We start from the raw sequence: 57,671 nt of genomic DNA, 5'->3' as shown, positions 1-57,671 counted from the left end.
GGAAACCACCGGGTTTTCAGGTTGCGCCAGTTTGTGCAGTTGCGCCGTATATGGCCGGCGCAACTGGAACTGGTCAGGGGGCTAGGGTGACCGGGTGCTCTGTTGGCGATAACTCCCGGGCGCGGGCGGCGCGGGTACGGTCCATCTGACCGATGACGAAGGTCCGCGCGGCAGAGGCATCCAGGTTGGAACACGACACCGTCACCGGGCCCGACGAGGTTTGTACGTCGAAATCAGCCAGACCGAGTCGACGCTGCAGCGGGCCTTGGGACAGCCGCACCGATTGCGACCGGGCGTGCGGGACGATACTCAGGGTGCGGTTAAACAGTCCCTGCCGGGTCACGACGACCTCTTCGTCAAATCCCCAGCCGATGATTTTTTGGTCGAACCAGCGGAACCACCGGGCACGTTTCGGGATTCCGTTGAGAGGCACCGAATTAACCCGGAACCCTGGCCACAACGCATCCAGGGCGGCGTGGACCTGCGCGTCATCACCGATAGGCAGCAAAATCGTCGACTGCTCAACGTCGGACAGGTCAGCCCCGCCCAGTACCGTCATGGTGATGCGGGAAAGCCCCAAGGGGCGCCACAACAGCGGCGTGGAGATCTCCACTGCCTGCACCCGGCGTACCGGGACGGCGCGCGTCGTCAGGTTGGTGAGGCCGTGGACTGCCTTGAGGGCGCCAGCCGACCTCAGTAGGGAGAATTTCCACGCGGCGTTGAGCTGCTTCCACACCACACCAATCATGGTCAATGCGAAAGCGGCGATGACGGCAATGCCGACAGGTTCACCCGTGACGACGCTGATGACGGTTGCCGCAATGAAGATCAGCAGCTGGACGAAAAAGGTCATCGACAAGAACCCGGCTATCAGGGCTCGCTTGGCGGTGACGCTGACGATTTCTTGCTCGTCGCGGCGTCGGTCCCACCACTGAGACCCGACGCCGTCACCCGCGTTGTCGTCGTCAGGCTGAGTCTCTTCGTGGTGTGCCCGCGAGATGAGCAAGTCCCGCAGTTCGTAAGCTTCGCGACGCTTCAGGAACTCGATTTTCTTGGAATTGGACGCCCCGACGTCAATGTTGAGGCTTGCCAGGCCGACGATTCTGGCGGCGAAGGGCTGTACGACGTCAACTCCCTGAATCTTGGACAGGGCTAGCCGGTCGGATTCATGGCTGATGAAGCGGTGTTCAATGCGTACCTCGTTTTCGTCGATGTGGAATCTGGTGGTCACCCACGCGAAGAAACCGGCAACGATTTGCAGGATGGCGACGATGACTATTACGGTGCCGCCGATTCCGAGATCGCGGAGCGACAGTGATGTCAGCTCCTCGCCGTTTTCAAGTAACTGCTGAAGCACAATGACGGCAGCGGCAGTGATGATGATCCAGCCGCGTACCAATGGGGTTGCCCAGTGGAGGCGTCTTTCCACGACTCCCTCGGGCAGGGGTCGCCCTGGTGCCGGCTCGGGGGGAATGGTGATGTCGCCCCGGTCCCCCTCGAGGTGGTGCTGTTCCGGGGTCACAGGGCCGCGTCCTTTTCTTCGGCCATAGCCGTGATCCGGTCACGCAGGGCATTGGCTTCCTCGACTGGCAGACCATTAAGGGAGGCGTCTGTAAGCGCTGAAGCAGTGACGAGCTCCACGGATGCCAAGCCCCAGTGCCGGTCGAAGGGGCCAGCGTTGATTTCAATGGCCTGCATTCGGCCATAGGGGACGATGACCATATGACGGAACCACGGTCCGGAACGAATGCACAGGTCGCTTCCGCGTTCGCACCAGCCCATCGCCGCGACGACAGCGGGCATTCGCGAGAATCGCCATCCGGTAAAGATCAGGCCGACTACTGCAGCGATGGCCCCGGCCCACCACGTGACGATAACTCCCAGCACGACGGCAAGGACGACCGTCAGAATGCCCCAGGTTAGACAGACCATGAGCTTTTTGACGGTGACGAATTTCGGGGAAACTGGATGCCATTCGCCCCCGGGAGGGCTGAAAAGATCGTCCATGGCATGGAACCTTAACAAGGGACGGTATCAAGACCCAAAGCATATTTTTGAACCCGAAAACTCCAGTGGTAGTTGCGCCAGTTTTGCGCAGTTGCGCCACGTTTGCACGGCGCAGGTGTACATCCGTGGCGTAACTGGGGGCTAAAGGCAGCCCGTGGCCTCAGGGAGCCTAAAGGTGCAGCTGTGCCACGGTGCCGGTGCTGCGTCGTACTGTGGTGGCGAACCCGCGACGGGGGCCGCTGCGATGGCCTGCGGCCTTATTGACTTCCACTGTTGACTGCTCGGCGGTATGACGGGGCAGCATGTGGAGGTAGTAGGTCGTCTTGACGCCCATTCGCCACGCGGCGGTGTAGAGGTCCTCCATGTCACCGACCGACCGAGAGACCAGGTAGATGTTGCGGCTGATGGCCTGGTCCACCCACTTTTGCGCCCTGGCGGCCACGTTGAGGTAGGCCATCGGGTCTAAGGTGAAGGAGGTGCGGTAAAGACGTCGCAAAGAGGCCGGGATGGCGTCAATCTGGCTGGGATCGCCGTGGTGACGCAGTAATTCCTCACGAACCGTCTCCCACAGTCCCAGGGCCTTGAGGTCGTTGACGAGATTACGGTTGACCCCGACGAACTTCCCAGCCGAGGTGGCTCGTGAGAACATTTGGGAAAATCGCGGGTCCAGACCCGGTGTCGTGCCAGCGACCAGACCAATGGAGGTGGTTGGGGCAATCGCCATGACAGTGGCATTGCGCATCCCTCGACGCACCTTGGCACGCAGCCGGTCCCAGTCCATCCGCGTCGTTCGATCCACGTCAACGGGAACACCGCGATCGCGCTCCAAGACGGAGAGGGTGTCCAGCGGCACCATCCCCTTTGACCAGCCAGATCCCTCGAACATCGGGTACGAGCCACGCTCGGCGGCCAGGTCAGCGGAGGTGTCGATGGCGTTCCAGCTGATGAACTCGACGACCCGATCAACGATGTCGCAGGCCTCAGGGGAGTCGTAGGGCACCCGCAGCTGTTCGAGCGTGTCAGTCAACCCCATGACCCCCAAGCCGATGGCGCGGTTCTCCACATTGGACCGCTGGGCCTGCGGCACCGCAGATGTGGTGATGTCGACGAGGTTGTCCAGGTGACGCACCGCCAGCCGAGTGGTGGCGGCTAGCTGCGTCCAATCCATGCGGCGATTCCCCCACGGACCGACGAGGTGGGTGGCGAGGTTCACGGAGGCCAGGTTGCACACTGAGGTGTGGTCGCGATCCTGGGGCAGGCAGATCTCGGTGCATAGATTCGAGGAGTGAATCGTCCCGGTGTTGCGCGTCAATGCACGGGTATTGACGCTGTCTTTCCACGTCAGCCACGGGTGCGACGTTGTTTGCAGGCTCATCAGGATGGCCCGGAACTGCTCGCGGGCGGTGGTACGGCGGAAACGCTGGAGGTTTCCGGCCTTGGCCTGTTCGATGTAGTAGGCGTACCGCTTGGAGAAAGCTGACCCGGTCAACTCGGTGAGATCAGGGGTCTCGGCGGGGTCGAAGAGGTACCAGTCCTCGTCCTTGGCCACTCGTTTCATGAATTCGTCGGAGATCCACACCGCAGTGTCGGCGGTACGGGTGCGCCGGTACGGGTCACCTGTGTTCTGCCGCAGATCAAGGAACTGCGGGAAATCCATGTGCCAGTTTTCCATGTAGAAGCACAGCGCACCAAGCTTCTTACCGCCCTGCGAGACGGCTCGCAGCGTCGAGTCGATGGTGTGCATGAAGGGAATGGGTCCGGTCGAGGCCGTGTTGTCGGAGCGAATCGGCGATCCCTCGCACCGTAGGTCGGACATCGACAGTCCGATACCGCCGGTGCCTTTGGTGATCCACATCACGTCGTGGATCGTCTGTGCGATGTGCTCGAGGTCGTCCTCTGTGCGCATGACGAAACAGTTGGACAGCTGAGCCGCAGGTGTCCCCGCGTTGACGAGCGTGGACCCAGCCGGGAGGTGACGCAGGTTACTCATCGAGTCGTACAAGGCGAGGGCGGAAGACGTGGGATCGTCCTCGGTGAGGCTGAGTCCCATTGCCACCCGCATCCAGAAGTATTGCGGCACTTCCAACGCTCGGTTGTCAGAGGTGCGCAAAAAATACCGGTTGGTCATCGTGCGAACGCCGGTAAAGCCGATGAGGTCGTCACGACTGGGATCAATGGCGGCAGCGAGCGCCTCAAGGTCGAATATCTGTCCCAGACGCTCATCAAGATGACCCTCAGAAACGAGGTGCTCGATCATGTGTGGGAAGCAGGAACGGTGCAGATCACGCACTTGATCGGGCTTAATGCCACCGTCATGGATACTGCCGAACACTTCCTTGTACAGCTTCTTGACGGCGATACGGCTTGCGATGGTGGCGAAGGCCGGGTCGTTCTTGGCATTGCCCAGAGCGACCTGGATGACGGCCTCGTCCAAGGCGTCGGTGGTGATTCCCTCGAAGAGGGTGATCTCGACTTCGGCCTGTAGCAGAGTTACCCGGGCGACGGCGTCGTCAAGCCCACGGGCTGAGTCCATGATGGACGCGGCGACTTCGTTGCCGTCGTAAGGGGCTAAAGACCCGTCGCGTTTGCAGACGTGGATGGTCGAGATGGGATCGGCGCTCATTGCAATTCCTCCGTGCGATGCCGTGGGCACGCGAGCAGGCGGAATGCAGTGGGGACACTGGTCCCCAGGTACGCTGCGATACTTCCCGCGAGATCGCGAACCGGGCCCCGCGGTTGCGGGACCACACCTGGCAGGTCTTCGGGCTTACGAGCACTCGTTGCCTACTGGCCGTCGCTTCCCATGACGAAACACAGTGCGTTATGACGGCGGTCGTTCTCGTACACCGCTGCGGGGCAGCTCCGGATTCTCACCGGATTCCCTCTTGGCCCGTGCGAACACGGGAACCATGTGCACCAGCCACTATATGAACGGTTATGACGACGAGTCAACGCTAGATGCTGGGGATGTATGAGGTTGTGTATGTCGTAGACTCTCCGCATGGCAATCTCCGACGAATGGCGGATTGGTGATGCCGAGCGTGCCCGGGCAACGGGTATTCTTGACGAAGCCTGGGCTGTTGGAAAGCTGACTCGCGATGAGCATTCCGAGAGGGTCGAGGCCGCCCTGCAGGCCCACACCTATGGTGATCTGGGTAGGTTGCTCGCTGATCTGGGAGCGACCCCCGAGAGTGTCAGTGTCTGTGCGTCGCACGACAACGCGGGGATCGTACGTCTGGCCCCCGGCTCGGATACCGACCACATGACGTGCATTTTGGGCGATGCAGTTTGGGCATCCGGGCGGACCATGGCTAAGCACACCACCGTGCGCGCGTTCATGGGAGATTCGTGTTTCGACCTAACGTCCATGGCGTGGGCGAGCGATCACATCACCATTGATCTGACGCTTGTCATGGGTGACGCGATAATCCTGGCGCCCGATGGGGTCCGTATTGAGGACTGGGTGTCACGGGTGCTCGGCGAGGTCAAGATTCGAGGTCTCGCGCAGCCTGGCCGTGACGCCCCGGTACTCACCTTGCGTGGGGTGAACATTCTCGGAGACGTTGTCATTTATGGGCCCGGGTCCAAGAAGTTTGCAAAGTACCAGAAGAAGTGGAATCGCTGACGAGCGTCGTCTTTAATCACGGTATTGGTTGGTGTGTTTCCTGAGTCCGAAGGCGACAGGAAGGTGATCGCCGAGATCGAAGCTTAACCACTCAAGAAGAGGTATCTGACCAGCAGCATACCCATGTCCGTGCGGACCGACGCTGGCTCAGTGGTCTGCGACATACGTCCTCCCGGCGCGCCTCGGCAGGGCCGTGTCGTCTCGTCAGGTCCTGCTCGGGCGGACACGACCGACCGGCGACCAGATCGTCGATGACGTCGATACGTACGCGAAACGTCAATTCATAAGACGTATGATCTGGAGGGGATTCACCGGAGGTGAACAGGTTTCAGCGCCAAGCCCCTCGGAACCGCGCCGGATGCCATGGAGCGTCCTCAGCGGGAACCCCCAGTACGTGAGCGGCGCGCAGCGGCCAGTTGGTGTCACGCAGGGCAGCCCGGCCGACCATAATGGCGTCGGCGCTGTCCTTCTGCAGCAGCTCTTCAGCCAGCTCGGCGGTCCAGATCATGCCGACGGTGGCGGTGGGAATGCCCGCCTCAGCGCGCACTCGGGCTGCCAGATCAGCCTGGTAGCCCGGGGCGACTGGGATAGAGGCTGACGAATTGCCGCCCGAGGAAGCGTCCAACAGATCGACGCCGACCTCGGCGAAGCGGCGCGACAGCTCGACGGAATCGTCCACCTGCCAGCCGTCATCGCGCCAGTCAGTAACCGACAGGCGCGCCAGCAGGGGCATGTCGTCAGGAATAGCGCCACGGACAGCCCGGGCAACCTCCAACGGCAGACGGACCCGGGCGTCGAAGTCGCCGCCCCAGCCATCGGTACGGGTGTTGGACAGCGGCGAGTAGAACTGGTGCAGCAGGTAGCCGTGGGCGCTGTGAATCTCAACTGCGTCAAACCCAGCCTTGACCGCACGCCCGGCAGCGGCGCGGAAGTCGGCAATGACCTTCGCGATTCCGTCCTCGTCCAGAGCCTTGACTGGCAGGCCAGCGTACTGTTCGCCGTCGGCCGGTGCGTCCGTTGGGCCGACTGGAATCCAACCGCCCTGCTCGGGAGGCACCACCTCTCCGTGGTATCCCGGCCACCATTTCTCGGTGGAGGCCTTGCGGCCAGCGTGCCCTAGCTGGACGGCGATCTTGCCGCCCAGCTCGTGAACCGCGTCGGTGACGGCGCGCCAAGGCGCTATCTGGTCGTCATTCCACAACCCGGTGTCACAAAGGCTGATGCGTCCTTCCGGGCTTACTGCGGTGGCCTCGGCGATGATGAGGCCGAAACCACCCACGGCGAAGGAACCGTAGTGGACAAGGTGCCAGGTGTCCGGGACCCCATCGTGGGAATCGACCGCGTATTGGCACATCGGCGGCAACCACACCCGGTTGCGAACCGTCAAGCCACGAAGGGTGAGGGGTTGGAACAGCAGCGGTGACGTCATGACTCCATGACACCACGCCACTCAACCCCTGACTCCCTCAGAACTTGAAATTGGGTGTCCACTCCCGCACGGACGTCACCTGGACTGCTGTTTTAGGGTAGGGGTCGGCCTCGAGCAAATGGTCGAGGGTATCGCGGTCAGGGACGGTGTAGATGAGGACCGCGCCGCTGCCGTCGGCCAGGGGGCCAGCGTTGACCAGCTGGCCACGCTCGCGCATGACATCAAGGTTTTCAAGATGGGCCGGGCGGGCGGCCATGCGCTCTGCGGAATGGGCGGGATCGTAATGGGTTTCGACGATGAAAACTGCCATGCCCTCATGATATGGGGTCATGAGCCGGGGCTGAAGTGTGACGTGGGGTGTCAAAAATCGTCAGTTACCCGAGAAGAGCGGGCAATCGAAGAGGGCTCTGCTGGTTCGGGTGCCATCGAGGCTTGTCAGACGGCATATCAGGTAGTCAGGTGGGCAAATGTGCGCGGGCTGATTCGGTGGTGGGACCTTTGGACGCCCAAGGTTGTGGCGTCGGTTTTCGTTGGCGTTGCAGCGTTTGGTGTGGCGGCGCAGGGTTTAGCCGACGGCGCAGGGTCCGGTGGACGCTGGAGTGGTGTCGGCGGCCCCAGCGCGGATAAGTCGTCGAGTCTGGTCATTGGACAGTGCGTACCCAGTCCGCAGTTCGGTGGTTGACCGGGCGAAAATCGTCCCGGCGACCTTGCCGTCACTGGTCAGCAGCGGTCCACCCGAGTTCCCCGGACGCACCGTGCCTCGCAGCGAGAGGATCTCGCGAACAACAATGTCAGTGCCGTAGATGTTTTCTCCGCGGGCCCGGATCGACCCACGCACCGTCGCTGCTTCGAGGGTGTACGGGCCGTCGAGGGGGAATCCTGCCACGACTGTCGAATCCCCGTTGTTCACTGCTGACGCCATCGTCAATGCCGGGGCCTCAAGGTTGGGAACCGCCAACACCGCCAGGTCGATGTCAGGGTCGTAGGAGACCACCGTGGCTGGCAGCCGGACTCCGGTCCCGCCCACTTGTACGGTGACCCGGTCGGCCCCTGCGACGACGTGGGCGTTCGTCACCACGCGGTGTTGGGAACTCACCCACCCAGTGCCCTCAGAGGCCCGGTTGCATTGCGGTGACTGGGTTCTCACCTTGACGATGGATTTAACCGCCCGACGCACTCCGGGAGTATTGCTGGCCTCGCCGTCGGGGGCCGGGGCGGGCAGGCTGGGAGATTCGCCGGCAAAGACCTTCGGGAAGGCGTCAGCGGCTTGTCCAACCAGTCGGGCAGCGGCGTCGTTGACCTCCTCGGGGATGACGCGGTCTGCGTGCGTGATGACGGATGACTCGTCGATGGCCTCGGTCCATGACGGCGGCAGGATGGGGGAGAGCGCCGTTGCTGCCACCGTGATGACGAGAGTCGAGGCGATGACATTGAGTATCGAGCCGCCGAGGCGGTCCATGGTACTCAACCTCACCGAGGTGGATGCGCGCCGGATATGGCGGGCGATGTGGACGCATATGCCATGGACGATCTCGGCGATGACGACGATGGAGCACACCCGCACCGCGCCTGCGGCCAACCAGCTCCAGTTCTCCCCGAAGAGGTGGTCAGCAGCAACGGCGGAGCCCCACAGACCTGCCCATACTCCCAAGACCAAGCCGACGAGGCTGGCCACTCCGACGATGGCTCCCCTGCGCCACCCGGCCACGGCACGCATGGCGAGGTACACCACGAGGATGACGTCAAGTGGGTGTGGCATGGTTCTCCCGTAACAGCATCTCAATAGTGCCTTTGAGGCAGCAGTGAGCCTACGTCGGAGCGTTCAACTTCGCGGAATCCGTCGTTGTTGGTAGCTTGACGTCATGGACCATCACGATGGCGAGAGCGCCAGTAACTCGGACTGTGCCAACGACGATCTCGTCATCTTGCTCGACGACGACGGCAACCAGATTGGCACTGCACCCCGAGCGACTGTTCACAGCCGGCACACTCCACGGCATTTGGCGTTTTCCTGCCACGTCCTTGACGTTGGCGGGCGGGTGCTGATGACTCGACGGGCTCTGACGAAAGTGGCCTGGCCCGGGGTATGGACGAACACCTGTTGTGGGCATCCGCGAGTTGGCGAGTCGATTATTGACGCGGCGGTGCGTCGCACCCATCAAGAGCTCGGTCTCGACCTCGACCCGCGCCGAATGCGCGTCGTCCTTCCCGATTTTTCCTACCGCGCCACGGATGCTGGCGGGATCGTCGAGGATGAGCTGTGTCCGGTTGTCATTGCCCGATTGTCCCTGCCTGAGGAACTCGTCGAGCTTAATCCTGACCCCGAAGAAGTCGAAGAGGCGACCTGGGTCGGCTGGCAGGATATGTACGGCCTGGCACGATCAATGCCGGCCTTGCTGAGTCCTTGGGCTGTTGAGCAGATTCTTGAGTTCGGGCCGGAGCTGCCAATTGTGGGCTGAGATGTCAGCCTGCCAGTAGTCCGCTCAGGGGTCAGTGCTGGGAGTTCAGTGTTTGGGAATTCAGCACCATGCCGTGGTTTGGCTAAGCGGCGATGACGATTGCGGCGAGTTATCGGCAAGACGCTGGCGATGAGCGAAAGCGAGCTGTTCATTCAGAGCCACCTGTGGGAACGACATGGATGTGTTTTCCCCAGCCATGACGGTTTTCCACAGGCTTGTTGTGGATAACTTGGGGGTCGTTACCGCTGAGGTGTGGATGACCACGAAGCGACCATATGTCGACGGAATAGGAAAAAGGCACTGCACAGGGCGACAATGATGTTCACGGTGTAAAGGAGGGCAATCTATGGTGTCGCGACACGTGACCATCGAGCGCAAGGCCATCAAGACTGCCATCGCTGGCGGTGTTGGAGTGGCCGTCGTCGGGTTGTCGGTGGCCGCAGCGTGGCCGTCAGACTCCGGATTGCGAGCTGTCCCCGAGGAACAGCTTGTCGCTCAGGCCATGCCCACAGCTTCCAGTTCCTCTTCCAGTTCCTCAGCACCGCGACCATCGGCTGCCAAAGCACCCTTGCTGTCCAAACCTCTCAACGGTGCGGTCACGTCGCCGTTCGGTATGAGGTATCACCCCATCCTCAAAGTATGGAAACTCCACAGCGGCGTCGATTTCGGGATTCCCTGCGGCACTCCGGTAGGTGCGTCAGCGCCCGGAAAGGTCACTTTTGCAGGCCCTGTCGGCGGGTACGGCAACCGGGTCGAGGTCGATCATGGCGTGATTGCGGGCAAGCACGTTGCGACGACCTACAACCACCTGTCGGCGATCAAAGTCAGGGTGGGGCAAAAAGTCGCCGTTCATCAGATCGTCGCTACCTCTGGCACGACCGGGATGTCAACCGGATGTCACCTGCACTATGAGGTCATCGTCAATGGGCAGGTCACCGACCCGTTGCCGTGGTTCAACGGCAACCCGGTCGTCTCTGACCTCGGCAAGCTCAAGCCGGTCAAGGGAGCCACCGTCCCCGCTGATGAGTTGAATCAACCTGATCCGGTGCTGCCGACGGGTAATCCGAGTCGGCTGGCTACGTCGATGGGGACTCCCGGGGCCAAGGCACCGGTGAAGCCGAGTGTTCCCAAGCTGCCGGACGAGCCGGGCGTTCCTAAGCCTCCAGAGAAGTCGAGTGTTCCCAAGCCGCCGAGAGTGCCGACGACGGAACCGGTGCCGGAGCCGTCAACGATTCCGGCACCGCCGGAACCGACGCCGCCGCCGAAACCAGCGCCGAAGCCAGCCCCCGAGCAGCCGACCGCCCCGCACCAGCCTGCCCCCGGCGCAGAGTAACGATTGTGGCCTTTGACGTTGACAGAAATGAAGGTGGTGCGCCCCCGATAACAGGGGCGCACCACTTGTAGCCGATACGCTCAGCAGCCCGTTCGCGGGAGAGCTAGCGGGGTTGCCGACGTGCTCGGGTTGCCGCCCTGCTCACCGTTTCGGGTTGATTCGGGATGAGGGGTTGAATCCAGGTCCCCAGCTGGTTCAGGGCTTTGGGTCGGTTTGGGTGTCCCGGCAGGGCTGGGAGTCGGGGTCAGTTCAGGACTCGGTTGACTCTCGGAACCGACGACGATGGCCAACGGAACATCGAGCGTGCCGTCGGGGTAGGTGATGGTGAGAGTGCCGGTATACGCACCGGCGGGCAGCGCGGAATCAATCGAGAATCTCATCAGCGACGCCGCACTCCGGTTGTCCCACAGCTGTTTGGCGCCTGGGAGGAAGTCCCGTTCGGCCTTCACGTTCACCTTGGTGCTGACAGGCGTGCCCTGGTCGACGCTGAGCGTCGCCTTGGCACTGACGTCTGCCACCTTCACCTCGGGAATACTGGCGACGGCAATGTCTCCGGGCGCGGTGCCTTCGGCCACCGGGTCCTTTGCCAGGGCACGGGCGGTGGGTTCCCACTCACCATCTTCGGGGTAGAAGTTGCGATCTTGAATCGTCAACGAGTTCCCCAGATCGGCAACCCGCTGCCTGAACTCCTGGTAGGAACGCTGGTCCTGCGGGGTCCAACCCACCTCGGCGGTGGCGGCCAGACGGGGTTGGATCAAATACTCCGCAGACTTCCAAGACCGCAGATGCTCGCCCCAAAGCGCCGCTTCGACACCGAGAACTCTGTCTTCCGCGACGCCGACGCGAGTCGTCGGATTCCACTCGTAGAACGAATGGAGATCGCATGGCCCGCCGCACGCCCAGTTCGGCCCCAACAGGTCACCGGGTACCTGAGGTAGGTAGGCGTTGGCGGCTAGCGACATGATGACTCGTCCGTCATGCTTCTCAACGTAGTCCTTGACACCGTTGAGAGACGACCAAGTCTGGATCGCCATGCCGTCCGCCATGCTGTCAGCGGCACTGGCGGCGGCCTCGTTCCACACAATGCCGGTGGCTCCAAGGTCCTTGACGATTCCGGTCGCACGGCCCATGAACGTCTTGTAGTTGTTCGGGTTGACCTCATTCATCTTGTGGGTCTCGTCGCCACCGATGTGGAAGAACTGCTCGCCACGGACGGTGCTGGGGTACTCCTCCAACAGCTGACCCACGACATGCTTGATGAACTGGTAGGTGATTTCGGCGTTGGCGTCGAGGGCCGAATTACCGACGGCGCCAGTGGTCTGAGGCGGCACGGTGGTTTCACCGTCCTTCAACTTCGGAAGGGAGCCGTCAGTATTCATCTGGGGGATGGCGTGCAGGATGGCGTTGGTGTGCCCGGGCACGTCGATTTCAGGCACGACGGCAATCCCTCGGTCCGCAGCGTAGGCCAGGATGTCGCGGAAATCGTCGGCGCTGTAGTAGCCGGCTGTGCCCTTACGGGTGGTCCAATCGGTCGGAGCCATCGCGGTAGCACCGGAGACGCTGGTCAGCTTGGTGTAATCGATCGGGTCGCCTTCGGCCTTGCCCTCATTCGAGATGGCGATACGCCAGCCCTGGTCGTCGCTGAGGTGCATATGCAGCACGTTGAGCTTGTACTGTGCCATCTGGTCGATGGCCTGACGGACCTCATCGACGGTGAAGAAGTTTCGTGAGACGTCCAGCATGAAACCCCGCCATGCGTAGCGCGGGGAGTCCTCGATTGCGACTCCAGGCACAACCCAGTCCTGAACGACTGGTTCACTGGAACGAGACCAAACCCCCAACAGCTGCATGAGCGACTCGCCACCATATCCCAGGCCCGCCGTCGTCGAGGCGGTGATCGTCACACCATCTTGTCCGGAGTTGAGCGTGTAGCCCTCGGGATTGGTGACGGAATCGTCGATAAGCCAGCGGACACCCTCGCCTGATTCCCGGACGGGTAGGGCATAGCCGGTGGAGGTGCGCAGGTCGGCGGCGAACCGTTCTGCCACCTTGGCGGCCTCCCCGGTGGCGACAAATACGGTGTCTGCCGTCAGAGAGAAGTCACCGGATTCACCGGGCTGCTGTTTTGCAGGCTTCGGCGTGATGGCAGTGGCGAAGTCCGGGTCCAAGGTCTGTTCGACCTCGCCGTAGACCTCCAGTTCCCAGACCGACAGCGACCACTGCTGGGACTTTGCGAACGATTCGAGTTTCACGTAGCGCACACTTGGAGCATTGTTCAAGGAATGGCTGACCCATTCGCCCTTGGCACCGCTGGCCTTGGTCACGAGAGGCTGCCAGTCAACGCCATTCATGGAACCGAGCAGGGAGTAATTCGTGGAGAAGGTATTTCCCCACCGAATGCGCACCTGGGATGGCCGCACCTGAGCGGCAAGATCTACGGTTGCCCATACGTGATTGCCGGCGTTCGCAGACCACCGGCTGGCGGTTTGCTCGTTGTGGACGGCGGGCGGGGTGGCGTCGTCGGGGCCGGAGTCTCCGTCGACGAGTTTGTCGGGACCCCACCAGTCTGTTTCCTGCCCCGAGGCAGTGACGACTTTGCCGCGAGCAAGGTTTTCGGACGCCGAGGCAGGGCGTTCCCACCCCGCCAGGAAGCTGAAGAACAGGGCTAGCGCCAATGCCAACCCCGCGACAGATCTTGGTCGGACTACACGCATGAAACTCCTCCGTTGGATTAGCGCAGTGCTTTGGAGGTTAAAAATAATGCGACTCAGTGGGATCTACGCGCTTGAGGCTGGAAGCGCTCATGATGGTGTACCGAGTCTTCACAAACGGTGACGCTGAAGTCTCCGGTCTCGCGAGTAAGGAGGGTGACGCCGGGTGAGGTAGGGGGAATCTCGCTGACGGAACGGCACACAACGAGGTTTGTTTCAATCAGACCCTGGTCTTGGGAAAGCGTGGGTTCTACCCTCGCCGAGCGGATACGGTCCTGAACCGCCCAATGGAGCGTCAGGAAGCCGTCGGTTGCTCAACCGGAGGCTCTGTGCGCGGCAAATACATGGTGAACATGGCGCCGCCGCTGGCAGCCCGTGACGCCTTGATCCAGCCTTGGTGACTGGTGACGGTATGCGCCACGATGGACAGCCCTAGGCCGGTACCGGGAGTGTTGCGGGCCCGGTCGGAACGGTAGAACCGGTCGAAGATGTGCGGCAGGTCCGCCTCGGCTATCCCGGGACCCTCGTCAGCGACGATCACATTGTCACCTTCCATGGTGACCGTCACAGTGCCCCCGGCGGGGGAGAACTTGACGGCATTGTCGAGCAGGTTCGTCACTGCCCGTTCGAGGGTTGCCTCGTCCCCGAGCACCGGATGAGGCTCCAGGTGGACGTCGAACTCCAGGTTCGGGCCGCGCCGCTTGCCCCTCTCGACGGCTTTGGAAACGGCGTCTGACAAGTCGAAATACTGGGGTCGTGGGGGAGGGGCGTCCTCTCGGGACAGCTGGACGAGATCACCGATGAGGCTGGAGAACTCGCCGAGCTGGGCGGCAACGTCGTCTAGGATCTCGCTACGCGCCTGATCGGGGAGTATGTGGTTGTTTTGGTCGGCAATAAGCAGCTCGACGTTGGTGCGCATGGACGTCAATGGGGTGCGCAGTTCGTGGGAGGCGTCGGCGATGAGCTGCTTCTGGCGTTCCCGCGAGTTCGACAGCGACGACAGCATGACATTGAAGGAGTCGGCGAGATCGCCTAGCTCGTCATGGGAACGCACCGGGATGGGGCTGAGTTCGTCAGTCTTTGTCACGCGATGAACAGCTCTGGAAAGGTCGCGCAGCGGGCGGGTGGCAGAGGTGGCGGCCAGATATCCGGCGATGGCCGTCACCACAATGCCGACCAGACTGGTGCCGACCAGGACGATCGACAGCGACTTCAGAGTGGCATAGGTGCCGGTGAGATTCTGGCCTGCGACCAGGGCGTAGTGAGTTCCGTCAGAGGTGAACGGGATGGCAACAATGCGCACCGGAACCCCACGGGAGTCTGTGACGGTACGCGCCTTGTCGACGGTGCCGGTGCGGGCGACGGCAAGCTCTTTGGCCCCGGTGGTCACGGTGACGTTGTCCCCCGGGGCGGTGGCAACATGCCCGTCGGCGCGAACCAAGATGAGTGTGGTGTTCGTGGCTGCCAGAGAGCTGGCCTCCAGCCCGCCGAGGTTCTGAGGGTCTGAGGCGACGCTCGGAGAGATCGCGGTGGCCATCCGTGTCAGCTGGTCGTCAAGCTCGTGGTACAGCGATATGCGCGTCATGAACCAGGCAGACAGTGACGTCAATGCCACTGCGACGACGACTGAAATCGACACCAGGAGGCTGACGCGGTGACCCATCGTCATGTGAAGTGGACGTGGACGCCAACCCAGCAGCCTCCGCCACCACCTACGGCTCACGAATGCGCTTCCCTCAGCACGTACCCGACGCCACGGACAGTGTGGATGAGACGAGGTTCGCCATCGTGCTCAGTTTTGCGGCGCAGGTAGCCGATGTACACCTCCAAGGAGTTCGCGGTCGTCGGGAAATCGAATCCCCACACCTCGTGCAGCAGCCAGGAGCGCTCCAACACCTTCTCCGGGTTTTGCAGGAAGACCGTCAGCAGGGCAAATTCGGTGCGTGTCAGGCTGATGTGACGGCTGCCACGGGTGACTTCGCGAGTGTCTGGGTCAAGGGTGAGATCGGCAAAAGACAGCCGCTCGGGAACCCCGGCGGTCTCCGGGTCGGGGCGGGAACGACGAGTCAGAGCGCGCAGACGGGCCAGTAACTCGTCCAGGGCAAAAGGCTTGACCATGTAGTCGTCCGCCCCAGCGTCCAGGCCGTCCACCCGGTCATCGACAGCGTCGCGGGCGGTGAGGATGAGGATCGGAACGTCGTTGCCGTTGCTGCGCAGCATTCGGGTGGCCTCAAGGCCGTCGAGACGCGGCATCATGACATCCATGATGACGGCATCGGGGTGGCTGGCGGACAGGTGGGCGAGGGCCTCTACGCCGTCAGCAGCACTGTCGACGTCATAGCCGCTGTACTGCAGAGAACGGGCGAGGGATTCTCGCACCGCCCGGTCGTCGTCAACGACGAGAATGTGCATATTCATGGCTTGACGTCCTCCGTCGTGGACTCTACAACCGATTCAGCGGCGGGGTTTGACGGCGTGGGGGCTGGCGAGTCTGCCTCCTCGGAAGCGGTAGCAGCGTCATCTTTCTGCTCCCGGGCGCGGTGTCTCTCCTCGGCGCGCTGCCGGGCTGCCTTCTCGCGTTCTTCCTTATCGTGGGCGGCGCGGGTGGCTGCGGCTACCTTGGCCAGACCTTCGAAGCGCGGCCGGTGGGGGGTCGGCGTCGGTTTCGGTGGGGCGGAGTGCTGGGAGCGGACGAGAACTCCGTTGACTGCGCGTGTGAACCAGCGGACCAGGCCGCGTCCCATCACCTCAGTGTGGCCACTCGAAGCGTCGATACGCAGGCAGGTGGCCTCGTCGACGGCAACGGCGCTGGAGAGCAGACCGGACTCCAGAGCGGAGATGATGAGACCGTCTCCGGAAAGGGTGTCGTTGTGGGTGGTGACGGTCAGGCTGACCAGGCCAAGGCCCTCGACGAAGGTGACGTCGTTGAATCCCTCCGCCCCCGCTTGCTGGCCGACTTGGCGTTCTCCCAGTTTCCAGCCACCTGCCAGAGCAGTGACGCAGGGAGCCATCGCCCCGGCTGAGAAACCGAGCCACGGCGCACCGCCGCGCACAAGTAGTGAGAGCTGTTCAGCGGCCGGGGCAAGACCGTTGACGTAACTGGGGACGGCACCGCCGCCGACGATAATGCCGGCCAGGGTGTCGAGATTGTCGGGAAGCTGGAACGACTCGTTTTCCTCCCACAGCGGGGTGGCCGGGTTACCCATCGTCGGGGCGGTGCCCGGGCCGTCGAGGTGAATTGTGAGGAGGTTCGCGTCGGCCCAGCGGGAGGTGACAATGCGTGTCAGCTCGGCGGCGTGGTCGGCGGACTCAGAGGCCGGACCGGCCACGACGACCGCGATGGGGGCGTCTGCATTGTGATGACGGGCCTGGGAGACGAACTCGTCGTAGACCTCCGTCAGTGAGTCGTCGTATCCTCCGCCGACCAAGAACAAACTCATGGGAACAGCCTATAATGCCGCGCCGGTTGGTCTGGGAAGACGAGCGTGATGGCCGGGAACCGATCAGGCAAGCCGGCGCACTGCGTCGACGATTCCAGGCATTGCAGCTTCGATGGCGTCGAGGGTGTCTTCGAACCCGTCGGCTGAGCCATACCAAGGGTCGGGGAGGCAGCTGCCGGGGGTGCAGGTGGGGTCGTAGTCGCGGATGAGGTGGAGGTTGTTGGCGTCGGGGGCCATCTGTTTCATGATCTGGATGTGATGCGGCTCGGCGGCGATCACAAGGTCGGCGGCCATGATTTCGCAGGCGTCGATCTGGTGGGCATGGTGGCCCGAGCAGGCGTAGCCGTGTGAGGTCAAGACGGACGTGGCTCGCGAGTCCATCGGGCCGCCGTGCTCCTCATCGCTGACCCCAGCACTGCTAATACGGGCTGTGACACCCTCATCGGCGAAGACCTTCTTGGCGACGAATTCAGCCATCGGGGAACGGCAGATGTTTCCCCAGCACACGAAGATGACGGAGGGGATGTTCTGGTTGCTCACAGGGGTCCTTCCACAGTCGGTGGGTCCAGTCTGCATGGTGTGAGAGAATTCTGTCGACGCCGGTGCCCGCTGGACACTGTGCTGCGTTGTGCCGTGTCGGGCTGTCATGGTGTCGCGTCGCCATGGCTCTGTGTTGTTGATGGCGCTGGGTGTCTCGAATCCCAGAACGACACCTCAACTTGCAATATCCTCAAACCATGAATTCCTGAGTGAGTCACCGCCCTGAGCGGTTAGACCAGCGCGCGACACCAACTCACCGGGAGATCCATGCCCATCATGACGTCAGAACACAACAGCCAGGCCGTTATCAGTGATGAGGTTCGTACCCTTTATGGCGACGCACTGACCCGTGAACCGGCCCTCGCTCCTCCTCCGCGTAGCGGCAATCTTCTGCGTAGTGGCAATCATCTGCGTAGTGGTAACCGTCTTGCCAATTTGTGGCGTGCCCGCACCTATATGCGCCCCTATATTGGTCGATTTACCGCGATGGTGGTCTTCGCCTTCCTCTCCACGATGGCCGGCATTGTCACCCCGCTGGTGACTCAGCGCATTATTGACGGGCCGGTCGCACATTCCGATCACCGTGGCCTGTGGGTGCTGGGCAGTGCCGCGATCGGGGTTGGTGTCGTCGAGGCCCTCTTCATGTTCCTGCGACGATGGGTCGTGGCGCGGGCTACGTTGGGCGTCGAGGCGGGTATTCGGCTGGATATGTACGCCAAATTGCAGCGTCTGCCGTTGGGATTCCACACCCAGTGGGAGTCGGGACAGCTACTCAGCCGCATTATGAACGACCTGTCCACGGTGCGTCGTTTCCTCGGATTCGGGCTGCTGTTCATCATCATGAACACTTTCCAAATCGTCATCGTGGCCATCCTGCTGCTGCGGATGTACTGGCCGCTGGGAATCGTCGTGGTGATCTCGGCGGCCCCGATCGTCTGGCTGTGCTTGTGGAATGAGCGCCGCTACGTCAAGATCTCCCGCACCATTCAGGATCAGACCGGCGACGTTGCCTCAGCCGTGGAGGAATCAGTTCACGGCCTGCGCGTCATCAAAGCGTTTGGCCGTTCCGAGCACATTTATGACGGGTTCAACGACAAGGCAACAACCCTGTGGCAGACCAGCCTGGACCGAGTGAAATTGGTCTCGGCGTTCTGGACCTTCCTTGAGGCTATTCCAACCCTGACCCTCATCGTCGTCCTCGCCATCGGTGCCTACGCTGCCGCACACGGTCACCTCACCCTCGGTACCCTGGTCGCGTTCATCACCCTCATGCTGAGTCTCATCTGGCCGATCTCCTCGCTGGGATTCCTGCTGTCGATGACCCAGGACGCCATGACGGCCTCCGACCGTATCACCGAGATTTTCGACGCCCCCGAGACTATTCATGACGGTCCGCGTTGCCTTGACGACCCCCGGGGCGAACTCGTCTTCGACGACGTTTCCTTCCACTATCCCGACTCCGACGACGACGTGTTGCGTGATGTCAACCTCACCGTGGCCCCCGGTGAGACGATCGCCTTGGTCGGCGGCACCGGCTCTGGCAAAACCACTCTTACTGCGCTTGTCCCGAGGCTGGCTGACGTCACCGGCGGAGCGATCCGCATTGACGGGGTGGATGTCCGCGACCTTCGCGTCGAGAATCTACGCAGTATCGTCGCCACCGCTTTCGAGGACGCCACCTTGTTCTCGATGAGCGTGCGAGAGAACCTCACTCTGGGTCGTCCCGAGGCCACCGAGGAGGAGATCGCCGAGGCCATCGACGTCGCCCAGGCCGGGTTCGTCTGGGACCTGCCGTGGGGCCTCGACACCCGGATCGGCGAACAGGGCATGAGTCTGTCAGGAGGTCAGCGTCAGCGTCTGGCTCTGGCGCGCGCAGTGCTGGTGAAACCCCGAATCCTCGTCCTTGACGACACCCTTTCGGCCCTGGACATGAATACCGAGGCCCTCGTCGAGGAAGCCCTGAAAAGGGTCCTTGTCGGGGTGACGGGAATCGTCGTCGCCCATCGGGCCTCCACCGTCTTGCTGGCCGATCGGGTTGCCCTGCTGCAGGAAGGAACGATCACCCACGTCGGCACGCACCCGGAATTGCTGGCGACCGTCCCGGAGTACCGCGAACTGCTGAGCGCCGACTACGACGCCGAGCAGGGGATGTCTGGCGGCGCTGTGGAAAATCGGGGAAAGGAGGTCGATCATGCCTGAGGAGATGGCAGAACACGGCAGAACTGCCGAAAAGACCACGCCGGGCGAAGAGACGGCCACCCCTGAAGACTGGCGCGGCGTGGCGAACGAGGAAGCCAACGAAATCTCTGCCACGGCGGCTGGCCTGCTCAAGGCGCGCTCCCGGGCGTTGCTGTGGAATTTGCTCAAGCCCTATAAGACCGTGGTCTGGGTGTTGCTGGCGGCCATCGTCATTGAGAACATCGCCCGACTCGCGTCCCCGGCGCTGGTTCGACGCGGTATCGACCTGGGTATCCCGCCACTCATGCATGGCGGATCGGCGCGCAATCTGGTGGTCACCGTCGTCACCATGCTCATCGTGCTCACGATCCAGGTGACGACTCGGATCTATTTCCTGCGGGTCTCGGGGCGAATCGGCCAGGATGTGCTGTTGGAGCTACGACGTCGGGTTTTTCGTCACTTCCAGAGCCTTGACGTTGCTTTTCACGACAAGTACACCTCGGGGCGCGTCGTTTCCCGCATGACCAGCGACATCGACGCCATCGCCGAGCTGATGGGTCAGGGGTTTGACGGTCTTGTCTCCGCCGTGCTCACCCTTGTTGGAACCGGCGTCATGCTGCTGGTCATGGACTGGCGGCTGGGCCTCATCTGCCTGGCGTCCCTGTTCTTCGTCTCTCTGCTGGTCAAGTGGTTTTCGGGGGAGTCGACCCGGACCTTCCGCAAGGTGCGCAACGCCTCAGCCCAGGTCATCATTCAGTTCACCGAAACGATGACGGGCATTAAGGCGGTTCAGGCGTACCGTCGGGAACCACGAAACCAGGAGATCTTCACCGAGCTGGCTGACCGGTACCGTGGTATCAACGTTCGGTCAATGCGGCTGTTCGCGATCTTCATGCCGGGTATCACCTTGACCGGCAATATCACCATCGGTCTCATGCTCCTGGTCGGCGGCTACTTTGCCCTGCGCGGCTGGACGACGGTTGGGGTTTTGACGGCCTTTCTGCTCTACCTGCGCCAGTTCTTCGAGCCTCTTGCAGACATCGGCCAGTTCTACAACACGTTTCAGTCGGCGTCCTCGGCGTTGGAGAAGCTGTCGGGAGTGCTTGAGCAAGAACCGGCGGTGGCCGAGCCGGAAAAGCCGGCGAATCTCGGTACAGCCGACGGGGCGGTGGATTTCGACCACGTGACGTTCGGGTACAACTCCGAACGTGAGGTGCTGCCTGACCTTGACCTGCATATTCCTGCCGGTCAGACGGTTGCCCTGGTCGGGACGACAGGCGCCGGGAAAACGACGATCGCCAAACTCATCTCGCGGTTCCATGATCCCGTCAGCGGTGAGGTGCGTCTCGACGGTCATGACCTACGCGACCTGTCGGACGCCGACCTGCGTCGTGCGGTGACGATGGTGACCCAGGAGAACTTCATTTTCGCTGGCACCGTCGCTGACAACATCGCTTTTGGGCGCCCCGACGCTACCCGCCAGGAGGTCGAGGCTGCTGCCCGTGCGGTGGGTGCCGACGAGTTCATTCGCGCCTTGCCGGCAGGCTATGACACCGACGTTTCCCAGCGCGGCGGACGTCTGTCGGCCGGTCAGCGTCAGTTGGTGGCCTTTGCCCGCGCTTTTTTGGCAGACCCTGTGGTGCTCATCCTTGACGAGGCGACCTCGTCGCTAGATATCCCCTCGGAGCGTCTGGTGCAGCGGGCACTGCGGACAATCCTGGCCGACCGGACCGCCGTCATCATCGCTCATCGTCTGTCGACGGTGGAGATTGCTGACCGAGTGCTCGTGCTGGAGCACGGCCAGATTCAGGAGGACGGTTCCCCGGCGGAACTGGAGGCTCAGGGCGGACGCTACGCCGAACTGCACAAAGCCTGGCAGGAATCACTTGCCTAAAATCCCAGCTGCGCCAGTTTTGGTCACCTGCGCCAGGCAATACCGGCGCAGGTGACCAAAACTGGCGCAACTGCAGAAGTGTCGGGGTATCAGGTCAGACGCCGGTCCTCGGTAGCCCAGGCTTGACATTGCCGGACCCGGGGGTGCTCGGGTTCCCGGTGCTCGGGTGACCTGAGGCACCAGCTTGACCAGGGACTTGACCGGGGGCCGGGGTTACCGAACCGCCAGGCTGATCGCCGGAGGGCACCGACAGTGTGGCGGCAAAGCGCGCTGTGGTGCCGGAATCCGGGAAGGTGAAGACGATGGTGGCTGCACCGCTGACCAGACCCTTGTCGGTCGGCACCTGGACCGTCACAGACGACGAGCCGTCCTTGACCGGGGCGGTAGCGACGTCGACGGTCTTGTCGCCCTGCACGATCTGGGCCTTCATCGTCTTGTTGACAATGGCGTCCTTCGACGTGAAGTCGACGGTATCGGGAGCGACAGCCTTGTCAGCTGGCTTGCCAACGGTGAACACGGCCTGTTTCGACATCCCCTCCTTAAGAGAGGACGTCAAGGAGACGGCGCGCTTGGCGAAATCAGGCTTGAGGGTCTTGCGGGCCTTGATCCAATCGACCCAAGCGGATAAGTCGATCTTGCCGCTGTCGACTGGCTTGGACCCCTTGGCAAGCTCGGTGAAGTTGTCACCGCCGGCGATGAGGAAGGAGCCAGACCCGACGGTGTAGGTGCCGTTGGGGTCGATCGGCTTCCCGTTGATCCACACCGAGGTAATGCGGTCGCCTTCCTTGCGGGACTCGTCGTAGGTGTAGGTGACGTTCTTGGAGACGCCGAGCTGCAGGTATGGACGGGACGGGACGTTGCCGTCACTGTCACGCTGCCATTGCTGCTCCAGCACCTTCTTGAACTGGGCGCCGGTGATCTTGGTGGTCGTCAGGGTGTTCGCGAAGGGGAGTACCTGGGCGGCCTGCTTGTAGGTGATGTCCTTTTCGAGCAGCGAGGCACGAGTGCCACCAGGGTTCTGCAGACCGATGAAGTTCGGGTCATCCTTGCCGAGGGTGTCTTTGAACATATCGGCGACCATGTTGCTCATGGTGGATTCACGGTCACGGACGTTGGAGGAGAACTCCTTGTCCGTCTCGTTCGACGGGGTGGTGATGGGAGCTGACGCGTGACCGATGACATCGGCACCGACCTCATCTGACTTGGCCTTCGCGTCCTGGTAGATCGAGGAGATCTTGTCGATGGTCGGGTCCTCAGCCGGGTTCTCGGCCGGATCGATGATCGATGCGTCCGTCGAGCAAAGCTTCTTCTGCTTGGAGTCCCAGGCCACTTTCACCTGAGCCAGGTGCTCACCGTAGGAACCAGCCTGCAGCAACGGGGCACCAGCCTTGTCCTTCCACGAGTACACCTGGTGGGTGTGGCCGTTGAAGACCAGGTCCACATCGGAGGAGGTATCAGCGTAGATCGGTGCGAAGTTACCGCCTTGGCTAGCCGGATCAGCGGAACCGTCAGCTGCTCCTTCGTGGTACTCGGCGACGACAATATCGGCCAGTCCCTCGTTCTTGAGCCGCTGAGCCTCGGCGTTGACGGCCTCAACCGGGTCACCGATGGTCAGGTTGGAGATACCAGCGGGGGAGACCAGAGAGGGTAGGTCCTGGGTCACTGCGCCAATGACTCCGATACGCACACCATCCTTGACGATGACGGTCGACGCCTTGAGGGGAGCGGCCACCTTCGTGGTGCCTTTTTCGTAGACGTTGGCTCCCAGGTAGGGACTCTCGAAGTGCGGCACGACGCGCTCGGCGAGATCCTTCCAACCCTTGTCGAACTCGTGATTGCCGACGGCATTGGCCTCGACCCCAGCGGCGTTGAGCATAGTGATGGTCGGCTCGTCATTGAGGGAACTCGACTCGAAGGTTGAGCCACCGACGTTGTCGCCGCCGCTGAGTAGCAGGACATTGTCGGCACCGTTGGCATTGCGTGCCTCGACGACTGGGGTGAAGAGGTTGGCGCCCGTCTCGATACGACCGTGAAAGTCGTTGATGTTGAAGATGTCGAGGTTCGTGTCGCCGTTGCACGATCCGGCTGATGCGGACGGGGCGTCACTTGCGCTCGGTGCGGCGGTGGCCGGCGTGGCGATGAAGCTGCCACCCATTCCGGCGATGCACAGCACCGACAGGCCGGCAATTCTAGCCCTGCGTCGGTGATTCATGGGTTCTCCTTGTATTAGTGGTGCGTGCCCAAAGGCATACACCGGTAGCGTCGCCTATTTTGGACTCAGCCCGCAAGAAGTTGGGGGAACTTCGTCATGAAGAATTCAGCTAGCCGACACCTCGGCGACCAACGACGCCCCGCAACCAACAACCTTGTGAGACTACAGAGCCACAGAGACACAGCGTCGTTACAGCGAAACGGTGTCACAACGCCATGAAGCTCAGCCCCTTGGCAGCCCGCCAGCAGGGACTCCTTCAGGCAGCTCACCGTGGTAACCCGGCGGCACGTAAGCGCACGACGGATCGGAGGCCAGGTAGTCTCCGGTCATGGCGTAGGCGGTCGAGCGGGACCCGCCACAGAAATGGTTGAAGTTGCAAGCCCCGCATTTTCCGGAGAACCCATTCGGGTTTCGCAACCCCTGAAACACCGGGGAGGTCCGGTAGATCTCGGGGAATGGCTTCTCCTTGATCGACCCGCAGTGGATTGGTAGGAATCCCGACGGATAGACGTCGCCGGTGTGGTCGATGAACGCGAACCCGGACCCGGAGTTGATGGCCAGCGGGGTGCGCGGCGGACGCGGGTCCTCGATGACCTCGCCGAGCAGGTCGTTGGTTTCACGAGTCAGCCACTCATAGAGCTTGCCGTGGCGAACCGGACGCTCCTTACCCTGACGGACGGCTTCGCGCTGGAAGGCGATTCGTCGGTACTGCGGAGCCTCAGTCGTCTTGACTGCAATGCGCGTGGAGTTGTCGTGCAGCCAATACAAGACGTCCTCGCGTTCCAAGGGAGAAAGCATGTCGAGCTGAGCGCCGCGTCCAGTCGGCACTAGCATGAACGTGTAGAACATCACTGCCCCGAGGTCGATGGCGTTCTTGAGCATTTGCGGCGCCTCGTGGATGTTCTTAGCTGTGAACACCGTATTGAGCTGAAACCTCATCCCCATCTCGCGGAGCATATGGCAGGCCTCAACGGTGCGGTCGAAGGTGCCTGGGAAACCACGGAAGGCGTCATGAGTCGCGGCCGAGCCACCATCCAACGACATCGACATCATGGACACGCCGGCATCCTGAACAGCCTTGACTCGCTCGTAGGTGAACAGCGGCGTCACCGAGGGCGAAATGGACACGTGGAGACCCTTGCTGACGCCGTACTCAATGAGGTCAACAAGGTCGGGACGCTCAAAACAGTCGCCCCCGGTGAGAATGAGCATGGGGTAGGGGCGCTGGTAGCTGGTCAGCTGGTCGATGAGCTGGTGGCCCTGGGCGTTTGTCAGCTGGCCGGGGGCCGCGTGGTGCTGGGCCTCGGCGCGGCAGTGCTGGCACACCAGGGCGCAGGCGCGGGTGACCTCCCAGATGACGATGAAGGGCTTGTCATTGAGGTCGTGCTTAATCTCGCGGACCAGTGGGCCGTGGCCTGGATGGCCTCCCGGGTGACCTCCTGGATGGCTTCCCGGGTGACCTCCTGGATGGCCTCCCGAGTGACCGGTGGGATGGCCCGTGGACGCCCCCGGATGTCCGGGCTGCATGGTCGGATGATCGGTGGTGGTCACTTCTCCTCCTTCGAGGTGATCTGACGGGCAAGACGTCGACCGGCGGCGATCGCGGTGCCAACTCCAGCACCATCAATCCCGGCCCCGCCGACGTGGAGACCGGTGCCGTCAAGGGTTGCGGCGAGGCGAGCCATGCGCTCCCGGTGTCCGGGGGCTGGCTGGGGCATAGCGCCGCGATGACGTTCAACAACGTAGTCGCGCGGGTCAAAAGCCAGCCCGAGGCGTCTCAGCTCTGCCACGGTGATGGCGACGAGGTCGTCGTCGGACAGATCGTCGATCGGGGTTCCCCCCTGCCGACCCATGGTGATTCGCAGCGTGGGTTCGGCAATATGCCACGTCGTGGCGAGGTTCGTCACTTGGCGTACCAGCTGGGACCATGTTGAACCAATAAACCACGTCTGGGCCGTGGCGATGGGGTGATCCAACTGGTCCGTTCGTGCCACGAGTGTGGCAACCGTGGCGCTCTCACACTGGGACAGCAGATCGGACGCGTCGGGACATGAGATCGACAGCAAGGCCGCAGCGACCCGGGCTGGCGTGGCAATAATGACCTCATCGGCGGCAATTGCCCCGATATCTCGTGGACCTGTGACATCGACAACCCACTCGTGGCCGACTTGTCGGATTCCCGTGGCACGAGTGTTCAGATATACGGTGAGTCCCTCGGCCAGTGCCTTCGGGAGGGTCGCCAAACCGTTTTGCCACGACGCGGCGGCGGGGGTGCGAGGCCCACGGTGCCCTCGGCGATGACGAATACGCGAGGCATTGCGTTTGAGGGTCCCGGCGACGATGGAATTGCCATCTCTGACGGTCTGTCCCAACGCGGGAGCGGCTGCCGCCAGCGAAAAGGTGGTGAGGTCAGCGGCATGGATACCGCCCAGCAAGGGGTCGACGATGGCCCGGCCTACTTCGTCACCGAATCGTTCCGAGATGAACTGGCCGACGCTGACGTCCTCACAGTGCGGGCGAGTTGTGAAAGGTTCAAGGCCGGCTCTCAACAACCCTGCCGGAGACAGAATCCGCGAGGTAATGGTGGGCAAGAACTTCGTGGGGCCAATCGGCGTTACTCCTGCCGGCATTTCCACGACCCCGCGTCGGCTCGACAGCAGGGTGCGTCCGGGGGTGGGGTGACGCATTGAGTCCGCCAGGCCCAGTTCGGCCACCAAATCAGAGACTCCGGGGTCACGCAGTGGCACAGCTTCAGCCCCCAGGTCAACCACGTCACAGCCGAGGTGACGGGAACTGACTTGTCCACCGACACGTTGGCCAGCTTCCACGACGACGACTCGGCAGCCGTGGTTGCGCAGGTGGTGTGCGGCTGTCAGGCCGGTCATTCCGGCACCGATGATCGCCACTGTTTTGCTCACCAGTTGAGAGTACGCAAAACCTGGGAGAGCCAAAGACAGGGGGTCGAGCTGTGGACAACCTACTGAACAGTAACCTCGTCTTTGGTGGTTACCTACGGAACGGTAGGTTTCGCTTGGAAGTGGATTGGCTGACGTCCACAATGAAGCACGGAATATTCGACCAGGAGGAAGCTGTGACCGAGACCATAAGCGCCGACGAGGGTCATGCGGACCCGTTCGTCCCGCCGGCAAAGCACCATCCTGTCAATCGTCCTGACCCCGCAATGGTGCGTATCCTTGACGCCCACGGACACTTCAACCCCCACCCAGTTTTTCCGGTTGATCTGAGTGACGAGGACCTCCTCAAGGCTCTCGAGATGATGGTCATGACTCGACGTCTTGACGTCGAAGCCACCGCCCTGCAGCGTCACGGTGAGCTCAGTTTGTGGCCCCCGCACATGGGTCAGGAGGCCACCCAGGCCGGCGCGTGGCTGGCATTGGGCGACCAGGACCAGGTTTTCCCCACCTACCGGGAGCAGGGCTTGGCTCATGCCATGGGGGTCAGCCTCGCTGACATCTTGGATTCGTGGAGCGGCAAAGCGCATTGCGCATGGGATACCGTCGCCACGCACTTCAGCGCCTACCCGGTGATGATCGGCTCGGGCACCCTGCACGCCGTCGGTTATGCCATGGGTATCCAGCGCGATGTGGAGGCCGGTGGCACTCCGGCGGCTGTGCTGGACTTCCACGGCGACGGTGCGATGAGCGAGGGTGACACCAACGAGGCCTACGTCTTTGCGGCTTCGATGAACGCTCCCGTGGTGTTTGTGTGCGTCAATAATCAATGGGCCATCTCAGAGCCGACGACTGTGCAGTCCCCGTCGTCCCTATTCCGCCGAGGTATCGGTTTTGGGATTCCTGCGGTGCAGGTGGACGGGAATGATGTCGTCGCCATGACGGCTGTGTTGCGGGCGGCCCTCAACCATGCCCGACGTGGCAACGGGCCGGTGTTTGTCGAAGCCTGGACGTATCGGATGGGCGCTCACACCACCACCGACGACCCCACCCGCTACCGCACCGGTGAGGAAGAAGCGACGTGGGCAAAGACCGACCCCATCGTCAGGCTAAGAACCTATCTGCATGATCGCGGGGCCATCGATCAGCAATGGCTTGACGGTTTGGCCGAGCGGGAGGAGACCTTCGGTGCGCAGGTGCGCGCTGCTGTTCACGAAAACCCCACGCCCGCGATGGCCGATCTGATGTCGGACGTCTACGCCGAGCCGACTCCTGATGTGCTGGCTGACGCCAGGGAGATCGCCTCCTGGGAGGAGGATCGTTGATGAGCCAGAACAGCGCACGCCCACAAGGTCAGACGACGTTGGCCAAAGCCCTCAACGCTGGGCTAGCTGACGCTCTTGCTGCCGACGACCACGTCGTCATCATGGGAGAAGATGTCGGAACCCTCGGCGGTGTTTTTCGTATTACTGACGGTCTCAAGGCACAGTTCGGTGGTCGTCGGGTCATTGATTCTCCGCTGGCAGAGTCCGGCATCGTCGGAACCGCCATCGGCATGGCCATGCGCGGATATCGGCCGTGCGTCGAGCTGCAGTTCGACGGCTTCAACGCTCCAGCCTTCGACCAGATCGTCTCCCAGTTGGCGAGATATCGCGCCCGCGTGGGAGGACGGTGGTCCCTGCCGGTGACAATCCGTATTCCGTTCGGCGGTGGCGTTGGCTCCCCGGAACACCACTCAGAGTCCCCAGAGGGTTTCTACGCTACCACCCCGGGCCTCAAAGTGGTCACGTGCTCCAACCCTGACGACGCCTATTGGATGTTGCGTCAGTCCATCGCCAGTCCCGACCCGGTGATCTTTTTCGAGCCGAAACGTCGCTACTACACCCGTGGCGAGGTCTCTGAGAGTCCCGAACTTGGCCTTCACGCCGCCCGTATCGTCCGCTCTGGCACCGATGCCTCCGTGCTGTGTTTTGGCCCCCTCGTCGATACCTGTCTGGAGGCTGCAGAAGAAGCCTGGCAAGAGGGACGTCGGCTGGAGGTGGTCGATCTGCGTAGCCTCTCCCCACTCGACATGGAGACCGTCTGTGAGTCGGTGCGGCGTACTAAGAGGGCGGTCGTGGTTCAGGAGGCACCCCGGACCCAAGGTATCGGTGCAGAAATCGCAGCTCGCTTGGGCGAGCAGCTTTATTACGTCATGGAGGCTCCGGTGCTGCGGGTAGCCGGATGGTCGACGCCATATCCGCCGGCTCAGGCTGAAGGCGATCACATTCCCGACGTCGACCGGGTACTCGACGCCGTTGACCGGTCCCTGGCCTACTGACCAGTTTCGAAATCAATCACGAGGTATTCACGTGAAGAACTACTGCATGCCCGACCCGGGCGAAGGACTCACTGAGGGAGAGGTCGTCTCCTGGCGGGTTTGTCCTGGCGAGACCGTCAAGATCAACGACGTGCTGTGCGAAGTCGAAACGGCCAAGTCGATCGTCGAATTGCCCAGCCCCTTTGCTGGAACGGTGGCGAAACTGTGCGCAGCGCCCGGTGAGACAGTGGCTGTCGGGAAGCCGTTGGTGACCATTGACGACGGCTCCGACGACCAGTCAGACGACGAGCCAGAATTCCTCGTTGGGCATGTGGCTGCAGAGTCTCGACGTCAACGCCGTCGTCGCCGGCGAACTGTGGGACCGGGTTCGGGGTCCAAGCCCACCCGTCAAGACCCACCGCGCATGGACCGCAGCGAGCACATTCTCGTCAAACCGCCAGCCCGACGCCTTGCTGCTGACCTTGGCATTGACGTGTCTCAGGTGCGCGGCACTGGACCGCAGGGAGCGGTGACAAGGAGTGACGTCAAGGCAGCAGCTGAGGCCGGACGTTCGGGTGCCGCAGAGCCTCTGGTTACTGGGGTCTCCGGGGGTGACGCCGAGCTGGCGGGCTTGTCAATAATGTCGCGTCGTCTCCTCGGTGGCGCTCCGACCGAACCCGACGGCCATACCCGCAGAGTCCCGGTTCACGGGGTGCGCAAGGTGACCGCTGCGGCGATGAAAGACTCTCTGGACACCAAGGCGCTCGTGACGGCTTTCTTGACGTGTGATGTTACGCCGACGATGGACCTCGTGGCTCGGTTGCGCGCCGACCGAGGGTTCAAGGGACTGCGGGTCTCCCCACTTACCATCTGGTGCAAGGCGGTATGCCTGGCGATGGGACGCACCCCAGTCGTCAACGCCCGCTGGGACGACGCCGCCGACCAGATCGTCTTCCGCGACCAGATTAACCTCGGCATTGCCGCAGCCACTCCGCGTGGCCTGATGGTGCCGGTGGTGCGCAATGCCCAGGACATGACCATGCTCGAGCTGGCGTCCGAGATCACTCGTATCGTCGCTATCGCCAAGGAGGACAAGCTCCAACCTGCTGATTACACCGGCGGTACCTTCTCGATCAGTAACGTTGGGGTCTTCGGGCTTGACGCCGGGACACCGGTCGTCAACCGCACCGAGTCGGCGATTCTCGTCCTCGGCACCATCGCCCGTCGTCCGTGGGTCATCGGAACCGGTGCCGACGAGAGGGTCGTTCCCAGGTGGGTGACGACCATGAGTCTCGGGTTCGACCATCGCCTCATTGACGGCGAGGAGGGCTCGACCTTCCTCCATGACGTTGCCGAGATCCTCTCGGACCCGGCGTCGGCGATGTTGTATTGAGGTGTGATGTTGTATTAGAAGCGCCTGAATCGAGTGGCAATCGAGTGGCGACGCAAACGCCTTTCCTCCGGCAAGGTCCCGAAGGTGTTCCAGAATTGGCGATGGCTTAGTGGTTAAGAACGCAATTCGCTATCAATGAATCAATCCGGCGCACGTCTATCATCTTGCCGAGCTTAATTGGGATGTGGCCTGCACGAGTCCAGAGTTCAACCTCATCTATCGCCCCTTTCGCTCGACAATGACGCTGGTAGGTGTCCAAACATCGTGGGTGTCCAAACATCGTGGGTTCGAATGGAGATCAGTTTAGCTGCTTGACGATCGTTGCAAAACTCTCCGGGTAAAAGCTATCGCGACATTTATTCTTAATCAGATCGCTTTTGGTCTGATTAAAGAAATGCCTCATGAACTTACTGCGGCACGACAGTAGAATTTGGCGCAACTTCGCCAAACAATGATGGCCTCAGCTGCGCGGGCGACGGGTCGGGAACTGCTGCGGGCGTAACGAGCAACGTCGTGCCCAACTGCATCTAGCCTCAAGGGCTGTTGATGGGGTAAGGTACTTAGTATGTCTTGGGTGGTGGGTCGCAACGGCTCCACTGATGCACGGAAGGTGGTTGAGATGAAAACTTGGAGGGAACCAGTTACCGCTCATGCTAAGCATAATTGGAAAGTTTATATAAGGACTGATAGTTCAACTGGGGCTCAGATGAAATCTAGTTACGTTAGAGTTAAGTAAATGATCGAGCTTAAGCATATATCACACCGTTACCGTCATCGGCGTAGCTTGGTCGATATTTCCTGTGAGTTTGGCCCTGGGATATGGGGATTGCTTGGTCCGAATGGGGCGGGAAAGACGACACTTCTCAGTATCCTCGCGACACTTCGGCAACCGGAATCTGGATGCTTTCTGGTAAATGGTATCGATGCCAAGGATGACCGTGACGCCATTCGTGAGATTATCGCGTTTTTGCCTCAAAGGTTTTCTCTCCCTTCACAGTTTCGCATTCTGAGAGTTGTGGAATATGCGGCCTGGGCGCGAGGAATTGAACCAGAAAAATGCTGTGCGAGAGCCTGTGCAGCCCTCGATCGTGTTGGGCTTCTCGACCGAGCCGATGAGCGTGTTCGGGCCCTTTCAGGCGGAATGCGTCAGCGGCTTGGAATCGCGTGTGCGACTGTCGGGGATCCGGCTTTACTCCTTCTTGACGAACCAACGGTAGGTCTCGACCCGGCATCGAGGATTGGGGTTCGGTCCCTCCTCGGTGAACTTGCTGAGGACCGGACGGTTATTGTGTCGACTCACTTGCTTGAGGATCTGCAAGGTTTCGTGTCGCAACTTGTTGTTTTATCCGAAGGGAAGCTGATCTTTCAGGGTTCCTACACCGATCTGGAATCTGTTGGCCGAGAGCATCGAGTCCGCGACGCCAACGATGCCGAGTCGGGATACCTTACTCTTCTTGGAGAGGCGGCATGATGTCCGCCGCGCCCGGGAGTGTCCGTCCGCTGCGTGGTTTTCGGCGCGTGGCATTTCCCTTTGCGTCATGGTACCTAGTTCTTATAGCTGTCGGCGGTGCCACGTGCAGCCTGATCGCGTTGCGGGACGCATGGGCGTGGGGCGTGTGGCAGGTGCAAGACGTCGCCGTCAGGCTCCGGGAATCCAGCGGGCTGGGCTATCTTGTCCGGTTTCATGGGGGCCGGGCTGGCGGCTCGCACGGCACCCTCGGACATGGTTGTGGGTGCTGCTCCGGCGCGCTCTATTCTCAGCATCCGCTGGCAGTGGTTTTGGCGTCAGGTTACTGCCCTGCTCATCGGGACCGTTGTCGTTGTGGCGCCCCTGGTCGTCAAGGTATGGCTCAATGCACCACCAGCGGGTGTCGAAATTGCAGACTTGATCGATGCCCTGCTGTCTTTCGTGGCTTTGGTGGCTGTTGCTCACGTGGTAGCCGCAGTGGTCTCCCATCCCATCGTGTGGATGTTGGCACCTGTTGTGTGCATCGTCGTGGTCTGGATACCGAGCGTGATTAATCAGAGTGTCATTTCCAACACGGGGTACAGTTCGGTGGCGTTTGCCTGGTCCTTAGGGATGGTAGATCCGAGCGGCACCTTCACAACCACAGCTGCGGCCGCGATCATGCGTGGTGTTTTCTTTGTCATTGTCGCGCTCTCGTGCATTCTGGCGGCCAGTCGTTGGTCCATGGTCCGCTCTGGCGGTTTTACGTGGCGTCGGGTGGCGCCATGTGCGGCCCTGGTCGCCCCACCGCTCATCATCGCTGCGATGGGTGTCGTGATGCCGGTGCCATTGTTTCGTGAGGGGTCATTAGCTTTTGAATGTTCGTCGTACAGCAAGGTACGGGTATGCGTGACATCACCCCACCGCAGTCTCGCACCTTCTTACGCCGAAATCGCTCAGCGCGTCATGTCGGTCATGCCGCAAACGGTGTCTTCTCGTGACATCCTGCTTGCTGAGTCCGGGTACCACGCACCTCAGGGACAACGTGTGATTAATCTCGGTCTACCAACCTCACTTGACTCTAGGCAAGAATTATCGAATCAGACCAGCCAGGGGTTGGCCCAGTCGATGTCAGGTGTAGACGCGTGTGAATTTATGCATACCAATGGGGAAATGACACCTCAGCAGATAGATGCCTCAGACGGCGTTAATTCCGTGGAACGCACCATTCTTCGGCTGGCTGGATTTCCATATGAAGACATGATGAGTTCGGAGAAAAACGACCTTGACAGTATGGATGCAGCCACGTTTGGCCAATGGTATATCGAACATCGTCAGATGATTATGACGTGTTCTTTAACTGATAAGGACCTTCGTCGATGAAAGGTTTAGAGGCTTTCCTGAAGGGGCGTTATGCCCTTGCTCTTGTTGTTGTTCCGCTTGTGACCTTTATTGTGGCCTTTTTCCTGTGGTTCACAAAGTTATCAGTGGCGCCGGGGAACGTATGGGATCGCCCTGTGATTGGTCTTGAGCTGACAGTTTTGGTGGGGTGTGCCGTCGCGATGTGGTGTGTCTCATCGGGTATGGACTGGGTTGAGAGGACCTCCGTTCGCGCGCTCAGAACCGGATATGCGTTGATGGCGCTGTGGTTATGTGGATGTGCCGCTGGCCTTCCACTGCTCATTGGGTGGATATTGCGGTCACTGCCTGTGAGTTTGATACCTGATGGTGACTCTTTTCTGGAGCCCGCCATTCCTGCACGCTTTCAGCTGCCGTGGATGCCCTTTATAGGGTTCTCGGTGATTTGCGTGCTGTGTACTGGCATTGGACTGTTTGTCACGGGAATGGTGTCGCGGCAAGGCGGGCCATTGTGCAGCCCCTTGGTGTATGTGCTCGTCATCATCGCTCAAGGGAATACCTTCCTGCGATTCCTCCCTGGTGGCTATCCCGGGGAAACGGCTGCTGTTGAGGGCAGCGAGCTGACGGTTTCTACCATGGCCATGGTGTGCGCGGGTGCCTGTGCCATCCTCGGAGTTATTGGATATGCATTGGGGTTGGGCGGGGTGAAATCCCTGCGTCGCTGAAGTACCGCCAAATCCTGTTACTGCGACCGGATGTTACTTCCTGTCTAGGAATCGTTCTGGCTGAATGTGCGGGCCTCAGCTGCGCGGGCGGCGGGTTGGAAACTGCTTGCGGGCGTAACGAGCAACGTTCCAGGTCGTGAATCCGTCGGTGGTGGCCCCAACCCCACCGCCGAGCACAGGAATACGTTTCGATACGAACACCGGCAGTTTCTTCCCGGCGACCTGTCCCATGAGAACGTTGATGAGGTGACGGGCCACGGTCTTCTCCAGATCGGCGTCACTGACCGGGGCGGTGGCAATGCCCATCGGGGTCGTTGGAAGCTTCTCCTCGTGGATGAGGCCGTCGACCTCGTGCTGTCCCATAAGGGTGGCGAGGATGGCGGTCCGAACGCGCTGATCGTCGAGGTCGTAGCCACGCAGGTGAGCGATGGCAGCCACCATGCGAGCCTGCACGATCGCCACGCCAGAGATATTGGCCGGGATCGTCACCGCCAGGGTTGCGACCCCGCCGAGGTTGGACACAAATCCCTGCGCGCCGGCCATAGCGATGTGCTGAGTGACTAGAGAGTTGATGGCCTGCTCAACGTCACCGTCATGCTTGGTGAGGGACTTCCCGGCCGCCTGACGCGCTCCCGGTAGCCCACTGACGCCATCGATGGCGAATCCCAAGATGCTGCGCAGCATCGAGACGGCCGCCCCGGGTGCCATATCGGGGGCTTGGTCCAGCAGGGCCTTGCCGATGTTGCTTCCGATTCCCACGAGGGTCTCCTCTCGATCAACTCACTTCAAGGGTAGCCGTGGGGACAGGGCGAGTCCTGTGGTGTTCGCGTTGAGGTGGTGACGGGCAATGCCCGTGGTGATCGCGCCTGCACGAGGCCGCGATTCCTCCGAACGTGGTGTGCCCTCCTGCGTCACCAGTAGGACCGCCTGTCTGGCCTGTGAGTGTCTCTCCTTGCCAGGACGTGAATGACTGCTATTTGTTAACGAGGATAACTAATGAGTTAGGGTTGCCTTATGAAATGTGACGAGGTGACCGTGGCCCGACAAGGTGACATCCACCCGCTCCCGATGGCCCGCGCCATGGCCGGAAGCGCGTTGACCACCACCCATCGGCCCCGCACTCGGGGGTTCCACGGCGCTGTGGACCCACGCACCCTGTTCCTCTATGTCATCGTCCTCAACGTCCTTCTCATGGGAGCGGGGTCGACGCCTCTGGTGCTGGCCTGCCTCGGTGTCGTCGCGGTGTCACTCGTGCTCACGACCCGCGCCACGACGTGGATCGGGTGGCTGGCCTTTGTCCTGGTGTGGGTCTTCTGCTGTTTCGCCCTTCCAGCCCTGTGGCACTCGGCTGTCTCCGCATTTCTGGTCTTCATCGCTTTCTGGATGTTCCGCTTCGCAGGAGTCTTCGGCTCGGCAGTGGCTGCGATCAAGGTTCTCGACGTCACCCGGGTTGGTTCAGTCCTCACCCAGATGCGTGCGCCGCGGGTCGTGCAGGTCCCGGTGATGGTCGTGGTGAGGTTCTTCCCGATGGCAGTGCGCGAGCTGCGGGCGATCGTCCAGGCCATGACCCTGCGAGGCCTGAGACCCGGCGCCCGCTCAACCATGCGCCACCCGCTGCGTACGGGGGAATACGTCGTCATCCCCTTCCTGGCCTCGGCTGCCCGGATCGCCGACGAGCTCTCCGCTGCAGCCATCATCAAGGGGCTGGGTGCACAAAAATCCCGGTCCACCCTGGACCCGAGTCGTTTCCGTGTCGGTGACGCCGTCGTACTGACGGTTTTGGTCGCGTTGATTGCCTGGCGCGTGACCGAGGTGATCGCATGAGCGTCAGCCTGACCGACGTCTCCTACTCCTACCCGGTCCCTGACCTCGACGGGTCCCCGTTCGACGACGGCCCCACGCCCGACCGAGAGGTCGTGGACCAGCTCCGGGACATCACCATGACGATCCGGCCCGGGACCCTGACCCTGCTCATTGGGGAATCAGGATCGGGGAAGTCCACCCTGCTGCGGACGATGAATGGCCTTGTCCCGAAGTTTTTCGAGGACACCATGCGTGGCAAGGTGGAGGTGGACGGCATTGATCTGGCCGGGGTCGAACTCCACGACGTCGGGCGCACCTCGGCGATGATCTTCCAGAATCCTCGCACCCAGTTCTTCACCTCCAGCGTGCGAACCGAGCTGGCTTTCGGGCTGGAGAATTACGGGGTCGACCCGTCTGAGATCCGCGACGCTATGACTCGGGCAGTCGGCCAGACCGGCATCGCACACCTGCTCGACAGGCGGTTCGACACCCTCTCGGGAGGGGAGTTGCAGCGCGTCGCGTGTGCCTGTGCCCTGGTCACTGACGTCGATCTGCTCCTCTTCGATGAGCCGACCTCGAATCTCTCTGCCGAGGGAATCGACGATTTTCGCCACCTCGTCGCCCAGCTGAAGGCCTCCGGGAAGACGCTGGTCATTGCCGAGCATCGGCTGCACCTCTTCCGTGGGATGGTCGACGTCGTTCATCGCATTTCTGACGGCAGGGTCGCCGAAACCATGACCGGCGATGATCTTTTCAGCCTGACGGACATGGAACGGACCGAACGTGGCCTCCGCGCCGTCGATGTCGTCCCGGTGGACATACCCGAGCCGCCGACCGCCGCAGCCTCCTCCAACACCGATGGCCCAAAACTCCCGACTGGGCTGATGGTCGAGCACCTGTCCTTCTCTTACGGGCATGGCCCGACGATTCTCGACGTCGACTCCCTCTTCCTGCCGGCCGGAGCGGTGACGATCCTCACCGGTCCCAATGGCGCGGGCAAATCGACCTTGGCCCGACTGATCTGCGGGCTCGAAAAGTCCCCGCCCAGCGCCCGTATCGGCATGGGAGAGCCGTGGAGCACCGGCAGGAGGCAGAAATCGTGCGGGATGGTCATGCAGGACGTCCGCCGTCAGCTGTTCAGCGAGTCGGTGGAGCGGGAAGTCACCCTCGGTCTGGACCCGCGCCAACGCGATGCCGCCAACGTCCCGGCGCTCCTGGAACGTCTCGACCTGGTCGGCCAACGTGACCGTCACCCCTTGTCACTGTCCGGTGGGCAGGCCCAGCGCCTCGTCGTGGCGGCCACCATCGCTCAGGACAAGGAGGTCGTCATCTTCGACGAGCCCACATCGGGTGTCGATTTTCGTCACCTCACCTCGATCGCTGACCTCGTCAGTGATCTCGCGACCGCTGGGAAGGTCGTCATCGTCATCACCCACGACCCGGAGCTCATGGCCCGATGTGGGGATTACCTCATCAACATCACCACTCTGAAAGGACAATCATGAAACCCCGTCTGACAACGCGTGACCTGGTGAGTATCGCCATCTTCGCGGTGATCTTCTTCGTCGTCTTCTACGCCTGCGGCATGATCGGTTTCGCCGGTCCGGCCTTCATGTTCGTCGGTTGGATCCTGGGCATCCTGCTGGGCGGCATCATCCTCATGTTGTCAGTTGCACGGGTGCCGAAAATTGGCACCATGACGATCACTGGTCTGCTCGTCGGGCTCGGTATGAGTCCGGGGCTCACCATCTGGATGATCCCGGCCGGAATAGTGCTCGGATTCCTCTCCGACATCATCACCAATGCCGGCCGCAGCACCCGTCTCACGATGAGCCGCGCGATGCTCGGGTATGCCGTGTTCGAGCTGTGGATGATCGTGCCGCTCATCCCGATGCTCGTGAATACCGACGAGTACTACGCCATGATCACCGAGCAGATGGGTGCCGACTACTCCAACAAGATGCGGGAACTCTTCACACCTGGCCTGGTGGCGGGATGGGCCGTCATCGTCTTCCTGCTGGGGCTGGCCGGTGGCTGGTTGGGCATCAAGGTGGGTCGCAAGCACTTCCAGCGGGCAGGACTGACGAAGTGAGCGAGACCTCCACGTCCCCGCAGGTGTGCCCCGGCGCTGCCGCACCGGAAGATATTCGCGACTACCAGACCAAACACCGTGCCGGTGGCAAAGCCCTGTCGTCGATCATGAAACCTATCCGCGAGTACGTCCTGATCGCGCGGATCCTCGTCATTGCGTCCTGCATCGTCGCTCTTGCCCCGTACGTCGCCCTGACGAGACTCGGCGCGATCCTGCTAGGTGACTACGTCGACCACGAGGCGCTCACCCGCACCGCCAATGTGCTGTGGATGGCCTTCTGCCTCCAGGCCCTGCTCTACGTGTTGGCCCTCGTCATCACTCACATCGCCGACATCAAGCTGCGCAACATACTCCAGGACCGCATCATCGACCGTATCTCGAAGGCCCCACTGGCCTGGTTCAGCTCGTCGTCAACCGGTCGGGTGCGCAAGGCCATCCAGGACGACACCGTCCAGATCCACACGCTCGTCGCCCATGCGCCCGTTGAGCAAACCGCAGCCGTGGGAGTTCCGCTCGTACTGCTCGTCTATGCCTTCGTGGTGGACTGGCGGCTGGGATTTCTCTCCATCGCCACCTTCCCGATTTACGCCCTGCTGCAGTGGGTGACGATGCGAGACATGGCCACCAGGACCGCCGAGATGGACGACAAGCTCGCCGACCTCTCGTCCTCGTCGATCGAGCTGACGGAAGGGATCCACGTCGTCAAGAATTTCGGACAGACCGGCAAGGCCCATCGTCGCTTCACCGAGGCCTGCGAGGAGTTCGCCCGGTTCTACTGGGACTGGTGTGGCCCGCTCATCAAGGCGTCGGCCCTGTCTCTGTCGGTGATCTCGGTGGCAGCTCTCATGGCGATCAACCTGGGATTCGGTCTACTCATGGCCAAGGCCGGCTGGGTGGGCGTCACCGACGTCCTCACCTGTTCACTCATCGCCCTGGTCCTGCCGCGCACCATCGAGGTACTGGGCAACATGGCATGGGGTTACCAACAGGCCGGCAACGCGGCTCTGCGTCTGCAGGACGTGCTGTCCATCGAGCAGATCAGCCATCCACAGGTCAGCGTGCGGATTCCTGACGACATGACGGTCACCTTCGACGACGTCAGCTCCTCCTACCTCACCCCTGACGGCGTCATTCCGGCGCTGAGTCATGTCAACCTGACACTGCGTCCAGGAACTGTCACGGCTCTGGTCGGGCCGTCGGGGTCCGGCAAGTCGACCTTGGCGACGATGCTCGCCCGCTTCCGCGACCCGGATTCCGGAGTGGTGCGCATCGGTGGCGTCGACCTCAAGGACCTCGCCCAGAATGACCTCTACCGGTTGGTGTCCTTCGTCCTCCAGGACCCGTACATGCAGCGTCGGTCCATTCGTGACGTCATCACCTTGGCTCGTCCCGACGCCACCGACGACCAGGTGCGCGAGGCTGCTCGTGCCGCCCACATTCTTGACGACATCGACGCACTGCCGAAGGGTTTCGACACCGTCCTGGGTGAGGACACCGATTTCTCGGGTGGTCAGAAGCAGCGGCTGTCGATCGCCCGTGCTGTGCTCGCCGACGCCCCGATCCTCGTGCTCGACGAGGCGACGGCCGCCACCGATCCCGACTGCGAGGCGGAGATCCAGCAGGCCCTGGCTGCACTGGCCCGGGGCCGAACTGTGCTCGCCATCGGTCACCACGCCGAGTCGGTGGCCGGAGCTGACGTCATCTGCGTCATGGAGGGCGGTTGCATCGTAGCTTGCGGTTCGTCCGAGGAATTGGCCGACCAGCCCTACTGGGCGCGTCTGTCGGCAGGGCGAGCGATGGAAGGAGACACTCAATGACCACGACCATGAACTCCCGCCTTTCCTGGGCGGGCGACATCCTGCTCCTGAACACCTTCAGGCCCCTTCTCACCGAGGAAGGGGCTGCCAAGTTCCGTCGCTCCCTGTGGCTGGCAGGTGTCCAGGGAGTCCTCGAGGGAGTTGGCCTGTTCGCCATCATTCCGACGATCACGGCATTCGTCGAGGGTGGACCCTCGATGGGACTGACCTGGCAGGGCTGGGTGTGGCTGCTCGTCGCCCTGGCCGTTGCCGGGGCCGTCGTGACGTACTTCCAGTCGAGGATCGGCTATCTCGCCGCGATGGATGTCATGGGAAAACTCAGCGTGCGCATCGGCGACCAGGTGGCGAGCCTGCCACTGGGATGGTTCCGTTCGAGTTTCCCCGGCCGCCTGTCCCGCCTTCTCACTCAGGGACTCATGCACATGGGCGAGGGGTTGGCACATTTCACCGCCCCACTCGTGCGCGGTGCCACGACCACCGTCGTCATGATGGTGCTCTCGTGGTTCTGGTCGTGGCAGTTGGGGTTGTCCCTGCTCATCTCGATGCCTGCGATGTGTCTGATCATGATCGCCTCGCGGGCCTTGCGGCTTCGCGGTGAGTCGGTGGTCCAGCCGACCGAGCAGGAACTGGCAGCCCGCATCGTCGAGTTCTGTGAGACCCAACCAGTGCTGAGGGCCGCCGGACGAGCCGAGGGCTACGAGCCGCTTCGGAATGCACGCCGGGCCAATGAACGCGCCGCTCGTAAGGGTCTGGGGCTGGGCGTGACGGCGAGCTTCCTCTCGGGTCTGGGTGCCCAGGCGGTCGCGGTCGTCCTTATCGTGCTGGCCGCGCGCATGGGCAGCAACGGCACCCTCGCCCCGGTCGCGACGGTTGCTTTCGTCGGCGTCTCGCTGCGCTACGCCAAGGTGTTGGAGGACGTCGTCTCGGCTGCTCTGTCCGTCGAAACCGCGCGCAAGCCGGTCAGTGAGGTCGACGAGATCCTCTCGGCTGAGGTGCTGCCCGAGCCTGCGCACCTGGTCGAGCTCTCCGCTCCCGGGGAGGTGTCCCTCGAGGACGTCTCCTTTGGCTACGACAAGGATCATCCCGTCATCCATGACGTCACCTTTGCTGCTCCCGCTGGGGGATTGACGGCCATTGTCGGCCCCTCGGGGGCCGGCAAGACGACCCTGTTCCGGCTCATGGCGCGGTTCTGGGACGTCGACTTGGGGACGGTGCGTGTCGGGGGAGTGGACGTGCGCGACCAGACGACCGAGCAGCTCATGAGTCAGCTCGCCATGGTCTTCCAGGACGTCTACCTCTACGACTCCACCCTGGCGGAGAACATTCGCATCGGTGACCCGAATGCCACTGACGAGCAGGTCTGGGAGGCAGGATCCCTGGCCGGGGTCGACGAGATCGCAGCTCGCCTGCCCGGTGGATGGGATGCCAGCGTCGGTGAGGGGGGTCGTCGTCTGTCTGGCGGTGAACGGCAACGGGTTTCGGTGGCTCGCGCCTTGCTGAAACGCGCCCCGATCCTGCTGTTCGACGAGGCCACCTCCGCACTCGATCCCGAGAACGAGGCCCACGTCGAGGCCGCCCTGGCCCAGCTGCGCGAGTCCTCGACAATCCTCGTCATCGCCCACAAGCTCGACACCATCCGTTCGGCGGATCGCATCGTCGTCATTGACCGCAACGGTAGGGTTTGCCAGGTGGGAACCCATGACGACCTCATTGCCAGCGGCGGTGTCTACGCCGATCTGTGGCATGCCCGGGAGCGGGCCGAGGGGTGGTCGCTCGTGGGCCGTGAATGATTAGCAAACGGCCAGGGCGCAAGCCTGCGTTCACGCGACGTCAGGCGATTGACGCGGCCCTGGCCGAGGGCATCGAGACCTTCACCCTGAGGGCTGTCGCTGATCGTCTCGGGGTGAAGGCCACCGCCCTGTACCGGGAGTTCAGTTCTCGTCAGGAATTGCAGTTGGCCGCAATTGCGGAGATCGCGGTGGACATCGAGCCGGATCCCGACGTCTCCAATTGGCAGGACGCCCTGCGCCAGGTTGTCGACCGCCAGTGGGCGTTGTGCGAGCGGTATCCAGAGGCTCCGCTGGTGCTCATGGCTCAGCCAGAGGCCTTCGGGGCAGCGATGCCTCGTATCGCGGCGATCGTGCAGAGACTGGCAGAGCTTGGTATCCCCGGAGGGGTCGAGGGGGCTGCTTTCGCCTTCGACTTCGTCGGGGACATCACCTTGGAGACCTTTGTGTCGATCCAGCCTTATCTGACCGCTGATGAAGGAGGACGGACCGGCGTTGAGAGGATCGGGGAGATGACGGCAGGGCATCCGGATGTGTTCGGGGTGCAGTCGATGGGTGAGCGCGGCAACCTCGATCTCAAGGTTGAGTTCATCATCGCCGGCATGGAGTTCGGGCTGTTTCCTGGCTCGGTCGCACAGAAGTGATCGCATTCCCAGACCGCGAATCCTCCTGCAGCATCCCCATCCCGCGATCCCGCCTCCACAAGTCGAGGGCGACGACGGCCCAGCTTGCGGAGTTGAAGGCCAGGGTGAGCTGACGGTCTCGGCCGGTCAGTACGACAGTGACGGCCTCGATCGATGCCATGGCCAGGCAGGCCCCGGCGAATCCGAGGATCGCGCGGTCGATGAGGGAGATCCATGTGTCGGGGCGGTGACACCGGTGATGACGTCGTTCCGTCAGAGACCAGGACGTCGCCAACGAGGGCGACGGCCTGGTCTCTGACGGATGGTATTCCTCAGGCGTGCAGATCGTCAGCGGTCTTGTCGGGTTGGACGCTCCACTCCGGTGGGACGTCGGCTCCGGACTTTTCGTCCTCCTCAGCCTTGGCGGCGGTCTCCTGGACGATGCCCGGGGTGTGGTGGACCGGGGCGTAGATGGCGTAGACCTGCATCGGCTCGTCACCGGTGTTGATGACGTCGTGCCAGGTGCCGGCCGGGACCTGGACGGACCAGCCGTCGCTGACGTCCTGCTGGAAGTCGAGCTGATCCTCAGCCGGTCCCATGACGCAGCGCCCCTTGCCGGAGTCCAGGCGCAGGAACTGATCGGTGTCGGGGTGGGCCTCCAGGCCGATGGACTCTCCCACCGGGATGGACATGAGCGTCACCTGCAGGTACTTACCGGTCCAGGCGGTGGTGCGGTAGTTCGTGTTCTCCTTCGTTGCGGTCTCGATGTCGAAGGCGTTCGGTTTGGGGCCGTTGTCGTTGATCTTCATGGTCAACGCTTCCTTTCCTGGTGAGATTCGTGCTGCAGGTGTGGGCCAGTGACCGGTCGCGCCGATCGGATTGGTATCTGCAAAGCAGCCATTGCCCCACAATCTCGATGGATCCAGCCTATGTGGCCAGTGTGGCCAGACTATCCTGCCCACCCACCTGACGACATGTTCGACAATTCCAAGGGGTCTAGGCCTCCCTAGAGGAGAGTACGTGCTGTGTTGGCCCACTTCGACATGGAGATCCACGACGACGAGTTCCAGTCCGGCGTTCCCGCGGACAAGCAGCCGACGGTCTCCGACGTCCTGAGCACCTGGCGTGAGAGGTACAAAAGGCCGCCAGGGAGGAGTCTCGGCGCTGCGATCATGGCGAGGGGCTAGGACTTCTTCTTCCGGGTGTCCCGGATCCCCTGGATGAGGATCGCGAGGATCCCGATCACCATGACCCACGCCATTTCCCCGACGGCGCCGTACCACGGTTGGATGAGGGCGGTGAGGGCAAGAACGATCACTGCCCAAGCGGCGAGGATGAGGGTCAAAATGAGCAGGCGCTCAGATCTCGTCCACCGCAGTTTGCCCTTGCTGCGCGGGAGTATTCCGTCCTCGCCCATGAGTTGCAGCAGAATTTCGCCGGGGATTCCGATGAGGAGGACTGCGACGAACATCCTCAGCGACCATCGCCAACCGATGAAGATCGCTACGATTGCGAATACCACGGCCATGGAGAGCGTAAACGCGATGGTGCCCGCAAGGATCCTCTCAGCGCGGGACGGTTCCTTATCCTTGACGGTCATGACTTCCTCACACTTGCTCGGCAGTGCGGTCCAACACTGAGCTGACGACTTGGTCTGACCAGGCTAAGTGTCCTCCCCACAGAACTCATGGCCAAACCGTAGGCGCATACACGCGGTTGTCGAGGAGACGCAGATGACGGTGAGGCTGATCGCGTGTTCGGGGCGCGGTCGTCCTGGTCTCAATCGCCCTGGTCGAAACCCTCGGGGTAAGAGCGCGACTATAAATGTCTGGCGGTCCAGACGGGCTCTATTCTGACGTCATGTTCGCACCTTCCTTGCCGGTTTTGCTTGACTGTGACCCTGGGATTGATGACGCCTTCGCGCTGGCCTATCTGGCGTGTCGCAGTGACGTCGAGACCGTCGGGGTGGTGACGACAGCTGGCAATGTCGGGCAGGACGATGTGCTGCGTAATGCCTTGGGTCTGACCGAATTGCTCGGTATGGACGCCCCGGTGGCGCGCGGGGCAGACGAGCCGTTGGTCGAGCCGATGATGACCGCCGAGGAGACTCACGGACCGCATGGTCTGGGCCACGCCGAGTTGGGGGAGTGCAGGCGTCGTCCCGATGAGCGCAGTGGCGCGCAGCTGTGGGTTGATCTCGCTCGGAAATATCCCGGGCAGCTCGTCGGTATCGTCACCGGGCCGCTGACGAATCTTGCCCTGGCGTTGCGTGTGGAACCGGAATTGCCTACGTTGCTCAAGCGTCTGCATGTCATGGGCGGGGCGATTAATCACCGTGGCAATACGGGGCCGACGAGTGAATGGAACATCGCGGTGGACCCGGAAGCGGGTCACGAAACCTTCCAGGCGTGGGGGAAGGCGTCCAAGCGAGTCGTGTTGGGAGCTCTGCAGGCCACTGAGGGGATCAGGCTGGAGGAGCGCCACCGTCAGGCCGTGGCAGATCTGGGAGATCACCCGATTGTTGCCGTGCTGGCTGACGCTTTGCGGTTTTACTTCGAGTTTCACCAGGCCGACGGGCTGGGTTGGTGCGCCTACCTGCATGATCCGCTCGTCGTTGCTCATGCGGTGACGGGCCGGTTTGCGACGACGCGCCCGTTAGCTGTTGACGTCGAGCTGGCCGGTACGCTGACCCGTGGCCAAACCGTGGGCGACGAGTTGGGGCGCTGGGGTAAGGAACCCAACGTCGATCTGCTGTGTGACGTCGACGCGGAAGGGTTTATCGAACACCTGATTTCAACCCTGGGAAAGGGGCTGAAAAATCTGCGCTGAATCCAAGGGCGGGTCGCGTCACCGAGGGTGAAAACCGGATTCAGAGGGCGGTGGGACACCTGACCCCACTACGAGGTAATGCATGGTACAGTGTTATCCAAGCTAGTGGGCTGAGGAGAGACATCGTGGCGGAATCGCAACTTCGCAAAGGGGCGCTTGAACTCGTCGTCCTCGGGTTGCTGGCGAGCAAACCGTCCTACGGCGGGGAGCTCGTGGACAGACTCGAAAATGAGGCGCGGCTGGGCGTTTCCCAGGGGACCCTCTACCCGCTGCTCAATCGGCTACGTCGCGGTGATTTGGTTTCAGCTGAGTGGCAGGAGTCGCCATCAGGACCTCCGCGCAAGGTTTATCGCCTTACATCCACGGGGCAGGACCATTTGAGAGAACTCATCGATGAGTGGTCGCGCGTTGCCACAGCCGTTACCCGTGCCACACATGTCATCCACAACACATCTGACAAGGAGGAGTCATGAAGATCTGGAGTCGAGACGACGAGGGTGTGCGTCGGCTGTTTGGAATTCCTGTCGGTACACCGTGGGGGAAGGATCCCCGGATTGCATTGCGCAGTTTCGAGCCTGAAAACCCATCACTGTTGGTGCCGCGAGCCGTGGGGATTGGGTGGGATCTGAACTTAGGCGCCGTCGCTGTGCGTATGGGACTCATTCGTCCCGATGATTCCCTGCCTGACCTCAACGAGTATGTTCCCGAGAACCTGCGTCGTGGGTTGGTTATTGCTCCGTGGGTGGGTGCGGGGCTTGCCAGCGCTGCGGCACTCGGGTTCGTCAAGGCAGATCGGGTGGCGACGTCGTGGTCTTTCGGTGGGAAACCCCGTACATACATGGGCGGTGTGGCAGCAGCCCTCACAATTACCGGAGTTGCCACGGTGGCGGCCCTTTACCCGCGCTGGGTCGGGAAAGATGACGGGGCTGACATCGCGGCGACGGCTCAGGCCCTGGGAATCCAAACTGCCGTCATCATGGCCAATCTGGCCGCCAGCAAGGAGATTCGTCACCCCGGACGTCGACAGCCCCTCGCAGTTATCGGTGCCGCTCTTGCGCCGGTGGTTATGGGCGGGGTCTTGGTCGGAACCGTCAAGGTCGCATTGGATGCGGTCGCAGTGTCGCTCACTCGGGAGGCAGGGGCGCGTCCGGGGGCATAGGCGCAGATTAAAATTCCGCCCGTGAAGAAACTCCGATTCGCTGCTGTGATTTCAGTGGTGTTGCTCATCGCTGTCGCGGTGGTGATATCGTTCAACCATTTTATTCCGGTTGTCAATAACACCATAATCGCTGTCGTCGATCTGTGCCTTGTCGTCCTCGCTGTGGAGGTCATCGCGGAGTGTGTGCGTATGCCCCAGCGGACGCGGGTGTGGCGTATTGGGGGTGCGCTCGCCACAGTCGCGGCTTTGGTGCTCAGCTGTGTCGTGGGATTCCTGGCGTTTGTGGGAAGCGTTTGGGAATGGGATGATGCTGGTTCATTCACTCGAGATGGTGAAAAGTATTACATTGAAGCGTGCTTTCCCGGCAACGTGGTCATGTACCAGAAAACATCGCCGGTTACTATGGCGGAAATCACGGCGGCTGACGACAGCAACGACTGGCTCGGCTTGGTACCCATGCCAGTTGCAATGGCGATCCACGACGGGGAGTACAGCGGAGAGTTTTCTCAGATCATGGCCGACGCACGGCGAGACCATCCTGAATGGTTCACTGAGCGATAGGTGGCTGAGGCGGTGACGTCGCCATGGATCCCCGTGTGGCCCAGGGCTGAGGGCGTGTCATAGGGGCAGCGGTCGTTGCTGCCGGTAGCTGCGTACTAGAATAAAGCCGTTTGCGTGGTCTTTGGAGGGCGTGGTGACTTTGGAAACATCGGCGCTCCGTTATTATGAGAGGGTTAGCGCGCTAAAATGTTATAGCTAGCCGCAGTGAGTTATCGAGGTTGATAGCACACCCAGCGATGGTTACCATCACAAGTATTCCCGGTGTTTGCTCAGGAAATCGTCGGATACAAGACGAAAGTCACTATATTATAGACGTTCTAAAAATAAGCAGAGAATTGTTAACGGCAGCCTCGCAGTAGTGAGAGTTTCGAAAGGATTATCATGGCAACCAAGCGGGTACGAGCACATCATTTAGCGAAGATGAAGCAAGCCGGCCAGCCGATCACAATGCTCACTTCGTATGACGCGCTGACTGCTCGTATCTTCGATGAAGCTGGAACTGACATGCTTCTTATCGGAGATTCGCACGCAAACGCAACTCTCGGTTATGACTCGACGATTTCTATTGGAATGCCGGAAATGACTGTGGCAACCGGTGCAGTTGCGCGTGGTGCCAAACGCGCTTTTATTGTTGCTGATCTTCCATTTGGTTCCTACGAAAGTTCCACAGCTGAGGCTATCTCTAACGCGGTTAAGCTCATTAAGGCTGGGGCGAACGCGGTCAAGCTTGAGGGCGGGATACGTATGGCGTCCACGATTCGCGCGATCGTCGACGCCGGGATTAACGTCGTCGCGCATGTTGGGTATACGCCGCAGTCAGAGAACGCCTTGGGTGGTCCGCGTGTTCAAGGTCGTGGGTCGGCGTCGGACGTGGTCAAGGAAGACGCACGCGCTGTTCAAGAGGCCGGTGCGATCGCTGTGGTCCTAGAAATGGTTCCAGCTCCGGTGGCGAAAGAAATAACTGACGAGCTGGTTATCCCAACGATTGGTATCGGTGCTGGTGAAGACACCGACGGTCAGGTGCTTGTTTGGACGGATATGGCTGCGATGACGGATTGGCAGCCGTCTTTTGTCAAGGTCTTTGGACAGGTCGGTAAGGCGTTGAAGGACGCGGCTACGGCGTACAACGAGGCCGTCCGCTCGCGTTCATTCCCAGACAGCGACCACCGGTTTGACAAGTAACTCGGTATCGTGAACAGCGAAATGATGGCATAGTAATTTCATTTATGTAGGTGTTGCGGTTCATGAGGTTGTTGATCGTATTAGGGATGGTGTAGGTGGCAGACATGATGGGGATTGGGAGTTGCTTAATGGCCTGTGTGTAAGGCCCTGGGTCTTCATGGTCTATGCTTACGCCCGTGTTTATGAAGAGCCATTATGAGTTAATTGCCTTGTGATATTTCTTCTTCTAAAGTAGGCAAAGACTGATCCTGTCAGATTATGAACCACGGAAAAGATGGCACCTGGCAAAGTAGCTAACGGGGTGGTGGCAAAATTAGCGGCAGCTAATGAGATGGCTAAGCCGCTATTCTGCATTCCGACTTCAATGGCTACGGCACTTGCCTGCTTGTAGGGAAGTCTGCAGATTTTGGAGAACACAAGCCCACAGGTTAGGCCAAGAAGATTGTGGAGGAAGACAACTCCGGTAACCATCAGGCCACTTTCCACAATCATGCCAGAATTTTGCGCAATGATTCCCGCGACAATCAAAATGATGGCGAGGGAGGACACCAGGGGGAGAGTCGGCCTGACTTTCGCCATGTTTTTCCCGAAGGCCCGGTTGATGATGATCCCTAGGATAACTGGGATGAGAATGACCTTGACGACGGTCAAAAACATCGATAGGAGAGAGACCTCAACGAAAGTACCGGCCAAAAAGTAGACGAAGAGAGGAGTGAGGAAGGGCGCGAGAAGGGTGGACACCGTCGTCATGGAAACCGATAGGGCAACGTCTGCTCCGTCAGAAACTGCGCTATAACCCCAATCGCGATGGCCTTAGGGTGCCGGACGATTTCCTTTAAGTCCTCAATTCGGATCGTGGTTCCCATCCCGAACATTGCGATGCCAAGGAAAATTGAGGTTTAATCTGTGAGCCAGGAAAAGTACCTCGGAAAGCTGAAGGCAATCAGTGAAAGGAGGAGAATCCATAGGATCAGGTGATTAACAATAAGGTTGGCAAATGTTTGGAATTTACTCATGGCTCACGGAGTAGATGAAGTTATCGATCAACCGCGCTGACCCCAGATAGACCGCCATGGCGACGAGGACGTCTCGATCGATGGTTTCAACGGCTTCCAAGGTATCCATGTCGACCACTTCAAGGTAATCGATCCTGGCTGAAGGGACCGTTTTAATGACGGCCTCCATGGCGTGGGTTAGGTCAGTTGCCGTCATGTCCTTTCGGATGAGGTGTTTACCTTCTTCGATTGCCCGGTAGAGGACCGTCGCGTCCTTTCTTTCCTGGTCGTTCAGGTAGCGGTTCCTTGACGATTTAGCCAGGCCATCCTCTTCTCTGATGATCGGGCAGCCGACGATGTCGACGTCAAAGTTCAAGTCTTTGACCATTTTCTTGATAATCAAGAGTTGTTGGGCGTCTTTTTGGCCGAAGTAGGCTCGATCAGGATGAGTAATATTGAAGAGTTTGGCCACTATGGTGCAGACTCCCCGAAAATGGATAGGCCGGCTGACTCCGCAGAGTTTTCGTGACAGGTCCTCGACCTGGATGTAGGTCTTGTGCTGTGTGTACATTTCCTCTGGGGCAGGATGGAAAACGAGATCGACTCCTGCGTCTTTACACTTGAGTAGGTCGTCGTCAAATACCCGGGGATAGAGGTCGAAGTCCTCATCTGGGCCGAACTGGGTGGGGTTGACGAAGATTGAAACGACAACGAGGTCATTCTCTTTCTTGGCCTGTCGAATCAGGCTCAAGTGCCCCTCGTGGAGGGCCCCCATGGTTGGAACGAGGCCAGTGGTTTGCCCAGTAGATTTGTGCGTCTTCAGAAACTCACGGACTTCGTTTACTGTTTCGGCAACCTTCATTTCGACTCCGATTCGTTCTGGCTCAACTGGCCGTGTTTTTCGTAGTGGGCGACTTGGGCAACATGGTTGTTTTCGTCAACAAAGACGACCTTAGGTGCGTAACCATCGAGGTCCTGCGGCTGATAGTGGCCGTAAGCCATGATGATGACCTTGTCATTGACGGCGGCGCAGCGGGCGGCGGCTCCATTGAGGCAGATCATCCCACTGCCCCGATCGCCGGCAATCGTGTAGGTCTCAAAGCGTGCACCGTTGTCGATATCGACGACCTGTACCTTTTGGTATTCCCGGATTCCTGCGGCTTCCAAGAGTTCCTGATCGACGGTGATGCTCCCGACGTAGTCTAATTCCGCTTGGGTTACCCGAGCTCGATGAATCTTGGCCTGCAGCATTTCTATGTCCATGCCTGCTCCTTATATAAACCTTCACCTATATCCGGCGAAAATATCCCTATTTTATGAATTGAACTACCGGGGTGTCGCGCAAGAGGAACGAAGAATGATAGTTCATTTTGCCTCTAATTTCCGGACGTAAGATATTTGTAAAGGTGTGTGCTATCTAAGTATGGTCCTTCCGATATCATTCTGGGAAATGGTACCACTCTGTGACTACAGTGTTTCGGAGGAGTCCAGCGTTCCGCTGACAGCTGGGTTATTGGTGTTTGGGCGGAGACGGGTCTGATTCCTGTCACCTCAGCACACCTCCGTCTACGGTCTCACGTGTGAGCAGACAGGTCTGATCGCCACGCCATCACCTCCTTACTGGTAAGAGCCAGGAAACCGGGCCGACAGATTCACCATGAGAAGGCGACTCGATGATTCTCAGTGACACGTCCGGCAGCACAGACACCTTCCCAGACCAGACACCGGATATCGCGGCGAGCATGATGGCGGGGCGAGACCACAGAGAGTCTCGCCCCGCCATTTCTGGTACTCAGCGGCAGCCGTCAGGCGTGTCAGTTGACCAGATCAGTTCCCGGTTCTGGGCAACTGAGTAGGACGCACGGTGATAGCCGCAGTGGCTTCCGCTGAAGGCCCCGACGCTGTCGGACCCGATGCGACCCCGGACGGTGCGTCTGAGGGTCGAACGGCACCGGGAGCAGCTGAAGGTGCTGACGACCCGGACACCGAAGCGGTGGGAGTCGCGGTCGGGGTTTGTGATTCCGTGGGCGTCGCCGAAGCGGTCCGCGTACCCGAAGCGCTGGGCGTCGCCGAAGGACTCGTCGACGGTGACTCGCTCACGCAGGTTCCCGAGAGGCGTATTTCTGCGGCACCTCCGAAAGCCTGGCCGTTCTGGGATGAGGTTTCCACGAGTTTGACGAACGGCCCAGCAGCCGGTTTAGCGAATTCAATGATTTGCGGGGTCGTCACATCTTTGAATTCTCCCTTGGCAACGGGCTCGCCCCAGTGCGTTCCGTCGGTCGAGACGTAGATCTCGTAGCCCTTGGCTCGACCGTTGGCCGCATTGCCGCGTGCGGTGTATTCCAAGCCGGCGATCTGGCAGGTCTTGCCAGTGGCGGCAGTGGGACGCACGACGATCTCATGCGGGTAGGGGACGCTGGTTGGCGACCATTGGGTGTGCCAGTACGTGTTCGGGTCGCCGTCAATGGCTGCGGCGGCTGGACCGCTGGGCGCAGGTTCACCGCTGGTCTGTTCGGAACTCGCCGACACCAAGGTGAGGTCAGACCCGCCGATGGCATTGTTAAGAATGCTCGATGGGTCGGTGGCGATGGCTTCGGTGGCTTTGCCAGCTGCGCTGTCGTGGACCCAAGTGGCGGTGACAGTCAGCGTGTTCGCAGCTGCCTTGGCCGGCATTGTGACGTTCCAGCTGGCTGTGACGTCCTGACCGGGCGAGACCTCCGTGCTGGTGGGAATTGTTACCGGCGTGACGGTCCAACCCTCCGGGCCAACCAAGGCGAGTTTGACCTCAGAGGCCGTCCCTTCAGCCAGGGACAGGTTCGCGGTGACCGTGATCTGTTTGTTGGCGGGGTCAGCAGACGACCCAACCTTGGTCGACACCGTCAAGTTCGGACGGATACCCAGATCCTCGACACGGAAGTTGTCAATCACCAAGTCGCCTTGGACGTTGCCGCCATTCTTGACGACACCGATGAAGGAGTGATCGTCAGCGGTGAATTCGGTGCTGAAAACCTGGGTGCCTTTCCCGGCGGTGGTACCGGACTTCCATCCCGTGCCACGGGCTTGGGCTAGGGGCAAGGTCCGGTCAATGGTGGTATTCCACGCCTTGTCGGCCCCACTGTCGTGGCCCAGAACAACGGAGTAGTCATCGTTGTAGGCAGCCTGGTAATCCATGCTGACGCGATAACTGTGGCCCTTTTCCAGGGGAACGAGGCCCGGGGTGGTGCGCAGGATAAGGCCACGGTTTTCTTCGTGGGCCATGAGCGACCATTGACCATCCAGGACGTTATCGAGGTACTTCTGGCCTTGTGTTGCTGTCCTGTCGTTGCCGTTGACGAGGCCGTACCACCCGGACTGGGAGTAAGGAGCGTGCTTTTCAGCCAGCTGGGTACGGGCGTCGCCGCCGGCGTTGGCCTTTCCAGTAACAAACGGGCCGTAGCCGTCGTCGATATGTTCAAAGTCCTCGTAGACGACCGTATTCGCGGTCGGCTTCGGGTCTGTCGGGGCTGGTCGGGCGACAATGCGCACATCGTCGACGCCTACCGTGGCCTGACCATCTGCGGCCCGTACCGTGAAGGTCACCGGGGAGCCGTCAGAAGTGAACCGCACTGGAACACGCTGGAAATATGTCCCTAGTTTCTCATCAGAGGCGGTGGCATTGACGGCAGTGGAGGCGTCGATTGCTGTGACGACTTCGCCCTTCTTGCCGTTCTGGTAGCCAGCTGGGGCAACCCCGTTACCACTGGCCGAGACCTCGACGTGGCGGGTCTTCCCGGGCTGGATTTCGACCCAAGCCCAGGCGCTCCACGTACCAGCGGGCAGGTTGAGCTGCTGTGACAAGGAGGACGCGCCGTCACCGAGCTGAGCCTGGAAATTCCCACGGTCGGTTTTGACGACCGAGACCTTGCCGGTCGTCTGGTAGGCCTTCGTCGTACCTGAGAAGAAGCCCGGGTCAACGATGTGGCTGCCCTCACCCCAGTTCGGAGAGACGGCCGCTGGGACTTTCGAGGTGGGGTAGAGCACGTAGGCGGTGTTCTTGTCGGTAGCCGGAATCGTCACGGAGCCGTTGTTGACCGCAAGATCGGCGACCTTGACTCGTCCGGTGTCGGTGAGTTTGTACAGGGTCAAGCTCTGTTGCGACGACCACGCCTTCGTCAACTGCCAGGTGGACTGCTGACCGGAGGGGTTCCAGTGGTAAAGACGGTCGGTTCCGCCGTCTTTCCAAGGCAGCAGGTACATACCGTCGTGGTAAACCGTCGCGCCATCAGTAGAGATGGTTCGGTTTGTAGGGATGGTTTTACCATCGATGGAGCTTTGTGGCGAGGTGACGGCGGTGCCGTCGGCAAGGGTCACCTTCTGATCCGACCAGGACATGATGGGCGAACGTTGCAGGAATTTGGTGGGAAGGTTACGTTCCCACACGTTCTTAATGAATTGGTTGTAGTTGTTGTGGCCCGTCCATCCTTCGAACTCGACGACGTTGGTGTTGCCGAGTTTCGGATCGGGGTTCCAGGTGTCCCGGTAGGTGTTTTCAACGAAACGAATGAGCTGGGAGTTCAGCCCCTTATTCGTCGCGCCGCCGTAGTTCTCGTCGTTGGACCAGTGCGACCAAGTGTTGAGCCGGGGCATGGCGTCGGACCACTCAGATCCTTGACGCCACCCTTGCTTGGCGATCTCGGCAGAGAATCGGTCGCCCTCCCAGCCGCGCGGGTAGTAGACATCCCAGTACAGCCAGTTGAGGTTGGAATCGGCTGGGAAATCTTTGCGTAGTTCTTGCAGACGTTTGAGAACCGCCCCGGTGACAAGGTCCTTCTGGTTATTCATGTAGTAGGCCTGGTTCATCCATCCCCAGGCTTTTGATGGGGGCATTTGCAACAGATCGGGGCCGAAAGCGTGGGCCTCTGAATAGGACTCGGTTGCGTTGACATGGATACCGAAAGTGGCATTCCAATCCTTGCCCTTGGAAACCAAGGTCTTGAGGTCAGTCAGGCCGCCAGCTTTTGTGTTGTAATGGCCGGCGTAGTCGCCTTGGGCTGAGTCGTGGCCCTCCGCCTGATAACCCTTGAGCAGGACCTGCTGGCCCAAGCCGTCAGTAGCCAGGGAAATTCGTTTCACGTCGTCAAGAGTTCGCAGGAACGGGTGAGTGGCTTGGGAAACGATGTTGAACGGAATGTGGGCAATGACGTAATTCGGCACATCCGAAGCTCCCACAATCGGAGTCAAGATCGAGCGAGTGGCGATAGCGCCGTCTTGCCAATTCACGGTGCCGTCGGCGTTAGCGTCATCGACCAATTTGACGGTGATGGAAGGATCTGGATCGGGTCCAATACCCGTGCCTTTGTCATAGGTGGCTACTGCGCCTGACCGGTACGTCCACTGCGCTGGAGAGACGGTCCCGACCATCGTGCCGTCAACGTTTTTTGTGGCGTGAGAGAAGCGAGCGGTCGCGTTGCCGCCATTCTTGCCGGTTTGGTCGCCGATCGCGTTTGTCTCAAACCCGGCAGCCAAAGACGCGGTGTTAGCGGTAATCATCCAGGCATTGCCAGTGCCGGCGGCCGCTTTGGCTACGTCGATGAGTTTGTCGCCGGAGTTCTGGCGATTAACAGAGATATTGGCGGCCATGATCTGGGACTGGGGTCCGGTGACGCTGACCAGATCCAGGTTGGGGATGGCGATGTAGTGAACCTTCTTGCTTGGGTCCTTGATGTCGGTCAGCTGGTACGTGAGCGCACCCTTGGCGACGCTGATACGCGCCGTCATCGACACATCAGACAGATCTGAAAAGGTCAGCGGATAATTGACGGCATCCTTGCTGACGACCGGCTTACCGACGGTGACCTTGTGGGCTTTTCCGTCGATATTGATAGAACTCAACGGTCCGCCGTACTTGCCGACGAGGGTCTTGTCGCCCAAGGTGTAGTCGATGACCTGGGGGAAGTCAGGACGCACTCGCACCGACAGCGTGCCGTCGGTAATGGTGACGGTGCCTTCAGGAACCTCAGGGGTGAGTGGCGAGGGCTGAGCAGAGGGGGTAGTCGGCTCGGGTTCAGCCGTTGCTTCGTAAGCGTTGAATTCAGCCAAAGAGGCCACCTGTTCTGCGGGGGAGACGTCTGTACCGCCATCTCCGCCCCACGAGGAGTCGTATTGCACCTTGACGCAGTTCGCCTTCGTTGGGGTGTTCAAGACGATGGACTGGGTTTGACCGCTGGTGGCAACCTTGCCGTCAAATTCTCCCGACGCCACCGGGGCTGCGGCGTTGAAAGAGTCGGCAGTACACGTCGGGGTGTTCACCGCGAAGAGCTTGTACTGATGGGCGCGACCCGATCCGTTCGAGGATTGACGCGGAGTCAGGTCAATGCGGCCCAGATTGATCGGAGCGTCGCCAAGTTTGACAACGAACCAGTGTGGAGGTGGAGCAACGGTACCGGACCATTGGGTGTGCCAATATGTGTCCTTGTTGCCGTCGAGGATAAGTTTCAGCGGGCCGTTGGGGGCCTCGGCTGTGCTTTCCACCGAGTCAGCTGCCACCGCAGTCATGGCGGACTGGTCGATGGGCTTGCCATCATTGGGAGCAGCGTTCGCCAGCTGACCCGACAGCGACATGGTCACTATCATGCTCGCGGTCACGGCTCCGACGCTCAGCGCTTTTATGCTTCGGTGCGACATCCGTACCTTCTTCCCGGTTATGCGACGAGCCGCCTCGCTGCGTCGGCTTCATTCGACGGTGAACACGTGCACAGTATCCGCGTTCGGATGGGGCCGGAAAGGTTTTCGCGCGAGACGCTCACGAATCCTGGTCGTCGCGCACAAGGCATACCGCTGCTCGGTGAATACCTGTCTCTTGGCCCTTAGCGACAGACCTCAGCAACGACACATCGCTGATTGCGCCGAATTCCAACGAGACATGATGAGCGGCGTCAGTAATTCTGCCAGCGGCTGGGCGTAGCGCACTGCGGGTGCTGTCGTCACCTTGTCCACCGTCGTCACCTTGTCCCACAGCAGGCCTGGCAGGGTGAAGAGAGGTGCCACAATGAGTTCACGACCGCGCTCGCGCGCTGTTTTTGCGGCTGCCTGTACTGCTGCGGGGCCTTTTGGCCCGGGGGCTGTACCCACGACGAACCCTGCGGTGACTTTTCCGGGCACTGTCTGTTGAACCCGGGCGGCGAAATCAATGACGTCCTGATTCGCTGCCGGATCGGACGACCCCACTGCCATAATCAGCACATCACTTGATGTCCGCTGCACCTGGTGAATCCGGGTAATAAGCGCTTGTCGTACACCTTCGCCCAATCCCAGACCGGCGGTCGTCGTCAAGTCGAGGTGGCCAATGGTGCCGGCCTGGTGCGGCACATCAATTCTGGCGTGAAACGCATCTGTGAACAGCAGTGGAACTGCTACTGCCCGGGTATGGCCCGCTTGAGCAAGTTCGGCGCAGACGCGTTCCAGGCTCGGCTGTGCCAGATTCAGCCAGGCCAGTCGGACTGGTTCTGGGCACACGGACGCCACCTGACGACGCACCTTCTCCAAGGCTGGCGCAGTGTCGCGGTGGCGTGAACCGTGTGCCAGCAAGATCAGCGCCATTAGCGCACCAAGCCCGCAGTGAGGGTGTCTCCGGTACCTGGTTCGATCAGGAGAAATGCCCCCACGCGCCCGCCTACGCGGTATGGTTCAACCGGTAATTCCTGTGCTAGCTCAACAGTCACTTCTGCGACGTCGTTGACCTCCAGGTGGTCCGAGGCGCTCGTTGGTTGACTCGTGTCGATGTCGATCAGCGCGTCAATGGAGGCGATTCGCCCGCGCACCAAGGCCGCGCCGTAGCGGACCTCCACAACTTTGCGGGTCGTCAGCGGCTTATCTGATAGGTGAACTGCTAATGCCGAGAAGCGACGTTTTGTCGTGACGGGTTGGTCGGAAATGAGATCGCCGCGAGCCAGGTCGATGTGATCGTCGAGGCACACAGCCACCGATTGACCGGCCACAGCTGAAGTGACGTCCTCTCCGGCAACGGTTATCCGTTCGACGGCAGCCGAACGGCCACCGGGAAGGGCAACGGTATCCCCAAGAGCCACTTTTCCAGTAGCGATCCGACCAGCGTAGCCCCGGAACTCCGAGGCGTGATCGCGGATAACGTAGTCAATGGGCAGGCGAAGTGGATATTTGCTGGCGTCGCGTTCCTCGTCAGCTGCAATGTCCAGGTTTTCCAGCAACTCCAGCACGGACTCGCCGTGATACCACGGCGTGTTGTCGGAATGCTCAACGATGTTGTCTCCGACCAAGGCGGATACCGGCACTATGACGGTGTTTTTCAGGTGTAGTCGTCGCGCCAATTCTTGAAGATCAGCCTCAATGGCCCGGAAAGCCTGTTCGTTGTAATCCAGCAGGTCAATCTTGTTCACTGCAAAGATGACGTGGCGTACCCCGAGTAACGCCGCAACAGTGGCGTGACGTCTGGTTTGGGTGACGACTCCGTTGCGTGCGTCGACCAGCAGGACGACCGCTTCTGCGGTGGACATTCCGGTGACGGTATTGCGAGTGTATTGCTCGTGTCCTGGGCAGTCGGCCAGGATAAAACTGCGCACATCGGTGGCAAAGTATCGGTATGCCACATCGATGGTAATTCCTTGTTCGCGTTCGGCACGCAGGCCGTCAACCAAGAGGGACAGATCTGGGTTTTCTTGACCTCGGGCATGAGAGGAAGCCACGACGGCCTCATACTGGTCTGCCAGAATATTCTTGGTGTCATAAAGCAGACGGCCAACGAACGTGGACTTTCCGTCATCGACCGATCCGGCGGTGCACAGTCGCAGGGTGCGACGTTGTCGGGTGGGGGCACTCATCAGAAGTAGCCTTCCTTCTTGCGGTC

45 protein-coding genes, 5 pseudogenes and 1 riboswitch (1 of these 51 running past the window's edge) are annotated in these 57,671 nt (G+C 61.0%); of the genes and pseudogenes, 23 read left to right on the top strand and 27 right to left on the bottom strand.

Annotation, left to right across the window (positions count from 1 at the left end; genetic code table 11):
- Positions 1-73 precede the first annotated feature (73 nt).
- The 5 genes and pseudogenes from Q4B98_RS04760 to Q4B98_RS04740 form a co-directional block, all read right to left on the bottom strand.
- Complete coding sequence (locus Q4B98_RS04760) at positions 74-343, bottom strand: PH domain-containing protein (protein ID WP_303196122.1); 270 nt, start codon at positions 341-343, stop codon at positions 74-76.
- A 39-nt stretch (positions 344-382) separates the two neighbouring features.
- Positions 383-748, bottom strand: a pseudogene (locus Q4B98_RS04755) (PH domain-containing protein); the annotation flags it as partial.
- Between the two features lie 264 nt (positions 749-1,012).
- A pseudogene (locus tag Q4B98_RS04750) lies at positions 1,013-1,231 on the bottom strand (PH domain-containing protein); the annotation flags it as partial.
- A gap of 287 nt (positions 1,232-1,518) precedes the next feature.
- Entirely contained in the window at positions 1,519-1,782 is a 264-nt protein-coding gene (locus Q4B98_RS04745; protein ID WP_303196121.1) for a PH domain-containing protein, read from the bottom strand.
- Positions 1,783-2,200: 418 nt separating this feature from the next.
- A pseudogene (locus tag Q4B98_RS04740) lies at positions 2,201-4,630 on the bottom strand (ribonucleoside-diphosphate reductase subunit alpha); the annotation flags it as partial.
- A 111-nt stretch (positions 4,631-4,741) separates the two neighbouring features.
- Positions 4,742-4,934, bottom strand: a riboswitch (cobalamin riboswitch).
- Between the two features lie 74 nt (positions 4,935-5,008).
- On the opposite strand from Q4B98_RS04740, the gene Q4B98_RS04735 reads away from it, so the two are divergent.
- Positions 5,009-5,632 carry a DUF1707 domain-containing protein gene (locus tag Q4B98_RS04735; protein WP_303195966.1) on the top strand — a complete coding sequence of 208 codons (624 nt, stop codon included), beginning with the start codon at positions 5,009-5,011 and terminating at the stop codon, positions 5,630-5,632.
- 328 nt (positions 5,633-5,960) lie between these two features.
- Here the strand turns inward: Q4B98_RS04735 and Q4B98_RS04730 are convergent, their stop codons facing one another.
- The 3 genes from Q4B98_RS04730 to Q4B98_RS04720 form a co-directional block, all read right to left on the bottom strand.
- Complete coding sequence (locus Q4B98_RS04730) at positions 5,961-7,061, bottom strand: NADH:flavin oxidoreductase/NADH oxidase (protein ID WP_303195965.1); 1,101 nt, start codon at positions 7,059-7,061, stop codon at positions 5,961-5,963.
- A gap of 37 nt (positions 7,062-7,098) precedes the next feature.
- Complete coding sequence (locus Q4B98_RS04725) at positions 7,099-7,371, bottom strand: YciI family protein (protein WP_303195964.1); 273 nt, start codon at positions 7,369-7,371, stop codon at positions 7,099-7,101.
- A gap of 255 nt (positions 7,372-7,626) precedes the next feature.
- Positions 7,627-8,820 carry a MarP family serine protease gene (locus Q4B98_RS04720; protein WP_303195963.1) on the bottom strand — a complete coding sequence of 398 codons (1,194 nt, stop codon included), beginning with the start codon at positions 8,818-8,820 and terminating at the stop codon, positions 7,627-7,629.
- 103 nt (positions 8,821-8,923) lie between these two features.
- Between Q4B98_RS04720 and idi the strand changes: the two genes are divergently transcribed.
- Together idi and Q4B98_RS04710 are read left to right on the top strand one after the other, a co-directional pair.
- On the top strand, positions 8,924-9,520 hold the full coding sequence (gene idi / locus Q4B98_RS04715) for an isopentenyl-diphosphate Delta-isomerase (RefSeq protein WP_303195962.1): 597 nt from the start codon (positions 8,924-8,926) through the stop codon (positions 9,518-9,520).
- Between the two features lie 346 nt (positions 9,521-9,866).
- A complete protein-coding gene (locus Q4B98_RS04710; RefSeq protein WP_303195961.1) occupies positions 9,867-10,853 on the top strand; it encodes a M23 family metallopeptidase in 987 nt (328 codons plus the stop codon).
- Between the two features lie 80 nt (positions 10,854-10,933).
- Here the strand turns inward: Q4B98_RS04710 and Q4B98_RS04705 are convergent, their stop codons facing one another.
- The 5 genes from Q4B98_RS04705 to Q4B98_RS04685 all read right to left on the bottom strand — a co-directional run bounded on the left by Q4B98_RS04705 (position 10,934) and on the right by Q4B98_RS04685 (position 17,544).
- On the bottom strand, positions 10,934-13,567 hold the full coding sequence (locus Q4B98_RS04705) for a family 20 glycosylhydrolase (protein ID WP_303195960.1): 2,634 nt from the start codon (positions 13,565-13,567) through the stop codon (positions 10,934-10,936).
- Between the two features lie 292 nt (positions 13,568-13,859).
- Positions 13,860-15,233, bottom strand: a complete 1,374-nt coding sequence (locus tag Q4B98_RS04700; protein WP_303195959.1) for a HAMP domain-containing sensor histidine kinase — start codon at positions 15,231-15,233, stop codon at positions 13,860-13,862.
- Positions 15,234-15,283: 50 nt separating this feature from the next.
- Positions 15,284-15,976: a response regulator transcription factor gene (locus Q4B98_RS04695; protein ID WP_303196120.1), complete on the bottom strand. Its 693-nt coding sequence runs from the start codon at positions 15,974-15,976 to the stop codon at positions 15,284-15,286.
- 2 nt (positions 15,977-15,978) lie between these two features.
- Positions 15,979-17,004, bottom strand: coding sequence for a cyanophycinase (locus tag Q4B98_RS04690; RefSeq protein WP_303195958.1), 1,026 nt, complete (start codon positions 17,002-17,004; stop codon positions 15,979-15,981).
- Between the two features lie 63 nt (positions 17,005-17,067).
- Complete coding sequence (locus Q4B98_RS04685) at positions 17,068-17,544, bottom strand: low molecular weight protein-tyrosine-phosphatase (protein ID WP_303195957.1); 477 nt, start codon at positions 17,542-17,544, stop codon at positions 17,068-17,070.
- A 276-nt stretch (positions 17,545-17,820) separates the two neighbouring features.
- On the opposite strand from Q4B98_RS04685, the gene Q4B98_RS04680 reads away from it, so the two are divergent.
- Entirely contained in the window at positions 17,821-19,743 is a 1,923-nt protein-coding gene (locus tag Q4B98_RS04680; RefSeq protein ID WP_303195956.1) for an ABC transporter ATP-binding protein, read from the top strand.
- The gene (locus Q4B98_RS04675) at positions 19,736-21,616 is read left to right on the top strand and encodes an ABC transporter ATP-binding protein (protein WP_303195955.1); all 1,881 of its coding nucleotides are present in this window, start codon (positions 19,736-19,738) and stop codon (positions 21,614-21,616) included. Before Q4B98_RS04680 ends, Q4B98_RS04675 begins: the two co-directional genes overlap by 8 nt.
- Positions 21,617-21,710: 94 nt before the next feature.
- Here the strand turns inward: Q4B98_RS04675 and Q4B98_RS10555 are convergent, their stop codons facing one another.
- From Q4B98_RS10555 to hemG, 3 genes are all read right to left on the bottom strand, one after another.
- Positions 21,711-23,828 carry a bifunctional UDP-sugar hydrolase/5'-nucleotidase gene (locus tag Q4B98_RS10555; RefSeq protein WP_368492308.1) on the bottom strand — a complete coding sequence of 706 codons (2,118 nt, stop codon included), beginning with the start codon at positions 23,826-23,828 and terminating at the stop codon, positions 21,711-21,713.
- Positions 23,829-24,050: 222 nt separating this feature from the next.
- Entirely contained in the window at positions 24,051-25,355 is a 1,305-nt protein-coding gene (locus tag Q4B98_RS04660; protein ID WP_303196119.1) for a TIGR04053 family radical SAM/SPASM domain-containing protein, read from the bottom strand.
- A 20-nt stretch (positions 25,356-25,375) separates the two neighbouring features.
- Positions 25,376-26,713 (bottom strand): protoporphyrinogen oxidase, encoded by a 1,338-nt coding sequence (gene hemG / locus Q4B98_RS04655; protein WP_303196118.1) that lies wholly within the window; start codon positions 26,711-26,713, stop codon positions 25,376-25,378.
- Between the two features lie 296 nt (positions 26,714-27,009).
- Here hemG and Q4B98_RS04650 point away from each other — a divergent pair, with 296 nt between their 5' ends.
- The 6 genes and pseudogenes from Q4B98_RS04650 (at position 27,010) to Q4B98_RS04625 (ending at position 33,963) form a co-directional block, all read left to right on the top strand.
- Complete coding sequence (locus Q4B98_RS04650) at positions 27,010-28,065, top strand: thiamine pyrophosphate-dependent dehydrogenase E1 component subunit alpha (RefSeq protein ID WP_303196117.1); 1,056 nt, start codon at positions 27,010-27,012, stop codon at positions 28,063-28,065.
- The gene (locus Q4B98_RS04645) at positions 28,065-29,060 is read left to right on the top strand and encodes an alpha-ketoacid dehydrogenase subunit beta (protein WP_303195954.1); all 996 of its coding nucleotides are present in this window, start codon (positions 28,065-28,067) and stop codon (positions 29,058-29,060) included. The genes Q4B98_RS04650 and Q4B98_RS04645 overlap by 1 nt, the downstream gene beginning before the upstream one ends.
- A 46-nt stretch (positions 29,061-29,106) precedes the next feature.
- The gene (locus Q4B98_RS04640; protein ID WP_303196116.1) at positions 29,107-30,432 is read left to right on the top strand and encodes a dihydrolipoamide acetyltransferase family protein; all 1,326 of its coding nucleotides are present in this window, start codon (positions 29,107-29,109) and stop codon (positions 30,430-30,432) included.
- Positions 30,433-31,168: 736 nt separating this feature from the next.
- Positions 31,169-31,903, top strand: coding sequence for an ABC transporter ATP-binding protein (locus Q4B98_RS04635; protein WP_303195953.1), 735 nt, complete (start codon positions 31,169-31,171; stop codon positions 31,901-31,903).
- Positions 31,903-33,262 (top strand): annotated as a pseudogene (locus Q4B98_RS04630) (ABC transporter permease). Before Q4B98_RS04635 ends, Q4B98_RS04630 begins: the two are co-directional and overlap by 1 nt.
- Positions 33,259-33,963, top strand: coding sequence for a hypothetical protein (locus Q4B98_RS04625; protein ID WP_303195952.1), 705 nt, complete (start codon positions 33,259-33,261; stop codon positions 33,961-33,963). The pseudogene Q4B98_RS04630 and the gene Q4B98_RS04625 overlap by 4 nt, the downstream one beginning before the upstream one ends.
- A 75-nt stretch (positions 33,964-34,038) precedes the next feature.
- Here the strand turns inward: Q4B98_RS04625 and Q4B98_RS04620 are convergent, their stop codons facing one another.
- Complete coding sequence (locus tag Q4B98_RS04620) at positions 34,039-34,722, bottom strand: EcsC family protein (RefSeq protein ID WP_303195951.1); 684 nt, start codon at positions 34,720-34,722, stop codon at positions 34,039-34,041.
- A gap of 309 nt (positions 34,723-35,031) precedes the next feature.
- Here Q4B98_RS04620 and Q4B98_RS04615 point away from each other — a divergent pair, with 309 nt between their 5' ends.
- Genes Q4B98_RS04615 through Q4B98_RS04590 form a run of 6 tightly spaced genes read left to right on the top strand, consistent with a single transcriptional unit; the run spans position 35,032 to position 42,106 of the window.
- A complete protein-coding gene (locus Q4B98_RS04615; RefSeq protein WP_303196115.1) occupies positions 35,032-35,787 on the top strand; it encodes an energy-coupling factor transporter transmembrane component T in 756 nt (251 codons plus the stop codon).
- Positions 35,784-37,271 (top strand): ABC transporter ATP-binding protein, encoded by a 1,488-nt coding sequence (locus tag Q4B98_RS04610; RefSeq protein ID WP_303195950.1) that lies wholly within the window; start codon positions 35,784-35,786, stop codon positions 37,269-37,271. The genes Q4B98_RS04615 and Q4B98_RS04610 overlap by 4 nt, the downstream gene beginning before the upstream one ends.
- On the top strand, positions 37,268-37,858 hold the full coding sequence (locus tag Q4B98_RS04605) for an MptD family putative ECF transporter S component (protein ID WP_303195949.1): 591 nt from the start codon (positions 37,268-37,270) through the stop codon (positions 37,856-37,858). Before Q4B98_RS04610 ends, Q4B98_RS04605 begins: the two co-directional genes overlap by 4 nt.
- Positions 37,855-39,675, top strand: a complete 1,821-nt coding sequence (locus Q4B98_RS04600) for an ABC transporter ATP-binding protein (protein ID WP_303195948.1) — start codon at positions 37,855-37,857, stop codon at positions 39,673-39,675. The genes Q4B98_RS04605 and Q4B98_RS04600 overlap by 4 nt, the downstream gene beginning before the upstream one ends.
- Positions 39,672-41,465, top strand: coding sequence for an ABC transporter ATP-binding protein (locus Q4B98_RS04595; protein ID WP_303195947.1), 1,794 nt, complete (start codon positions 39,672-39,674; stop codon positions 41,463-41,465). The genes Q4B98_RS04600 and Q4B98_RS04595 overlap by 4 nt, the downstream gene beginning before the upstream one ends.
- Positions 41,462-42,106 carry a TetR/AcrR family transcriptional regulator gene (locus tag Q4B98_RS04590; protein ID WP_303195946.1) on the top strand — a complete coding sequence of 215 codons (645 nt, stop codon included), beginning with the start codon at positions 41,462-41,464 and terminating at the stop codon, positions 42,104-42,106. The genes Q4B98_RS04595 and Q4B98_RS04590 overlap by 4 nt, the downstream gene beginning before the upstream one ends.
- Before the next feature lie 311 nt (positions 42,107-42,417).
- On the opposite strand, the gene Q4B98_RS04585 is transcribed toward Q4B98_RS04590, so the two are convergent.
- Positions 42,418-42,894 carry a cupin domain-containing protein gene (locus Q4B98_RS04585; protein WP_002514506.1) on the bottom strand — a complete coding sequence of 159 codons (477 nt, stop codon included), beginning with the start codon at positions 42,892-42,894 and terminating at the stop codon, positions 42,418-42,420.
- Positions 42,895-43,128: 234 nt separating this feature from the next.
- On the opposite strand from Q4B98_RS04585, the gene Q4B98_RS04580 reads away from it, so the two are divergent.
- Positions 43,129-43,272 (top strand): thioredoxin, encoded by a 144-nt coding sequence (locus tag Q4B98_RS04580; RefSeq protein ID WP_303196114.1) that lies wholly within the window; start codon positions 43,129-43,131, stop codon positions 43,270-43,272.
- Here Q4B98_RS04580 and Q4B98_RS04575 read toward each other — a convergent pair.
- Positions 43,269-43,685, bottom strand: a complete 417-nt coding sequence (locus tag Q4B98_RS04575; protein ID WP_303195945.1) for a hypothetical protein — start codon at positions 43,683-43,685, stop codon at positions 43,269-43,271. The two genes, Q4B98_RS04580 and Q4B98_RS04575, sit on opposite strands and share 4 nt — an antisense overlap.
- A gap of 224 nt (positions 43,686-43,909) precedes the next feature.
- Here Q4B98_RS04575 and Q4B98_RS04570 point away from each other — a divergent pair, with 224 nt between their 5' ends.
- The 5 genes from Q4B98_RS04570 to panB all read left to right on the top strand — a co-directional run bounded on the left by Q4B98_RS04570 (position 43,910) and on the right by panB (position 47,816).
- The gene (locus tag Q4B98_RS04570; protein WP_368492307.1) at positions 43,910-44,914 is read left to right on the top strand and encodes a nucleoside hydrolase; all 1,005 of its coding nucleotides are present in this window, start codon (positions 43,910-43,912) and stop codon (positions 44,912-44,914) included.
- Between the two features lie 125 nt (positions 44,915-45,039).
- Positions 45,040-45,387, top strand: a complete 348-nt coding sequence (locus Q4B98_RS04565) for a PadR family transcriptional regulator (protein WP_303195944.1) — start codon at positions 45,040-45,042, stop codon at positions 45,385-45,387.
- On the top strand, positions 45,384-46,073 hold the full coding sequence (locus tag Q4B98_RS04560) for a DUF5808 domain-containing protein (RefSeq protein WP_303195943.1): 690 nt from the start codon (positions 45,384-45,386) through the stop codon (positions 46,071-46,073). Before Q4B98_RS04565 ends, Q4B98_RS04560 begins: the two co-directional genes overlap by 4 nt.
- Positions 46,074-46,094: 21 nt before the next feature.
- Positions 46,095-46,634 (top strand): hypothetical protein, encoded by a 540-nt coding sequence (locus Q4B98_RS04555; protein WP_303195942.1) that lies wholly within the window; start codon positions 46,095-46,097, stop codon positions 46,632-46,634.
- 381 nt (positions 46,635-47,015) lie between these two features.
- Complete coding sequence (gene panB / locus Q4B98_RS04550; RefSeq protein WP_303195941.1) at positions 47,016-47,816, top strand: 3-methyl-2-oxobutanoate hydroxymethyltransferase; 801 nt, start codon at positions 47,016-47,018, stop codon at positions 47,814-47,816.
- 180 nt (positions 47,817-47,996) lie between these two features.
- Here panB and Q4B98_RS04545 read toward each other — a convergent pair.
- From Q4B98_RS04545 to cysD, 8 genes and pseudogenes are all read right to left on the bottom strand, one after another.
- Positions 47,997-48,581: pseudogene (locus tag Q4B98_RS04545) on the bottom strand (bile acid:sodium symporter family protein); the annotation flags it as partial.
- A complete protein-coding gene (locus Q4B98_RS10550) occupies positions 48,563-48,697 on the bottom strand; it encodes a hypothetical protein (RefSeq protein WP_368492313.1) in 135 nt (44 codons plus the stop codon). The gene Q4B98_RS10550 and the pseudogene Q4B98_RS04545, both read right to left, overlap by 19 nt.
- Before the next feature lie 127 nt (positions 48,698-48,824).
- The gene (panC, locus tag Q4B98_RS04540; RefSeq protein WP_303195940.1) at positions 48,825-49,673 is read right to left on the bottom strand and encodes a pantoate--beta-alanine ligase; all 849 of its coding nucleotides are present in this window, start codon (positions 49,671-49,673) and stop codon (positions 48,825-48,827) included.
- Complete coding sequence (gene panD, locus Q4B98_RS04535) at positions 49,670-50,074, bottom strand: aspartate 1-decarboxylase (RefSeq protein ID WP_303195939.1); 405 nt, start codon at positions 50,072-50,074, stop codon at positions 49,670-49,672. The genes panC and panD overlap by 4 nt, the downstream gene beginning before the upstream one ends.
- 564 nt (positions 50,075-50,638) lie before the next feature.
- Positions 50,639-55,474 carry an endo-alpha-N-acetylgalactosaminidase family protein gene (locus Q4B98_RS04530; protein ID WP_303195938.1) on the bottom strand — a complete coding sequence of 1,612 codons (4,836 nt, stop codon included), beginning with the start codon at positions 55,472-55,474 and terminating at the stop codon, positions 50,639-50,641.
- A 195-nt stretch (positions 55,475-55,669) separates the two neighbouring features.
- Positions 55,670-56,389 carry a sirohydrochlorin chelatase gene (locus Q4B98_RS04525; protein ID WP_303195937.1) on the bottom strand — a complete coding sequence of 240 codons (720 nt, stop codon included), beginning with the start codon at positions 56,387-56,389 and terminating at the stop codon, positions 55,670-55,672.
- Complete coding sequence (locus Q4B98_RS04520; protein WP_303195936.1) at positions 56,389-57,645, bottom strand: sulfate adenylyltransferase subunit 1; 1,257 nt, start codon at positions 57,643-57,645, stop codon at positions 56,389-56,391. The genes Q4B98_RS04525 and Q4B98_RS04520 overlap by 1 nt, the downstream gene beginning before the upstream one ends.
- Positions 57,645-57,671: the 3' portion of a sulfate adenylyltransferase subunit CysD gene (cysD, locus tag Q4B98_RS04515; RefSeq protein ID WP_303195935.1), read on the bottom strand. 873 nt of this gene lie beyond the right edge of the window; the window shows 27 of its 900 coding nt (coding positions 874-900); its start codon lies off the right edge, out of view — the gene reads right to left on this strand; it ends in the stop codon at positions 57,645-57,647. The genes Q4B98_RS04520 and cysD overlap by 1 nt, the downstream gene beginning before the upstream one ends.

This window comes from Cutibacterium sp. (genome assembly GCF_030525615.1).
Taxonomy (GTDB): domain Bacteria; phylum Actinomycetota; class Actinomycetes; order Propionibacteriales; family Propionibacteriaceae; genus Cutibacterium.
This window is presented reverse-complemented; position numbering and strand designations above follow the sequence as displayed.

Excerpts from the sequence above, each read along its gene's own strand:
- idi (WP_303195962.1), top strand. The coding sequence starts at position 8,924 with ATGGACCATCACGATGGCGAGAGCGCCAGTAACTCGGACTGTGCCAAC.
- Q4B98_RS04710 (WP_303195961.1), top strand. The coding sequence starts at position 9,867 with ATGGTGTCGCGACACGTGACCATCGAGCGCAAGGCCATCAAGACTGCC.
- Q4B98_RS04735 (WP_303195966.1), top strand. The coding sequence starts at position 5,009 with ATGGCAATCTCCGACGAATGGCGGATTGGTGATGCCGAGCGTGCCCGG.
- Q4B98_RS04610 (WP_303195950.1), top strand. The coding sequence starts at position 35,784 with ATGAGCGTCAGCCTGACCGACGTCTCCTACTCCTACCCGGTCCCTGAC.
- Q4B98_RS04645 (WP_303195954.1), top strand. The coding sequence starts at position 28,065 with ATGAGCCAGAACAGCGCACGCCCACAAGGTCAGACGACGTTGGCCAAA.
- Q4B98_RS04525 (WP_303195937.1), bottom strand. The coding sequence starts at position 56,389 with ATGGCGCTGATCTTGCTGGCACACGGTTCACGCCACCGCGACACTGCG.
- Q4B98_RS04705 (WP_303195960.1), bottom strand. The coding sequence starts at position 13,567 with ATGCGTGTAGTCCGACCAAGATCTGTCGCGGGGTTGGCATTGGCGCTA.
- Q4B98_RS04570 (WP_368492307.1), top strand. The coding sequence starts at position 43,910 with ATGTCTGGCGGTCCAGACGGGCTCTATTCTGACGTCATGTTCGCACCT.
- Q4B98_RS04635 (WP_303195953.1), top strand. The coding sequence starts at position 31,169 with ATGATCGAGCTTAAGCATATATCACACCGTTACCGTCATCGGCGTAGC.
- Q4B98_RS04650 (WP_303196117.1), top strand. The coding sequence starts at position 27,010 with ATGGTGCGTATCCTTGACGCCCACGGACACTTCAACCCCCACCCAGTT.
- Q4B98_RS04530 (WP_303195938.1), bottom strand. The coding sequence starts at position 55,474 with ATGTCGCACCGAAGCATAAAAGCGCTGAGCGTCGGAGCCGTGACCGCG.
- Q4B98_RS10555 (WP_368492308.1), bottom strand. The coding sequence starts at position 23,828 with ATGAATCACCGACGCAGGGCTAGAATTGCCGGCCTGTCGGTGCTGTGC.
- Q4B98_RS04675 (WP_303195955.1), top strand. The coding sequence starts at position 19,736 with ATGCCTGAGGAGATGGCAGAACACGGCAGAACTGCCGAAAAGACCACG.
- panB (WP_303195941.1), top strand. The coding sequence starts at position 47,016 with ATGGCAACCAAGCGGGTACGAGCACATCATTTAGCGAAGATGAAGCAA.
- Q4B98_RS04680 (WP_303195956.1), top strand. The coding sequence starts at position 17,821 with ATGACGTCAGAACACAACAGCCAGGCCGTTATCAGTGATGAGGTTCGT.
- Q4B98_RS04605 (WP_303195949.1), top strand. The coding sequence starts at position 37,268 with ATGAAACCCCGTCTGACAACGCGTGACCTGGTGAGTATCGCCATCTTC.
- Q4B98_RS04580 (WP_303196114.1), top strand. The coding sequence starts at position 43,129 with ATGGAGATCCACGACGACGAGTTCCAGTCCGGCGTTCCCGCGGACAAG.
- Q4B98_RS04720 (WP_303195963.1), bottom strand. The coding sequence starts at position 8,820 with ATGCCACACCCACTTGACGTCATCCTCGTGGTGTACCTCGCCATGCGT.
- Q4B98_RS04575 (WP_303195945.1), bottom strand. The coding sequence starts at position 43,685 with ATGACCGTCAAGGATAAGGAACCGTCCCGCGCTGAGAGGATCCTTGCG.
- Q4B98_RS04595 (WP_303195947.1), top strand. The coding sequence starts at position 39,672 with ATGACCACGACCATGAACTCCCGCCTTTCCTGGGCGGGCGACATCCTG.
- Q4B98_RS04690 (WP_303195958.1), bottom strand. The coding sequence starts at position 17,004 with ATGAGTTTGTTCTTGGTCGGCGGAGGATACGACGACTCACTGACGGAG.
- Q4B98_RS04730 (WP_303195965.1), bottom strand. The coding sequence starts at position 7,061 with ATGACGTCACCGCTGCTGTTCCAACCCCTCACCCTTCGTGGCTTGACG.
- panD (WP_303195939.1), bottom strand. The coding sequence starts at position 50,074 with ATGGACATAGAAATGCTGCAGGCCAAGATTCATCGAGCTCGGGTAACC.
- Q4B98_RS04725 (WP_303195964.1), bottom strand. The coding sequence starts at position 7,371 with ATGGCAGTTTTCATCGTCGAAACCCATTACGATCCCGCCCATTCCGCA.
- Q4B98_RS04745 (WP_303196121.1), bottom strand. The coding sequence starts at position 1,782 with ATGGGCTGGTGCGAACGCGGAAGCGACCTGTGCATTCGTTCCGGACCG.
- Q4B98_RS04585 (WP_002514506.1), bottom strand. The coding sequence starts at position 42,894 with ATGAAGATCAACGACAACGGCCCCAAACCGAACGCCTTCGACATCGAG.
- Q4B98_RS04700 (WP_303195959.1), bottom strand. The coding sequence starts at position 15,233 with ATGACGATGGGTCACCGCGTCAGCCTCCTGGTGTCGATTTCAGTCGTC.
- Q4B98_RS04695 (WP_303196120.1), bottom strand. The coding sequence starts at position 15,976 with ATGCACATTCTCGTCGTTGACGACGACCGGGCGGTGCGAGAATCCCTC.
- Q4B98_RS04625 (WP_303195952.1), top strand. The coding sequence starts at position 33,259 with ATGAAAGGTTTAGAGGCTTTCCTGAAGGGGCGTTATGCCCTTGCTCTT.
- Q4B98_RS04520 (WP_303195936.1), bottom strand. The coding sequence starts at position 57,645 with ATGAGTGCCCCCACCCGACAACGTCGCACCCTGCGACTGTGCACCGCC.
- hemG (WP_303196118.1), bottom strand. The coding sequence starts at position 26,713 with ATGACCGGCCTGACAGCCGCACACCACCTGCGCAACCACGGCTGCCGA.
- Q4B98_RS04615 (WP_303196115.1), top strand. The coding sequence starts at position 35,032 with ATGGCCCGCGCCATGGCCGGAAGCGCGTTGACCACCACCCATCGGCCC.
- Q4B98_RS04640 (WP_303196116.1), top strand. The coding sequence starts at position 29,107 with ATGCCCGACCCGGGCGAAGGACTCACTGAGGGAGAGGTCGTCTCCTGG.
- panC (WP_303195940.1), bottom strand. The coding sequence starts at position 49,673 with ATGAAGGTTGCCGAAACAGTAAACGAAGTCCGTGAGTTTCTGAAGACG.
- Q4B98_RS04590 (WP_303195946.1), top strand. The coding sequence starts at position 41,462 with ATGATTAGCAAACGGCCAGGGCGCAAGCCTGCGTTCACGCGACGTCAG.
- Q4B98_RS04660 (WP_303196119.1), bottom strand. The coding sequence starts at position 25,355 with ATGCAGCCCGGACATCCGGGGGCGTCCACGGGCCATCCCACCGGTCAC.
- Q4B98_RS04560 (WP_303195943.1), top strand. The coding sequence starts at position 45,384 with ATGAAGATCTGGAGTCGAGACGACGAGGGTGTGCGTCGGCTGTTTGGA.